This window comes from Marivita sp., assembly GCF_965656765.1.
Taxonomy (GTDB): domain Bacteria; phylum Pseudomonadota; class Alphaproteobacteria; order Rhodobacterales; family Rhodobacteraceae; genus Marivita.
In genome coordinates, this window is the sequence record NZ_CBFHLV010000021.1 from 1 (window position 1) to 44756 (window position 44756).

The 44756-nt window shown below is 57.1% G+C and carries 46 protein-coding genes, 1 pseudogene and 1 riboswitch; of the genes and pseudogenes, 31 read left to right on the top strand and 16 right to left on the bottom strand.

The window, feature by feature from the left end:
• Together ACTG4M_RS08020 and ACTG4M_RS08025 are read left to right on the top strand one after the other, a co-directional pair.
• Positions 1–1062 (top strand): ACT domain-containing protein (locus ACTG4M_RS08020; protein ID WP_439123128.1); only part of this gene is annotated, 1062 nt, incomplete at its 5' end.
• A 29-nt stretch (positions 1063–1091) separates the two neighbouring features.
• Positions 1092–2981: a DUF4214 domain-containing protein gene (locus ACTG4M_RS08025; RefSeq protein WP_439123129.1), complete on the top strand. Its 1890-nt coding sequence runs from the start codon at positions 1092–1094 to the stop codon at positions 2979–2981.
• An 88-nt stretch (positions 2982–3069) separates the two neighbouring features.
• Here the strand turns inward: ACTG4M_RS08025 and ACTG4M_RS08030 are convergent, their stop codons facing one another.
• Entirely contained in the window at positions 3070–3252 is a 183-nt protein-coding gene (locus ACTG4M_RS08030; RefSeq protein ID WP_439123130.1) for a hypothetical protein, read from the bottom strand.
• Between the two features lie 424 nt (positions 3253–3676).
• Between ACTG4M_RS08030 and murJ the strand changes: the two genes are divergently transcribed.
• Entirely contained in the window at positions 3677–5221 is a 1545-nt protein-coding gene (murJ, locus tag ACTG4M_RS08035) for a murein biosynthesis integral membrane protein MurJ (RefSeq protein WP_439123131.1), read from the top strand.
• On the opposite strand, the gene ACTG4M_RS08040 is transcribed toward murJ, so the two are convergent.
• Complete coding sequence (locus ACTG4M_RS08040) at positions 5218–5907, bottom strand: rhomboid family intramembrane serine protease (protein ID WP_439123132.1); 690 nt, start codon at positions 5905–5907, stop codon at positions 5218–5220. The two genes, murJ and ACTG4M_RS08040, sit on opposite strands and share 4 nt — an antisense overlap.
• Before the next feature lie 77 nt (positions 5908–5984).
• Here ACTG4M_RS08040 and trpS point away from each other — a divergent pair, with 77 nt between their 5' ends.
• The 16 genes and pseudogenes from trpS (at position 5985) to ACTG4M_RS08120 (ending at position 19425) form a co-directional block, all read left to right on the top strand.
• Positions 5985–7028, top strand: a complete 1044-nt coding sequence (gene trpS, locus ACTG4M_RS08045) for a tryptophan--tRNA ligase (RefSeq protein WP_439123133.1) — start codon at positions 5985–5987, stop codon at positions 7026–7028.
• Between the two features lie 271 nt (positions 7029–7299).
• The gene (locus ACTG4M_RS08050) at positions 7300–8160 is read left to right on the top strand and encodes a branched-chain amino acid aminotransferase (RefSeq protein WP_439123134.1); all 861 of its coding nucleotides are present in this window, start codon (positions 7300–7302) and stop codon (positions 8158–8160) included.
• Complete coding sequence (locus ACTG4M_RS08055; protein WP_439123135.1) at positions 8157–8621, top strand: GNAT family N-acetyltransferase; 465 nt, start codon at positions 8157–8159, stop codon at positions 8619–8621. Before ACTG4M_RS08050 ends, ACTG4M_RS08055 begins: the two co-directional genes overlap by 4 nt.
• Positions 8622–8687: 66 nt before the next feature.
• Positions 8688–9143: a universal stress protein gene (locus tag ACTG4M_RS08060; protein ID WP_439123136.1), complete on the top strand. Its 456-nt coding sequence runs from the start codon at positions 8688–8690 to the stop codon at positions 9141–9143.
• Positions 9144–9209: 66 nt separating this feature from the next.
• Positions 9210–9740, top strand: a complete 531-nt coding sequence (locus ACTG4M_RS08065) for a hypothetical protein (protein ID WP_439123137.1) — start codon at positions 9210–9212, stop codon at positions 9738–9740.
• A gap of 100 nt (positions 9741–9840) precedes the next feature.
• On the top strand, positions 9841–10404 hold the full coding sequence (locus ACTG4M_RS08070) for a NifU family protein (protein WP_439123138.1): 564 nt from the start codon (positions 9841–9843) through the stop codon (positions 10402–10404).
• On the top strand, positions 10394–10969 hold the full coding sequence (tsaB, locus tag ACTG4M_RS08075; RefSeq protein WP_439123139.1) for a tRNA (adenosine(37)-N6)-threonylcarbamoyltransferase complex dimerization subunit type 1 TsaB: 576 nt from the start codon (positions 10394–10396) through the stop codon (positions 10967–10969). The genes ACTG4M_RS08070 and tsaB overlap by 11 nt, the downstream gene beginning before the upstream one ends.
• Complete coding sequence (locus ACTG4M_RS08080) at positions 10966–11409, top strand: GNAT family N-acetyltransferase (protein WP_439123140.1); 444 nt, start codon at positions 10966–10968, stop codon at positions 11407–11409. Before tsaB ends, ACTG4M_RS08080 begins: the two co-directional genes overlap by 4 nt.
• Before the next feature lie 120 nt (positions 11410–11529).
• The gene (locus ACTG4M_RS08085; protein ID WP_439123141.1) at positions 11530–12525 is read left to right on the top strand and encodes a BMP family lipoprotein; all 996 of its coding nucleotides are present in this window, start codon (positions 11530–11532) and stop codon (positions 12523–12525) included.
• Between the two features lie 96 nt (positions 12526–12621).
• A pseudogene (locus ACTG4M_RS08090) lies at positions 12622–14199 on the top strand (ABC transporter ATP-binding protein); the annotation flags it as partial.
• Positions 14200–14620: 421 nt separating this feature from the next.
• Positions 14621–15712, top strand: a complete 1092-nt coding sequence (locus ACTG4M_RS08095; RefSeq protein ID WP_439123142.1) for an ABC transporter permease — start codon at positions 14621–14623, stop codon at positions 15710–15712.
• Positions 15712–16677 carry an ABC transporter permease gene (locus ACTG4M_RS08100; protein WP_439123173.1) on the top strand — a complete coding sequence of 322 codons (966 nt, stop codon included), beginning with the start codon at positions 15712–15714 and terminating at the stop codon, positions 16675–16677. The genes ACTG4M_RS08095 and ACTG4M_RS08100 overlap by 1 nt, the downstream gene beginning before the upstream one ends.
• 161 nt (positions 16678–16838) lie before the next feature.
• Complete coding sequence (locus ACTG4M_RS08105) at positions 16839–17753, top strand: sulfite exporter TauE/SafE family protein (protein WP_439123143.1); 915 nt, start codon at positions 16839–16841, stop codon at positions 17751–17753.
• Entirely contained in the window at positions 17753–18511 is a 759-nt protein-coding gene (locus tag ACTG4M_RS08110; RefSeq protein WP_439123144.1) for a TIGR02186 family protein, read from the top strand. Before ACTG4M_RS08105 ends, ACTG4M_RS08110 begins: the two co-directional genes overlap by 1 nt.
• Positions 18511–18942 carry an acyl-CoA thioesterase gene (locus ACTG4M_RS08115; protein WP_439123145.1) on the top strand — a complete coding sequence of 144 codons (432 nt, stop codon included), beginning with the start codon at positions 18511–18513 and terminating at the stop codon, positions 18940–18942. Before ACTG4M_RS08110 ends, ACTG4M_RS08115 begins: the two co-directional genes overlap by 1 nt.
• A gap of 69 nt (positions 18943–19011) precedes the next feature.
• The gene (locus ACTG4M_RS08120; RefSeq protein ID WP_439123146.1) at positions 19012–19425 is read left to right on the top strand and encodes a hypothetical protein; all 414 of its coding nucleotides are present in this window, start codon (positions 19012–19014) and stop codon (positions 19423–19425) included.
• A gap of 33 nt (positions 19426–19458) precedes the next feature.
• Here ACTG4M_RS08120 and uvrC read toward each other — a convergent pair whose 3' ends face one another.
• The 6 genes from uvrC to ACTG4M_RS08150 form a co-directional block, all read right to left on the bottom strand.
• The gene (gene uvrC / locus ACTG4M_RS08125) at positions 19459–21324 is read right to left on the bottom strand and encodes an excinuclease ABC subunit UvrC (RefSeq protein ID WP_439123147.1); all 1866 of its coding nucleotides are present in this window, start codon (positions 21322–21324) and stop codon (positions 19459–19461) included.
• Between the two features lie 311 nt (positions 21325–21635).
• Complete coding sequence (locus ACTG4M_RS08130; RefSeq protein ID WP_439123148.1) at positions 21636–22415, bottom strand: SDR family oxidoreductase; 780 nt, start codon at positions 22413–22415, stop codon at positions 21636–21638.
• An 18-nt stretch (positions 22416–22433) separates the two neighbouring features.
• Positions 22434–23387: a calcium/sodium antiporter gene (locus ACTG4M_RS08135; RefSeq protein ID WP_439123149.1), complete on the bottom strand. Its 954-nt coding sequence runs from the start codon at positions 23385–23387 to the stop codon at positions 22434–22436.
• 170 nt (positions 23388–23557) lie between these two features.
• Positions 23558–24355, bottom strand: coding sequence for a S49 family peptidase (locus tag ACTG4M_RS08140; protein WP_439123150.1), 798 nt, complete (start codon positions 24353–24355; stop codon positions 23558–23560).
• Positions 24356–24601: 246 nt separating this feature from the next.
• A complete protein-coding gene (locus ACTG4M_RS08145) occupies positions 24602–25036 on the bottom strand; it encodes a hypothetical protein (RefSeq protein ID WP_439123151.1) in 435 nt (144 codons plus the stop codon).
• A gap of 29 nt (positions 25037–25065) precedes the next feature.
• Entirely contained in the window at positions 25066–27267 is a 2202-nt protein-coding gene (locus ACTG4M_RS08150; RefSeq protein ID WP_439123152.1) for a primosomal protein N', read from the bottom strand.
• A gap of 77 nt (positions 27268–27344) precedes the next feature.
• Here ACTG4M_RS08150 and fsa point away from each other — a divergent pair, with 77 nt between their 5' ends.
• The 7 genes from fsa (at position 27345) to pssA (ending at position 32722) form a co-directional block, all read left to right on the top strand.
• Positions 27345–27998 (top strand): fructose-6-phosphate aldolase, encoded by a 654-nt coding sequence (gene fsa / locus ACTG4M_RS08155; protein WP_439123153.1) that lies wholly within the window; start codon positions 27345–27347, stop codon positions 27996–27998.
• Between the two features lie 164 nt (positions 27999–28162).
• Positions 28163–28867, top strand: a complete 705-nt coding sequence (locus ACTG4M_RS08160) for a DUF484 family protein (protein ID WP_439123154.1) — start codon at positions 28163–28165, stop codon at positions 28865–28867.
• Complete coding sequence (locus ACTG4M_RS08165) at positions 28864–29790, top strand: tyrosine recombinase XerC (protein ID WP_439123155.1); 927 nt, start codon at positions 28864–28866, stop codon at positions 29788–29790. Before ACTG4M_RS08160 ends, ACTG4M_RS08165 begins: the two co-directional genes overlap by 4 nt.
• Positions 29791–29876: 86 nt before the next feature.
• Complete coding sequence (locus ACTG4M_RS08170; RefSeq protein WP_439123156.1) at positions 29877–30497, top strand: FMN-binding negative transcriptional regulator; 621 nt, start codon at positions 29877–29879, stop codon at positions 30495–30497.
• A gap of 110 nt (positions 30498–30607) precedes the next feature.
• Positions 30608–31213: a glutathione S-transferase gene (locus ACTG4M_RS08175; protein ID WP_439123157.1), complete on the top strand. Its 606-nt coding sequence runs from the start codon at positions 30608–30610 to the stop codon at positions 31211–31213.
• Positions 31214–31301: 88 nt separating this feature from the next.
• Positions 31302–31964 carry a phosphatidylserine decarboxylase gene (locus ACTG4M_RS08180; protein WP_439123158.1) on the top strand — a complete coding sequence of 221 codons (663 nt, stop codon included), beginning with the start codon at positions 31302–31304 and terminating at the stop codon, positions 31962–31964.
• Positions 31961–32722, top strand: a complete 762-nt coding sequence (gene pssA, locus ACTG4M_RS08185) for a CDP-diacylglycerol--serine O-phosphatidyltransferase (RefSeq protein ID WP_439123159.1) — start codon at positions 31961–31963, stop codon at positions 32720–32722. The genes ACTG4M_RS08180 and pssA overlap by 4 nt, the downstream gene beginning before the upstream one ends.
• Here the strand turns inward: pssA and ACTG4M_RS08190 are convergent, their stop codons facing one another.
• Positions 32723–33391, bottom strand: coding sequence for an outer membrane protein (locus tag ACTG4M_RS08190; RefSeq protein ID WP_439123160.1), 669 nt, complete (start codon positions 33389–33391; stop codon positions 32723–32725). It abuts the gene before it with no gap.
• 217 nt (positions 33392–33608) lie between these two features.
• Between ACTG4M_RS08190 and petA the strand changes: the two genes are divergently transcribed.
• From petA to ACTG4M_RS08205, 3 genes are read left to right on the top strand one after another with little or no spacing between them, the layout of a single operon-like run.
• The gene (gene petA / locus ACTG4M_RS08195; protein WP_439123161.1) at positions 33609–34187 is read left to right on the top strand and encodes a ubiquinol-cytochrome c reductase iron-sulfur subunit; all 579 of its coding nucleotides are present in this window, start codon (positions 33609–33611) and stop codon (positions 34185–34187) included.
• 12 nt (positions 34188–34199) lie between these two features.
• Positions 34200–35546: a cytochrome b gene (gene petB, locus ACTG4M_RS08200; protein WP_439123162.1), complete on the top strand. Its 1347-nt coding sequence runs from the start codon at positions 34200–34202 to the stop codon at positions 35544–35546.
• Between the two features lie 17 nt (positions 35547–35563).
• Complete coding sequence (locus ACTG4M_RS08205) at positions 35564–36352, top strand: cytochrome c1 (RefSeq protein ID WP_439123163.1); 789 nt, start codon at positions 35564–35566, stop codon at positions 36350–36352.
• A gap of 72 nt (positions 36353–36424) precedes the next feature.
• Here the strand turns inward: ACTG4M_RS08205 and ACTG4M_RS08210 are convergent, their stop codons facing one another.
• From ACTG4M_RS08210 to ACTG4M_RS08220, 3 genes are read right to left on the bottom strand one after another with little or no spacing between them, the layout of a single operon-like run.
• Complete coding sequence (locus ACTG4M_RS08210; RefSeq protein ID WP_439123164.1) at positions 36425–37135, bottom strand: thiamine ABC transporter ATP-binding protein; 711 nt, start codon at positions 37133–37135, stop codon at positions 36425–36427.
• Positions 37116–38648: a thiamine/thiamine pyrophosphate ABC transporter permease ThiP gene (locus tag ACTG4M_RS08215; RefSeq protein WP_439123165.1), complete on the bottom strand. Its 1533-nt coding sequence runs from the start codon at positions 38646–38648 to the stop codon at positions 37116–37118. Before ACTG4M_RS08215 ends, ACTG4M_RS08210 begins: the two co-directional genes overlap by 20 nt.
• Entirely contained in the window at positions 38624–39613 is a 990-nt protein-coding gene (locus ACTG4M_RS08220; protein WP_439123166.1) for a thiamine ABC transporter substrate-binding protein, read from the bottom strand. Before ACTG4M_RS08220 ends, ACTG4M_RS08215 begins: the two co-directional genes overlap by 25 nt.
• 35 nt (positions 39614–39648) lie before the next feature.
• Positions 39649–39750: riboswitch (TPP riboswitch) on the bottom strand.
• 179 nt (positions 39751–39929) lie between these two features.
• Here ACTG4M_RS08220 and aroC point away from each other — a divergent pair.
• Positions 39930–41033, top strand: coding sequence for a chorismate synthase (aroC, locus tag ACTG4M_RS08225; RefSeq protein ID WP_439123167.1), 1104 nt, complete (start codon positions 39930–39932; stop codon positions 41031–41033).
• A 5-nt stretch (positions 41034–41038) separates the two neighbouring features.
• Here the strand turns inward: aroC and ACTG4M_RS08230 are convergent, their stop codons facing one another.
• The 3 genes from ACTG4M_RS08230 to ACTG4M_RS08240 are packed head-to-tail and all read right to left on the bottom strand — an operon-like array spanning position 41039 to position 43135.
• Positions 41039–41449, bottom strand: coding sequence for a thioredoxin family protein (locus ACTG4M_RS08230; RefSeq protein WP_439123168.1), 411 nt, complete (start codon positions 41447–41449; stop codon positions 41039–41041).
• A gap of 19 nt (positions 41450–41468) precedes the next feature.
• The gene (locus ACTG4M_RS08235; protein WP_439123169.1) at positions 41469–42182 is read right to left on the bottom strand and encodes a cytochrome c biogenesis CcdA family protein; all 714 of its coding nucleotides are present in this window, start codon (positions 42180–42182) and stop codon (positions 41469–41471) included.
• Positions 42183–42241: 59 nt separating this feature from the next.
• Positions 42242–43135, bottom strand: coding sequence for a DMT family transporter (locus ACTG4M_RS08240; protein WP_439123170.1), 894 nt, complete (start codon positions 43133–43135; stop codon positions 42242–42244).
• Between the two features lie 337 nt (positions 43136–43472).
• On the opposite strand from ACTG4M_RS08240, the gene ACTG4M_RS08245 reads away from it, so the two are divergent.
• Positions 43473–43688, top strand: coding sequence for a hypothetical protein (locus ACTG4M_RS08245; RefSeq protein WP_439123171.1), 216 nt, complete (start codon positions 43473–43475; stop codon positions 43686–43688).
• 12 nt (positions 43689–43700) lie between these two features.
• On the opposite strand, the gene ACTG4M_RS08250 is transcribed toward ACTG4M_RS08245, so the two are convergent.
• Entirely contained in the window at positions 43701–44345 is a 645-nt protein-coding gene (locus ACTG4M_RS08250) for a L,D-transpeptidase (protein WP_439123172.1), read from the bottom strand.
• Positions 44346–44756 lie beyond the last annotated feature (411 nt).

The window sequence follows — 44756 nt, forward strand, 5'->3', positions numbered from 1 at the left end:
AACAAACAGGAATGCGCCACGGTCGAATGGCTGGTGCGCTATCACCTTTTGATGTCAGACATGGCGCAGAAACGCGACATCGCTGATCCGCGCACCGTTCGCGATTTCGCCAAAGCCGTACAAACCCGCGAACGGCTTGACCTGCTGTGTGTCCTCACAGTCTGCGACATTCGCGGCGTGGGTCCGGGCACATGGAACAACTGGAAAGCCGCGCTGATCCGCGCACTCTATCGCCAGACCCGTCGCGCGCTTGAGGACGGGATGGAGGCTCTCAACCGCGAAAACCGCGGGGCCGAGGCCAAAAAAGCGCTGCGTGCCGAACTCACTGATTGGGATGCAAAAGATCTGCGGATCGAAACCGGCCGTCATTATCCGCCGTATTGGCAGGGTTTGCACATCACCGCTCACAAGGTCTTTGCCGAACTCCTGCGTGATATTGGCGACAATGAAATTCGCATCGACATCCACCCGGATGAAGACCGCGATGCGACCCGGGTGTGTTTTGCCCTGTCCGACCATCCCGGCATTTTTTCGAGGCTGGCCGGTGCGCTGGCATTGGTCGGCGCGAACGTCGTCGATGCGCGCACGTTCACCTCCAAGGATGGCTTTGCCACCGCGGCATTCTGGATTCAGGATGGCGACGGCTCGCCTTACGAAGACGTCCGCATTCCGCGCCTGCGCGAAATGATCTCGAAAACGCTGCGCGGCGATGTTGTCCCACGTGACGCAATGAAACCACGCGACAAGATCAAGAAACGCGAACGAGCGTTCAACGTACCCACCTCGATCACCTTCGACAACGAAGGGTCGGAAATCTATACCATCATCGAAGTCGACACCCGCGACCGCCCCGGCCTTTTGTTCGATCTGACCCGAACCTTGGCCAACACCAATGTTTACATCGCCTCAGCGGTCATCGCGACCTACGGCGAACAGGTGGTCGATACCTTCTATGTCAAAGACATGTTCGGCTTGAAATTCCATTCCGAAAGCAAGCAAAAAGCTCTCGAAACCAAACTGCGCAGTGCCATTACCGAAGGGGCGGCGCGGGCTAAGGAATAATTGACGAGTACGATTTTTAGGAGGCCAAGATGCAAATTACCTTTACCGGAGCGAACCCCTATTTCCTGGAACAATCCTTTCTGGATCCAGACGGAAACCTTTCAATTGAAATCAGTTCGGTTTCGCCCACCGAAATCATCCTGACCCAAACATTTTACACCGATGCGAACGTAAGCGTTACGCTGAACGGCACCGGTTTTGCCGTGTCCCCGTCGGGCCTCATCACATCTGGCGTGATCACATCGGCAGAGTTCGATGGACTTGGCATACGGCAAGCGACGATCACCGATATCAACTGGCAAGCCAACGCGCTCCAGGTCGCGCTCTTCGACATTGGCTTTGCGTCAGATTTCACTGGGATCGCTTCGCTCTTCAACAGTTCTGGTCCCATCACCCTTGACGCAAGTGGTGGCAGAACTGGTTTTGATCTGGAAAATGGTTGGACCTCGATCCTGCCACTTCTCACGCAGCCCATCAACTTCATCGGATCGCCTTTCGACGATACCATCGAAGGGTCTTCCGGCAATGACACGATCTCGACCGGCGGGAATTTTGAGAATGGCGATTATGTTGTTGCGACGGAAGGAAATGACCAAATCACCTTCGACACGCCAATAGATGGAACGGCCGCCGGGTTCTGGCTTTACTACGACAGTATCGAAGCCCCGATCGATTTCGAGATTGACGGGCTTGCCAATACCGGCTCGATCAATGGACCCGGCTTTACCGACACGTTGATCAACACGTCCGATGCACTGGAGTTCTTTCTCGGCCTCGAGGGGTCGCGCACTGGCGACACGTTCGAGGTTGAACTCGACAGCGAACAGGTGGTCGCTGTGTCCGGAAATCTTGGCTCCGACATCTATGACATTACCACGGACGGCGGTGTTGTCGTCCTCGATTTTGACTATAGTGCAGCCACGTCTGGTCTGGAACTTGACCTGGCGGCGGGCACAATCGCTGATGACGGGTTCGGGTTTACCGAGTCGTTCACAATAACCGGCACACCGGACCGAACCATCATCTGGGGCACGCCAAATGGTGATCGTGTCTTGGACGGTCCAGGCGATCAGCTCCTCCAGTTTTATGAAGGTGACGACGTTTTCATTGCATCCAATGACGGTCAGGACAGCGTCAATGGCGGCAACGGAACCGACCTTGTGCGCTTTGACGACATCGACGAAGGCAACCTGACCATCAGATTTGACGGCGGCCTTAGCCTGCTGAGTGACAGAACCGATCCCGAAAACAGCATGCTGGTGCTTTCAGTCGAGGACATACAGACCTCAGGCGGAACTGTTTTCGAACTCGACAAGCACGACGGGATTGGCCTCATCTCTGCTGCCGATCTGACGACTCTGACCGAACTTTACATCGCGTATTTTGATCGGGCCGCCGATGCGTTGGGCCTGTCCTTCTGGGCCACTGCGTTTCAAAAGAATGGCTTCACGTTTCAGGAAATCGCCGATCTGTTCTTCACTCAGCCGGAAACAGTGGCGCTGTATTCCGGTGTCAGCGACGGGGATTTCGTCACGTCGGTCTACCAGAACGTCTTTGGCCGGAACCCTGATCAAGATGGACTCAATTTTTGGACAGGTCAGCTTGCGTCTGGCGGCACGACCGAGAGCGGGTTCATCCTTGATTTCCTGGCTGGCGCGCGCGCCGCGACCGGATCGCCCGATGATGTCGCCTATATTGAATCCAAGACCGATCTTGGGCTTTATTTCGCGGTCATTCAGGGCCAGAGCAATCTGACCGCTGCCAATGCCGTTATGGATGCATTTGATGGCACTGCCGGCAGCCTGACCTCGGCTAGGGATTTGTCCGACACAGCATTTCTGGATGCCCAAGCAAGCAACACGGAATTGTTGTTGCCGGTCGTTGGTGTAATCGACGCCCCATTTGCCGACGTCGCCTAAACATCTCACGAAGCAGCAAATTGCGCCGTAGATTAACCGGATCGCCACTTACCAAGCAGCGGCGATCCCCCAAAAAATGTCGATGGAGTCAAAACCTTTCATCGCGCTCACGACAGAAACCTCGTTCAGCCTGACCAACATCAGCAACTGCTTGTCGAAGGTGATCCTCGTCGCGTCGATGCATGTCCATTTGGATATCGCGATACTTTCGGTCAGCCCGCGTCGCTTCGAACAACGCACGTGCTTCCGTGATCGGAACAAGCCCCGCCATAGGCCGACCCCGCCGCAAAATGGCATAGCGCGAACCGTGGTTAACCTCCTCCAGCACTTGCCTCAGATGTTTGCGAAGCCAATCCGTGTTAATGTCTTCGATCGGTGAGAGATTGTAGGTGTACACGTGCGAATTCCAGTTTTGCGGACACGACCACGCTGACGCGAAAGCGTTGACAAATCATGAGCGCAGGGCGCGTTGCCAACCGTATCCACAAATTCGGGAAACCGTACGGATGAACCGTGCGGTTCAAGCCCATGATCTGTACGACTGCACATGTCAGCTGCCAGATCCCGCGCAAAACCCCCGGAAAAAGCAGCGAGACGGGCCTTGAAACGTACGCTACATGCGCCCGAACCGTACAACTGGCACTTTTCGCCGGGCGATTTCTGCTCTACGCCACGTTTTACGCGCAAGGAGCTGTATGAAACCGATCCGCCTCATCTCCGGTGTTCTCACCGTTGGATTCTGGACCCTGATGAGCCGGATACTGGGTGTCCTGCGCGAAGTCATGATCCTGGCCCTCATAGGCCCCGGTCCCGTTATGGACGCGTTCGTTGCGGCCTTCCGCCTGCCCAATATGTTTCGCCGCTTCTTCGCCGAAGGCGCGTTCAACGCGTCCTTTGTTCCGATGTTTTCCAAGCGGTTAGAAGCGAATGACAACGCCGTGACCTTTGCCAATCAGGCTTTGTCCGGCTTGGCGTTCATCCTGCTGATCCTCAGCGCGGTCGCGATGGTGTTCATGCCCGGCTTGGTTTGGCTCACAGCCGGAGGGTTCGTTGGCGACGCACGCTTTGACCTAACGGTAGACTTCGGTCGCATCGTGTTCCCATACATCCTTCTGATATCCCTCACGGCACTATTTTCAGGTGTACTCAACGCGACAGGCCGCTTTGCCGCCGCCGCTGCCGCGCCTGTGTTTCTAAATATATTTGTTTGCATCTCAATGGCTTGGGCCGCCTATATTGGTGGTGAGGCAATCATATGGCTGATCTGGACGATACCCCTTGCGGGGATCGCCCAGCTTGCCTTGGTCTGGGTCGCCACAGAACGTGCGGGCCTGCAATTGCGTCCATCCAGGCCCCGCTGGACGCCCGAGATGAAGCGCCTTGTTGTTGTTGCCATTCCAGCTGCTTTGGCAGGCGGTGTCATGCAGATCAATCTGCTTGTGGGCCAACAGGTTGCGTCGCATTTCGAGAAAGCCGTTGGCTGGCTTTACGCCGCCGACCGCCTGTACCAATTGCCGCTTGGCGTGGTGGGGATCGCTGTCGGGATCGTTCTGTTGCCTGACCTGTCCCGTCGCCTGACCGCGCAAGACGACGCCGGTGCCAAACACGCGTTTTCACGGGCCGGGGAATTGTCGCTGGCTTTGACCATTCCCGCCGCCGTCGCACTGGTGTTGATCCCATTACCCTTGGTCAGTGTACTTTTTGAACGCGGGGCAACCGGGGCCGACGATTCAGCAGCGATTGCAGTCGCGGTCGCGGTATATGGGTTAGGCCTCCCTGCCTTTGTTTTGCAGAAGGTTTTACAACCGCTTTTCTTTGCCCGCGAGGATACGAAATCGCCCTTCCGCTATGCTGTTTGGGCGATGGTGATCAATGCAGCAGTGGCCATTGGTCTGGCCCCTGTAATTGGCTGGATTGCCCCCGCTATTGCGACCACTTTGGCCGGTTGGGTCATGGTGTTTTTGCTTGCAAAAGGTGGGCGCAAGATGGGGGATGTGGCCCGGTTCGACGCACAGTTTCGGAGACGTATCTGGCGCGTGTGTCTGGCCTCTGCCGCGATGGGCGGCGTGCTTTGGGCGAGCACGATTGTATTAGGCCCTTTCTTTGCCATCGCCGGAGTGCGTTTCATCGCTCTGGCCGCGCTGATTGCGTTTGGCATGGTCAGCTATGCGATCATTGGCCAGTTGATTGGCGCGTTCTCACTTAGGGAATTACGCAACGCATTTCGCAGACGCGCTTAATTGCGCTGCCGCAAACGGTCGACCAGTTTTGTCCAACCTCCAGGCTCCAGAACAGTGGATAGGCCGAACCCTATGGCAAAACCTGCAAGGTCAGCCACCCATTCTGCGTTCGCCCCGAAAAGCAGCCCGAAAATAAGCTGGATCGCCAACAGAAACCCAATCAGCGTAAACGCGCGGATCTGGTTTTCGCCCAGTTGCCCAAGCCGCAGCCAGAGCATGTAAGTAAAACCACCGATCAAACCGTAAACCGCCGGAAAGGCGCCAATCAGTGGTGTCGGGTTACCAATGGCAAGCGCATAGACCAAGGCGCCTCCCGCGGCTGAGACAAAAAAGAGGGCGACCACGGCAAAGCTGCCCATCGCCTCGCCCACCATCTTGCCCAAGGCAAGCAGCATCACCCCAGCAAACAGCGCATGGGTAAAGCTGGCATGGACAAACGGATAAGACACGAAGCGGATGACATGTTCGAGCGGCCAACGCCCGCTGTCGCGCATCCATGCGAAAATTTCGGACGAAAAAGCAAAGCGTTCCAGCGTGCCAAGCCGCCAACCGACAGCCTCTGGTCCGCCAACAAGGCCGCGTGCGCCAAGTGTGAAAACCACCTCGATCCCGACGATCACAATAAAAAGGGCGATTACCACGGGCGGCAAAGGGTTCAGCGGGGATTCGTTATGGGGATGGGTCACGGCTTCGGCCCTTGCTTGACGGCACTTGGGGTCATGGGTAAGGCACCTGAACCACATTTGCCAGATGGAGTTTTGCCATGACTGCGGCACCTTCCGAGGGGGTCCAAACCTCTCGCACGTTCACGCCCCGGGTTTTTTCGGGAATACAGCCGTCAGGGGGCCTTACACTGGGCAATTACCTTGGCGCCATGAAGCGTTTCGTTGAAATGCAGGGCCAAGGCTTTGAAACCATCTACTGCATGGTGGATCTGCACGCGATCACCGTTTGGCAAGATCCTGAGGCGCTGCGCCGCCAGACGCGCGAACTGGCCGCCGGGTTTATCGCCGCAGGGATCGACCCTGATCAATCGGTGCTTTTTAACCAGAGCCAAGTGCCCGAACATGCGCAACTGGCATGGATTTTCAACTGTGTCGCGCGCATGGGCTGGATGCAGCGCATGACCCAGTGGAAGGACAAGGCGGGCAAGAACCAGCAGAACGCCTCATTGGGGCTGTTCGCCTATCCGGCGCTGATGGCTGCGGACATCCTGATCTACCACGCCACCCATGTGCCGGTGGGCGAAGACCAGAAACAACATCTTGAACTGACACGCGACATCGCGATCAAGTTCAACAATGACTTCAAGACCGACTTTTTCCCGATTACCGAACCAGTGATCGAAGGCGCAGCCACGCGAGTCATGTCGCTACGCGACGGGTCAAAGAAGATGTCGAAAAGCGATCCTTCAGATGCCAGCCGGATCAACATGACCGACGATGTCGACGCCATTGCACAGAAGATTCGCAAGGCCAAAACCGACCCCGATGCTTTGCCCTCAGAGGTTAAAGGTCTGGAAGACCGGCCCGAGGCACGCAACCTCGTCAACATCTATGCCGCTCTTGCAGAAGCATCGGTCGATGATGTTCTGCGTGATGTTGGTGGGAAGCCGTTCTCGGAATTCAAACCGATGCTGTCCGAACTGGCGGTAGAAAAACTCGCCCCGATCTCGGGCGAGATGGCGCGTCTGATGCAGCACCCGGAAGAGATTGATGCAATCCTGCGCAAAGGTGCTGACCGGGCCCGCACCATCGCGGCACCTATCCTCAAGCAAACCTACGAGATTGTCGGGATGGTATCATAGCCCAGACACGCTTGACCTGCCCTTATGCGCCGGTGAACCTTTCAGGCACCGGCGCATAAGACCGGCTTGCTTTGATGGGACTGGGTTGACCGCATGAACGATCAGAAATGCGAAATCCCGATCTGAATGGTCTGACCCCGCGATTTTGAAATAATGGCACAAGCATTTTCGAAGATACTCCCAAAAGGTGCTTAGAGGCACCTTCCAACGGCCAACTCTGGACCTTCCTGTGCCTCGCACATAACGTGCCTGCAAATCGAAGGAGGTCGCGATGGCAACCGGCAAGAATATCCACACGTATTTCAACGGCACCTGGCACAATGGCGATGTGGCGGTGATGAATGCCGCCGATCACGGCGCATGGCTCGGAAGCGGCGTGTTCGATGGCGCCCGCTATGTGAATGGGGTTGTCCCTGACCTGCTGGCCCATTGCCAGCGTGTGAACCGCTCTGCCGAGGCGCTTATGGTGACGCCCACAGTTAGCGCCGAAGACATGGTCGATATCGTTTGGGACGGGCTTCGGGCGTACTCCAAGGATACAGCAGTCTATATCCGTCCAATGTACTGGGGCATAGACGGCGATGCGACTGCCATCATGCCCTCTCCGAACAAGACCGGGTTTGCGATCTGCCTCGAAGAAATCCCTATGGCCCCAGAGACTGCAAGCGTGTCGCTGGGTAAAACCCAGTTCCGCCGCCCAGTGTTGGAAAGCGCCGTCGTAAATGCAAAGGCCGGTTGCCTTTATCCCAACAACGCACGGATGCTTGCCGAGGTGCGGTCGCGCGGATTCCAGAACGCGTTGGTCACGGACGCGATGGGCAATGTCGCTGAAAGCGCGACCGCCAATGTGTTCATGGTCAAGGATGGAGAGGTCTTTACCCCCATAGCCAATGGCACCTTCCTGGCCGGGATCACCCGATCTCGCCATATGACAAATCTGGCCGCCGATGGCACTAAAGTGCACGAAGCAGTTCTGAGTTTCGCCGATTTCGAAGCAGCGGACGAGGTGTTTTTGTCCGGCAACATGAACAAGGTCACACCCGTGGTCGGTTTCGAGGATACATCCTACCAAGTCGGCCCGGTCACCCGCCGCGTTCGCGAGATGTATTGGGACTGGGCGCATTCTGGATGACGCCAGAGGTCTTGTCAGAGGCCGATGCGCCCACCTTAAAGGCGCTAGGCGATCTTTGCATGCGATCCAAAGCGCATTGGGGTTATGACAATGCCTTCATGGCAGCCTGTGCTGATGTTCTGCGCATCACCAAAAAGGACCTCAAACATCCATTCGCCATCATCCGGGTTGGGCCAAAATATGCAGGCATCACGCAGGTTACGTTGCATAAATATGGCGCCGACCTTTCCAAGCTATTCGTTTGTCCGGATCACATGGGAAAAGGCGTTGGCTCTGCATTGGTGACATGGGCCAAAGCGCTCGCTCATGCTGCCGGTCATGCGGATCTCAAAGTGGAATCCGATCCTGCTGCCGAGGCGTTTTATGCGCGACATGGCGCAATCCGGATCGGCCTTGCCCCATCAGAAGCCATCCCGGGTCGCATGTTGCCGCTGCTCAGCATTCCGACACACCCGTCATGATCGCAGGCCGAACTTCTGTTGCACGGGTCCGGTTCCTGCGTCATGATCCCCCGCGGGAGAACACCTATGCGTAAATTCCTTGTGGTGCTGGATGACAGTCGCGAATGCCTGAACGCAATGCGCTTTGCGGCGATGCGAGCGGCCAATACCGGCGGTGGAGTCGAGATTCTTTCGATCATCCCGGCGGATGAATTCAACCATTGGATCGGTGTCGGAGAAGTCATGCGCGAAGAGGCGCGGGAACGGATTCACGCCCATTTCGAAGTCTTTGCAAAATGGATGCGCGACAAGCAGGGTGTCGATCCCGAACTGGTCATCCGCGAAGGCGAGGCCGTGGCCGAAATCATTGCGCAGGTTCAGGATGATCCAGATATCGGCGTTCTGGTCTTGGGCGCCAACACCGGCAAAAAAGGCCCGGGCCCCTTGGTTACACAGCTAACCAAGAACGCAGGCAGTCTGCCGATCCCGATCACCATTGTGCCGGGTGAATTGTCCAAAGAACGGCTTGAAGCGATCACCTGACACGTTCTTTCGCGTCTTGGTGACACTCAAACGAGCGATGCCGGATGCAGTTGAAAGGATGTTGCCATGATCAGCCTTAGTCGCAAGCCCGTTCTGCGCACGCTTCGCATTTTGAGTATCGCCACCACCCTGCTGGCTGCGAACATGGCTCCTGCAAATGAGGCAGGGTTCATTTCCATTACGTTGGTGGACGAACAATACAATCTCCCGCTGAGTGCCGGCCATAGTGATTGGACAGGAACCGGTGGGTTTGCCAAGGTCACCATCCTGACCCGACCAAGTGACCTCCAGACGTGGCACAGTTTCCAATCTTTGAGGTTGGCGTTCGACCTATTCCGAAACAGTGCGCAAACTCCGGAAATGTCGCTGTTGCGTCGCACTGGCGATGCCGGATTTGAACGCTGGTACGGGCGTAATGATAGTGGTGGCTTGATTGTTGTGGTCACCGATAGGAACTTGGACGGTGCCTTTTTGCAGGTTGGCAGTACGTTCTCGGGGACGCTGGGCCAGAGCCTTGATTTCGGGCAAACGATTGACCTGTCTGCACCGATGCCCGTATCAGGCACATTCGAGGCGAAACTGCTTCCCATTCGATGAACCATTTTGCAGCGTCTGCATGGAATTTTAGAACTGTTCTAAACCTTGACGCATCGCCGATGGCACCGCATATAAGTCCTACCCATCAGGAGGCGACGCCATGTTCATCCAAACCGAATCCACGCCGAACCCCGCAACTTTGAAGTTCCTGCCCGGTCAAACCGTGCTGGATATGGGAACAGCCGATTTCCCAACTGCAGAAGGCGCGTCCGTATCGCCTTTGGCGTCACGCATTTTCGCAGTGTCCGGGGTCAAAGGTGTGTTCTTCGGGCATGACTTCGTCACAGTAACCAAAGACGACGACACCGATTGGGATCACCTGAAACCCGCGCTTCTTGGTGCAATCATGGAGCACTTCCAGTCCGGCGATCCTGTGATGGCGGGCGACGCACAAGCGCCCTCTGGCCATGCAGAGCATTCTGGCGAAGACGGCGAGATCGTGGGACAGATCAAAGAACTTCTGGACAGCCGTGTGCGCCCCGCCGTGGCCCAAGACGGTGGCGATATAACCTTTCACGGATTTGACCGCGGTGTGGTCTATCTGCACATGCAGGGTGCCTGCGCAGGCTGCCCATCTTCGACCCTGACACTTAAGATGGGAATCGAGAACCTGCTGCGCCACTACATCCCCGAAGTGACCGAGGTGCGCCCGGTTGCCGTCTGACACCACATTACTGGCGTTCGATACATCGGCTGCGCATTGCGCAGCCGCTTTGTTTTGCGGCACCCGCGTGATCGGCACCCATGTGGATGAAATGGCGCGTGGACAGGCGGAACATCTCATGCTGATGCTTGAGTCGTTCCTCGCCGAGCATGGCAAATCATGGGCCGACCTGACCCGGCTTGGCGTCGGTGTCGGACCGGGTAACTTCACGGGTATCCGGATTTCCGTTTCAACAGCCAGAGGATTGGCTCTTGGATTAGGAATACCTGCGATCGGCGTGTCGACCCTCGACGCGATCCACCAGATCAACTCCGATGCCACCGCAGCAGTCGCCGCACCGCGCGATATGATCTATGCCCAACGCCCCGGCAGTCAGCCTGCCCTTATCGCAGCAGAAAACGCACCCGGTGCAATATTCGCACCCGACGGCGACACCTTGATCAGCGCCATCGCTGAGGTCGCCGCACGAGCCGATATCACCATCGCTGAACGACCAAAACCACTCTACATCAAACCTGCCGATGCAGCCCCGGCGCGCGATGCGGCCCCGGTGATCCTGACGTGACACCGGAGGCGTTCGCCGAAATCATGGACCGCGCTTATGCGCAGATGCGTCCGTGGTCGGCACAGGAGATTGCCAACACGCTGGCGGCGCCATACGCGCTCATGTTGGCCCGGCCCAAAGGCGGGCTGATCGCGCAGCTGATTAAAGATGAATGCGAGATCCTTGCACTGGCGACAGACCCTGACGCGCAACGGCAAGGGGTGGCGTCATCGCTCCTGAACGAACTGATCGAATTGGCCCGTTCCAAAGGCGCGACCCGCATCTTGCTCGAGGTCGCTCACGCAAATCGATCCGCGCGCGCGTTCTACGCCACCAAGGGATTCGCCTTGATTGGCACCAGGCTAAGCTATTACACCTTGCGGGACGGTACAAAAGACGATGCATTGCTGCTTTCGCTGGCCATTGCGCAAGGTCAAGACGGTCCTGCGCCAACGTCATAGGGCGTGTCCGCAAAAAGCGGTTGACCCTTTGGCATGCCTGCGGCCTTAATTGCATCTGATCAACCGATCTATCAAAGCGACGCAATCAAGCCGTCGCAGTCCAACACCTGGGAGCTGCAAATGACCCTCATGACGAAACTTTACGGTGCCGCCGCTGCTTTGGCGCTCACCGCTGGCGCGGCTGTGGCCGAACCCGCCCTGATCTTTGATCTGGGTGGCAAGTTCGACAAATCCTTCAACGAAGCTGCCTTTAGCGGCGCGCAGCGCTGGGCCGAGGAAACCGGCGAGTCGTTCCGCGAGATCGAGCTTCAGTCCGAAGCACAGCGCGAACAGGCCCTGCGTCGCTTTGCCGAGAACGGCAACAACCCGATCGTGATGACCGGTTTCGCCTTTGGCAACGTGTTGTCCGAAGTCGCCCCCGACTATCCTGACACCAAGTTCGCCATCATCGACATGGTTGTCGATCAGCCCAACGTCCGTTCAGTCGTGTTCAACGAACATGAAGGCAGCTACCTTGTCGGCATGATGGCCGCGATGGCATCCGAAAGCGACACCGTCGGCTTTATCGGTGGCATGGATATCCCACTGATCCGCAAGTTTGCCTGTGGCTATGCGCAAGGTGTCAAAGCCGTGAACCCGGACGCGACCGTGGTCGCCAACATGACCGGCACAACACCGGCAGCATGGAACGATCCAGTGAAAGGGTCCGAACTGACCAAGGCTCAGATCAGCCAAGGCGCAGACGTGGTCTACGCGGCAGCGGGCGGCACCGGTGTTGGTGTTCTGCAAACTGCGGCTGACGAGGGCATTCTGTCCATCGGTGTGGACAGCAACCAGAACTATCTGCACCCCGGTCAGGTTCTCACATCCATGATGAAGCGCGTGGACAACGCGGTCTACGACGCGATGACAGCAGGAACCGATCTGGAAACCGGCATCAACGTGATGGGTATCGCCAATGGCGGCATCGGCTATGCTCTTGACGAACACAACGCAGAGCTGGTCAGCGCCGACATGAAAGCCGCCGTCGATGACGCCTCGGCGAAAATTGCCAGCGGTGAGCTTATGGTACACGACTACATGGCTGACGACAGCTGCCCAGCAATCAGCTTCTGATACAACACGCTTGTATGTTACCAAACGGAGCGGCCGATCTCGGCCGCTCCGCCACGTATCGGGCGCAAGACCCGAAGATTGTTGCAGGGATAGTTCATGACCACCGCTGTTGCCGACACCGATTTTGATCCAACCATTGCCCAAGTTCCGCCAGCGATCGAGCTGAAAGGCATTTCCAAGGCGTTCGGCCCGGTTCAGGCCAACAAGAACATTTCGATCAGCGTCAAACCCGGCACAATACATGGGATTATCGGGGAAAACGGCGCTGGCAAATCGACGCTGATGTCTATCCTGTATGGGTTTTACAAAGCCGATAGCGGTTCGATTTTCATTAACGGGAAAGAAACCCAGATCCCTGACAGCCAGGCCGCGATCAAGGCGGGCATCGGAATGGTCTTCCAGCACTTCAAGCTGGTGCAGAATTTCACAGTCCTTGAAAACGTGATCCTCGGTGCCGAGGATGGCCCCCTGCTCCGCCCCTCGCTAAACAAAGCGCGCGGCGTCTTGAAGCAATTGGCCGAAGAATATGAACTCAACGTTGATCCAGACGCGACGATTGAAAATCTGTCCGTTGGTCACCAGCAACGAGTCGAGATCCTCAAAGCGCTGTATCGGCAAGCAGACATTCTGATTTTGGACGAGCCCACCGGCGTTTTGACTCCGGCAGAAGCCGACCATTTGTTCCGCATCCTCGATAACCTGCGCAAAGAGGGCAAAACGATCATTCTGATCACCCATAAACTGCGCGAGATCATGGATGCGACCGACACTGTTTCGGTGATGCGCCGTGGCGAGATGACCGCGACCGTCAAAACCTCTGAAACCAGTCCGGAACGACTGGCCGAGATGATGGTGGGCCGCAAAGTTCTGTTGCAGGTCGACAAGCAAGAGGCACAGCCCGGCAAACCGGTGCTCGAAGTCGAAAACCTGCGCCTGACCGATGACAAGGGTGTCGAACGTCTCAAAGGCATATCACTAGAGGTGCGCGCAGGCGAAATCCTAGGCATCGCTGGGGTTGCTGGCAACGGCCAGTCAGAGCTGCTTGAAGTTTTGGGTGGATACGCCGACGCGACCGGTATTGTCCGCGTCAATGGCCAACAGATCGACCTCACCGGTGGTCATTCCGACGGGCAATCGCGCCGCGCCCGCGGTATCGCGCATGTTCCCGAAGATCGCCATCGCGAAGGCCTGATAATGCCATTCAGCGCATGGGAAAATACCGTATTTGGCTACCACCGCGATCAGAAAAACCAAAGCGGCCTGCTGATGGACAACGTCGCGATCAAGGCCGAGGCGGCCGCAAAGATGGATCGCTTTGACGTTCGCCCTCCAAACCCCAAACTTGCAGCGCGCAACTTTTCTGGCGGCAACCAGCAAAAGATCGTCCTAGCACGCGAAATCGAACGAAATCCGGATATCCTGCTGGTCGGGCAGCCGACCCGTGGCGTGGATATTGGCGCTATTGAATTTATTCATCAACAGATCATCCGCCTGCGCGACGAAGGTAAGGCAATCCTTTTGGTGTCGGTTGAACTTGATGAAATTTTCTCGCTGTCTGACCGCATCGCCGTAATGTTCGACGGCCAGATCATGGGCGAACGTTTGCCTTCTGAGACCAACGAAAAAGAGCTTGGCCTGCTCATGGCCGGGATCACCGACACAGCCCACGTCCATATGCCAGATTCACCAATGGCGATGTCCGAGGAAGAATTGCAGGAAGCGGCAGAGACAGAAGTAGAGGCCGAACCGGCAGAAGCAGAGGCCGAACCCACGGCAGACACAGCAGAGCCAGAAGCACCTGCAACTGACGCGCCTGCTGACGAAGCTTCGAAGTCCGAAGATCAAACTGCCGGAAAAGCACCCGAGCCACAGGCAGAGTCGACACCGGAGGACACGGCAAAGCCGATACCGGAGGACACGGCAAAGCCGATACCCGAGACTGTCGAAACAGTTTCTACTGCCCCCGTCGAGGTGGAAAAGCCACCAGTGACCGACTCGATCAGCCTCGGGAGCCTTAGCGCGACAATTACGCAGACTGCGGCATCCGTCCCCAAGAAACCTGACACAGCAAAAGACCCCGAGGAGGGCGACAAAGATGGATAAGATGCCCGGCTGGGCCGATGCGGTCCTTGTCCCCCTGATCTCGCTCATCCTCGCCGCGATTCTGTCGGCGCTGGTGATTATCGGTATCGGCGAAGACCCGGTGGCGGCGTTCAAGCTGATGGTCGATGGTGCGTTGATGCGGTCTTCCGGCTGGGGTTACACGCTTTATTACGCGACCAACTTCATCTTCACCGGCCTTGCTGTTGCGGTCGCCTTCCATGCGCGCCTGTTCAACATCGGCGGCGAAGGTCAGGCGATGATCGGCGGCTTGGGTGTGGCACTGGCCTGCCTCTATATCCCGTGGCCCAATTGGTACGTCGCCCTTGTCGGGGCTACAGTGTCCGCCGCGCTGTTCGGCGCGCTGTGGGCGCTGATCCCGGCCTATCTGCAAGCCAAACGCGGCAGCCATATCGTCATCACCACGATCATGTTCAACTTCATCGCCGCAGCTGTTCTGAATTATGTCCTCGTCAACATTCTGCGCCCCCAAGGCGCAATGGACCCGGCGACAGCCCGCTTCCCCGAAGCGGTCAAACTACCCACGTTCCAAGATATGTTCTCTACCGCAGCCGAACCCATGTTCCGTGGTGCGCCCGCGAATGTAACCTTCTTTTTGGCAGTCTTCATGTGCCTTGCTGTCTGGATCCTGATCTGGCGGACCAAGCTTGGCTACGAAATCCGCGCCTTTGGCCAAAGCGAATCCGCTGCCAAATACGCGGGTATCAGCCCCGTTAAAATCACCGTGGTCGCCATGCTCATCTCTGGCGGTCTTGCAGGGATGATGGCGTTGAACACCACAATGGGCGAGGCGGAACGCCTGGTGATGAACGCCACCGAAGGCGCCGGTTTCATCGGCATCGCGGTAGCGCTCATGGGCCGATCACATCCGCTAGGCGTCTTACTTGCCGCGCTTCTGTTTGGCTTCCTGTACCAAGGCGGCGCTGAACTTGCACTTTGGACCAACATCCCGCGCGAACTTATCGTGGTGATTCAGGCGTTGGTAATCCTGTTCACAGGAGCACTCGACAATATGGTGCGGATGCCACTTGAAAAACTCTTCCTCGCATCGCGGAGGAAAGCATGATGGATTTTGCAACGCTTCTTCAGGTGCTCGACAGCACCGTACGACTGGCAACACCTTTGCTGCTGGCCTGCTTGGCTGGTCTGTTTTCAGAACGTGCCGGCATCTTCGACATCGGGCTGGAGGGCAAAATGCTCGCTGCCGCGTTTTTTTCGGCTGCCATTGCTGCGATCACTGGCGATGTGTGGATGGGTCTTGGCGCGGGGATTGCCGCATCGCTGGCGCTGTCAATCCTGCACGGTCTGGCCTCGATCACATTCCGGGGCAATCAGCTGATTTCGGGTGTCGCGATCAACTTTCTCGCAGCGGGTCTGACTGTTCTCATCGCCCAGGACTGGTTCAGCCAAGGCGGACGCACGCCTTCACTCATTGGCGCGGGCCGTTTTGAGCCGATCGTGCTGCCCGGTGCAGAAGAACTCTCGGGTGTCCCGATCCTCGGTCCGATCTACGCTGAATTGATCTCGGGCCACTCGATCTTGGTGTACGTGGCTTTTGCAATGGTGCCGCTGACGTGGTGGCTGCTCTATCGCACTCGCTTTGGTCTGCGCCTACGCGCGGTTGGCGAAGCCCCCGAAGCCGTTGACACAGCTGGTGTGTCGGTTGTTGGCCTACGCTATGTGGCCGTGGGTATTTGCGGCATCCTGTGTGGTGTCGCCGGCGCTTATCTGGCGACCGCACTTCAGGCGGGTTTCGTCAAGGACATGACCGCAGGTCGCGGGTTTATCGCGCTCGCAGCGCTGATCTTTGCCAAGTGGCGGCCGTGGTATGCGCTTTATGCATGCCTTCTCTTTGGTCTGCTGCAAGCTGTCGCGCTGCGGTATCAAAACATTGACCTTGGCGCATTCGTGGTGCCGGTACAGTTTATGGACGCACTGCCCTACATCCTGACCGTAGTGATCCTTGCCGGATTTGTCGGCAAGGCGATCCCACCACGAGCGGGTGGGGAGCCCTACGTCAAGGAACGCTGAGCATTAGACTAAGGCGGCGGGTCCATTGATGGAAACGGATGATGCATCAACGCATCATCTGCGCCCCGTATGAGTCCAGATCTACCTCTTTCGCTCGTCCTTTTTGCGCCTGCGGCACCGCACCGCTTGAAACGGGGCAAAAGATGGGTTTATGGACGAACATGCAAATCTACCTGCCCATTGCCGAGATTTCGGTCAACGCCTTCCTGCTTTTGGGCCTGGGCGGAATTGTAGGTATTCTCTCGGGCATGTTCGGTGTTGGTGGCGGCTTTCTGATGACGCCACTTCTGTTCTTTATCGGCATTCCTCCAGCTGTTGCTGTGGCCACCGAAGCAAACCAGATCGTCGCATCTTCGTTTTCCGGTGTGCTGGCCCATCTCAGGCGAAAAACAGTTGATCTTAAGATGGGTACTGTCCTTTTGATCGGAGGCTTGATCGGTGCGGCCCTCGGCGTCTGGTTGTTCAACTACCTGAAAGGTCTTGGTCAGGTCGATTTGCTGGTCAAGCTGTGCTATGTGCTGTTTCTGGGTGTGATCGGTGGCTTAATGTTTGTTGAAAGCCTTGGTGCGGTCCGCAAGACCAAGTCCGGCAAGGCGCCCACCCGCAAGAAACACAACTGGATACATGGCCTGCCCTTCAAAATGCGGTTCCGCACATCTGGGCTATATATCTCGGTCATCCCACCCGTCATCGTTGGCGTATTTGTCGGAATTCTTGCTGCGATCATGGGGGTCGGTGGTGGCTTCGTGATGGTGCCTGCAATGATTTATCTTTTGGGAATGCCCACCAAGGTTGTCGTCGGCACATCGCTGTTCCAGATTATATTCGTGACTGGTTTCACAACGCTTCTGCACGCGACCACGAACTACACTGTGGATATGGTTTTGGCGGTTCTGCTGTTGGTCGGCGGAGTGATTGGCGCACAAATTGGCACCGTGATCGGGGCCAAGCTCAAGGCCGAGCAGTTGCGTATTCTGCTGGCGATCATGGTTTTGGCGGTCTGCGGCAAGCTGGCCCTCGACCTCTTGATTCAACCGTCCGAGTTGTTCTCAATTGGCGCAGTAGGGGGTCACTGATGCGCTGGCTTCCTTTGGTCCTTGCACTTATGGCCGTGCCTTTGCAGGCCGAGGAAGTCGTTCTTGGACTAAGCCAGGATCAGGTGTCGATCTCGACCAATTTTGATGGGTCCGAGATCATCATGTATGGCGCAATCAAACGTGAGGCGCCGATCCCCCAAAGCGAACCACTGCAGGTGGTCGTGGCCATTTCAGGTCCACAAGTGCCGATCACGGTCCGCCGCAAAGATCGAAAGCTGGGTATCTGGGTGAACGTCGATTCCCTGACAGTATCCGCCGCCCCCAGCTTTTATGCCATCGCCACATCTGCGCCTTGGGAGGATGTTCTGAACGAGGCTGATGACTTGCGGCACACGATCTCAATTCCGCGTGCGATCAGATCGGTAGGGGCTTGGTCGCAAGTGGAAAAGCCACAGGAATTCATTGATGCGCTGATCCGCATCCGCACCGACAATGGCCTCTACGCCCTCAAGGAAGGGTCTGTCGATCTACGCGAATCCACTTTGTTCAACACCGCGATTCAGATGCCGGCCAACCTGACCGAAGGCGAATACGCGACCCGCATTTTTCTCACCCGTGGCGGCAAGGTGGTATCGAAATACGAGACCAGCATCGATGTTCGTAAAGTTGGCCTGGAACGGTGGCTGTTCAACCTGTCACGGCAACAACCTCTGCTTTACGGCCTGCTGTCCTTGACCATCGCCATTGCCGCCGGATGGGGCGCCTCTGCTGCGTTCCGGCTGATGCGATCAGGCTGATGCCCCGCACGCCACCAGGAACCCGCGCCGATTATCGCGCCTTTCGTATCCTGCCGACACGTTGGCAAGACAACGACGAATACGGCCACCTCAACAACGCCACCTACTATGCGCTGTTCGATACCGCTGTCAGTCTATGGCAGATGGATCAGGAGATCGAAATTCGCGGCCCGGGCGCGACTAAGTTCCTCGTTGTCGAAAGCGGTTGTCGATACCACGCCGAACTGGGGTTTCCCGATATCCTGACAGCGGGCATCCGCATTGCACATATCGGGACATCCTCGTTCCGCTACGAGATCGCGCTTTTTTCCAATGACCGCGATATTGCGGGTGCCGAAGGGTTCTTTACTCAGGTCCATGTCGATGCAGAGGGCCGTCCTGCCCCGCTATCGGACACAATCCGCGATAGTCTTCAAAGCTTGAGTGTTTGATCAAGATACCACTTTGAGGCGCACGTCAGCGCGCGTACCCTTGGCCTGAACCGTTCAGGAGAATCATTCATGCGTTTCCCAAAACCTCACGCCCTTGCCACCGTTCTGGGCCTTGCGCTCGCCTCTGGCGCCATGGCGCAAGAGACATCGGACGTGAAATTTGCTCCCGGCAATTTCGGCACGATGGTCTCCGGTAAAATAACCGGCCAAGACTACATCGATTACCGTCTTGGTGCGAATGCCGGGCAAGAGATGTTCGTCGAACTGTCTGTCACCGACAGCACCGGCAACGGAACCGTCTATTTCAACATCCTGCCCCCCGGCAGCGACGGTGTTGCGATCTACAACGCCTCAATGGACGGCAACTCGACCACCATCACTCTGCCCGATAGCGGCACTTATGCGATCCGCGTTTACCACATGGGCAATGACGAAGACAGCGGCAAGACCAGCAGCTTTAATGTAGACTTGTCGATCCAGTGACCTGACCCAAAAGGGCTGTCGGCAAATCGGGCGTCAGCCTTTTTCATGAAAGAACGCGTAGATGCGTTCCGCCAACGCCTCCGACACACCATCAACTGCCTTGAGATCAGCAAGGTTTGCGCGACTCACCGCCTTAGCCGACCCGAAATGCGCAAGAAGGGCCCGTTTGCGTGCGCCGCCCACCCCTGCAATTTCGTCCAAGGGGTTCGCCATCTGTGATTTGGCCCGCTTGGCCCTGTGTGTGCCAATGGCAAAGCGATGCGCCTCATCACGCAGCCTTTGAACAAAATACAAAACCGGATCATTGTGGCGCAGCGCAAAAGGCCGCTGTCCCGAGCGATGGAATTCTTCCTTCCCCGCATCCCGGTCTACACCTTTGGCGACACCCACCATCGGCACATCCTCGACCCCGTGTTCTTTCATGATCTCGCGCACCGCTGACACCTGGCCCGCACCGCCATCGATCAACAGCAGGTCAGGCCAAAGCCCCTTGTCGCGATCTGGATCTTCCTTGAGCAATCGTTTGAACCGGCGGGTCAGCACCTCTTTCATCATGCCAAAGTCATCGCCAGGAACAAGGTCATCACCTTTGATGTTGAACTTGCGGTACTGGTTCTTCATGAACCCATCCGGTCCGGCCACAATCATCGCACCTACGGCATTGGTTCCCTGAATATGACTGTTGTCGTATACTTCAATCCGGTCGGGCGGTGCTTCCAGATCAAACGCTTCAGCCAAACCTTTGAGCAGTTTGGTCTGTGTTGCAGACTCGGCCATGCGCCGTGCCAACGACTCTCGTGCATTCCGCAAAGCGCCATCAACCAGCTCTGACTTTTCGCCACGCAGCGGCACAGCAATCTCGACCTTGCGGCCCAGCTTGTCCGATAGCGCGTCCGTCATCAGGTCTTCGTTCTCGATCGGGTGGGACAACAACAGCATCCGCGCGGGGTCTTTGGTGTCGTAGAACTGGCCAATAAAAGCCTCAAGCACTTCGGCCTCTTCTACATCTGGCCCGACGCGCGGATAGAAGTCGCGATTGCCCCAGTTTTGATTTGCCCGGATAAAGAAAACCTGCACACAGGCCTGCCCCTTTTCAAGATGCAGCGCAATCACGTCCGCCTCGGTCACACTGCGCGGGTTAATGCCTTGCGCCGTCTGCACTTGCGTCAACGCGCGGATTCGGTCGCGCAAGGCGGCCGCGCGTTCAAACTCCATATCTTCTGATGCCTTGGCCATTTCTTTGGCCAACGTTTCTTGGATATTCGTCGATTTACCAGACAAAAACCGTTCAGCATCCCGCACGGTATCTGCATAATCCGCTTCCGAGATCTTGCCGACACAGGGCGCCGAACAGCGTTTGATCTGATACAATAGACAGGGCCGCGTGCGGCTATCGAACATCGCATCGGTGCAATTGCGCAGCAGAAACACCTTTTGCAACTGGTTCAGCGTCCGGTTCACTGCCCCCGCGCTGGCAAACGGTCCATAATACGCGCCTTTGTCTTTCTTTGCCCCACGGTGTTTGTGGATCATCGGATAAGCGTGTTTGGTGACGTGAATGTTCGGAAAGGATTTGTCGTCCCGCAACAACACGTTGTATCGCGGCTTAAGCTGCTTGATCAGGTTCTGTTCAAGCAACAAAGCTTCGGTTTCAGTGCGCGTCGTCAGGAACATCATCGACGCGGTTTCCGAAATCATCCGCGCAATGCGTCCCGAATGCCCTGAAGGCCTTGCATAGTTCGACACACGTGCCCGCAGGTTGCGCGCTTTGCCGACATACAGCACCCGCGCCTGTGCATCGAGCATCCGGTAGACGCCCGGACTGTTGTCCAGCGTCTTGAGATAGCTCTGAATACAGGCATGGCCTGTTAAAGTGTCAGTGTCAGTTTCCTTGACCATGTCAGCCTGTTTTGACGCTTTCGCAGGGTTTACGATTCTCTGGGATTCGCTGCCTGATTGCCCCCTTCTATGCAACCGTTAAGACATCCACCGTTTCTGTGGATAACTCTGCGGAAAAGTTTTGGATGTTAAGGTTTTTCCTTTGTATTCCGGTACATTCTCTGACTTGCCTATTTTTTAGGCATCATTGTAACAATTTGTTTTTATTGTATATTTTTATCCAAAGGGAACAAGGCACTGATAACATTAACACTTTCGTAACAAATTCGTAACGTCAACTTGATCGGTGCAAAACTTGCGCCTGATAGGCATCATTCAACGCCAATCACGTCTGGTGTTTGCCATCCAAGATGTTGTCCGCCGTCTGCACACAAAAGCTGCCCGGTGATGGACGGAGCGTCGAGAAAATACCCCAGCGCGCCTGTGATGTCTGATGTGTTCGCGCCTCGTTGCAGAACCGTTGCGGCACGTTGTTTCGCAAAATGCGCTTCGCTCTGACGACCGCCTCGGAGCGTTGGGCCGGGACCAATCGCGTTGACCCGACACTTGGGCGCGAGTGCCTGTGCAGCAGTTTGAGTGAGTGCCCAAAGGCCCATCTTTGCGATCGTGTAGCTCATGAATTCAGGCGTCAGTTTGCGGACACGCTGGTCAATCATGTTGACGACCAATCCTGACGCGACAGGTTCGTTCATGTCATCCAGAGTTGGCTCAGGAAGTTGCGCAGCGAAATGTTGGGTCAGGACAAATGGCGCGCGTAGATTGCTTTCAAGATGCCGGTCCCAGCTGTCGCGGGTGGCGGTGTCGATGTTGTCATACTCGAAAACCGACGCGTTGTTGATCAGCACGCTCAACGGCCCGCCAATACTCTTAATGGCTGCATCGGTCAGCGCTTGAGTTTCATCTTCGTTCAGTAGGTCGGCCTGCACCGTACATGCGTTTTGCCCCTTGGTCCGGATCAAATCCGCAACCTCCTCGGCGGCGTCACCAGAGCTGGCGTAATGGACTGCCACGTCAAAGCCACGGTCCGCAAGGTACAGCGCCATCGCGCGTCCCAGACGTTTGCCCGCCCCTGTGATCAATGCCTTGCTCATGGGTGTTGCCTCTCGCGCTTACATGATGACAAGCGCAATGTAGCCCAGATAAAGTGCTGACAAGACCACACCCCAGATGCGGGTCAGGTCTTTGGCCAAGAACACCAGCGGGAAGATCAAGAGCGATGATCCCAGCATGACCCACAGATCGAACCGCAGGAATTCAGGGTCGACCGGAATGGGCGCAATCAACGATGCCACACCAATGATGGCCAGTAGGTTGAACATGTTCGACCCGATCACATTGCCCAGCGCCACATCTGCCTGACGCCGTAGCGCTGCCATGACCGTGGTCGCGAGTTCGGGAAGCGATGTACCAAGCGCGACCAGCGTCAGACCGATCACGGTGTCACTGACCCCAAAGATGGTCGCGATCTCGACCGAACTGTCGACCAGCAGATCCGCACCAAGCGGCAATCCAACGAGGCCAAGTGCAAGGTAGAGCATGATCTTCCACCACGGCATGTCTGGATCAGCGCCTTCAGGTTCTTCTTCCTCTGGCGCTTCTTGCCCAGCACGGCGATGGGCCAGTGCCTCGCGCATCGAATCTCCGAGAATGATGGCAAGAACAACCAACAGGATGATCCCGGAGATCCAGTCAAACACCCCTCTAAACGCCAGCCCGATAAACAGCACCGAAGCGGCAAGCATGATCACATAGCTTTTTCGGGTATTGCATTCGCTGGTGTGCATCACAGCCAGCAATGCCGGTATCCCCAGCACCAAAAGGATGTTTGCTGTATTTGATCCAACCACGTTGCCCAGCGCAATGCCCGGCACATCTTCCAATGCCGCTTTGATCGAGATGAGCAATTCAGGCGCCGACGTGCCGAACGCAACAACGGTAAGGCTGACAATCAACGCGGGAATGCCAACACGCAACGAAAGATTTACCGCACCTTTGACCAGCGCGTCGCCTGCCAGCAGCAAGATCACCAAGCCAACGATGACGCCTCCCCAGATCATCACCATATCAGCCCGCCTTTCCGGAACATGGGCAAGGGCCCTTGCCGATGCGGTAGCGTCCACATTTTTTGCACTTGGCATTTGCCAAACGCTTGGAGCCGGGAAAGCGAAGTTTGCCGAACATGGCAAGGACGGCCATGAAGATCAGGAACAGTAGGACGATCTTGCTGATCACGTTATAAACCGTACCGCGCGAATTCCGCGCGCTCTTCGATGACGCTGAGGGCGTCGCTGGTAAGTTTCGCACCGAAACGGCTGAGGAACGGGCGGCGTTGTTCGTAGCGGCGGAATTTAACCTTGTCGCCAAAGCGGTCCTTCATCGCTGGAACCAGATGCCCGACCTGATCGGCCAAACCAACATCAACAGCACTTTGACCAACCCAGATTTCGCCAGTGAAAAGATCCGGGTTTTCGGCAAGCTTTTCGCCGCGGCTTGTTTTGATTTGAGCAATGAAGGTGTCGTGCAACTGCCCAAGCAACTTGTTCAACCGTGCCACGTCGTCTTCGTTTTCAGGACGGAACGGGTCGAGCATAGATTTTGATTTTCCAGCGGTATAGACACGTCGCTCGATACCTTGCCGCTGCAAAAAGACATGCGCACCAAAGCCTGCCGAGATCACACCGATGGAGCCGAGTATGGACGCCGGATCTGCATAGATTTCATCCGCAGCGCTTGCGATCCAGTAGCCACCTGACGCGGCGACATCTTCGACAAAAGCGTAGACCGGCACTTCGGTTTCGTCTGACAAACGCCGGATACGCGCACCAATCAACGAGCTTTGAACAGGTGAGCCGCCGGGGGAATTGATTTCAAGCGCCACCGCAGCCGGTTTGCCTTTGCGGAACGCCTTTTCAAGAAGGGGGCGCAAACTGGCATCACTGAGTGTGCCGCGCGAGCCTGCTGCAATCGTACCCTGCATCCGAACTACGGCGACGGTGGGGTCGGATTTCATAAATGGGATAAAGCGCTTCATGCAGGCCCATGTAGAATGCGGCTGGGGGGCATACAAGGCATGGCACAAAATATGGCCGCCCTGTGGGTCACGGGACGCAGCAGAAATGCGGTGCAAAAGCTGACCTATTGTTTCGCACGCGAAACATTGAGACCGGACCGGACCTATTAATGATTTGTTAACATATCGCCTGCAGCATCTGTCACAATCGCACCCTCGGTTTGGAGAACGGAAATGTCGCGTGACACGGCAACATGGACAAATGCGTCAACCGGGAAAGTGTACAATTGCACCTATGGGTCCTGCAGCAATGGCGGAATGATCGTGAAGGGCACGTATCTTTATCATGCGGGCACCAAGTTTGCATTGGGCGCGGACCGTGATGAGGAAGCGGGGCTTTTGCGGCGATTCGTGTACTTTTAAACCGTCCGAGAGCGTTGCGCGCAGTTTGGTGGCGAAATCCAGGTCTTTCAGCTGAGCCAGAACCTTCCAGCCACCTACACGGCGGTTCGTGGGGGTGACGAGCATGCGCAGGATTTTTTCAACAACAATGAGCGTGTGGCGTATTTTTCGAACAAAGAGTGCGAGGTCGTGATAGCGACCAGGTATCTTGACCAGTATCTTGAACACCCGACAAGCATTGCCGGGTCGATCTTGTATTATCTGAACTGCTGTTTGCCCTGTTGCGGCGCGCCACAGCACGTGGATTGATACTAGATGGCGTTCAAAAGTCAGTAAAAGCTCTGCGGGTCGATATCTATGGCCATGCGCAATTCGCCCTTGAGCTTGAACGGGGCGACCCATTCGGCAAGAGCGGGCTGCAGCGCGGTGCCCTTGGGGGCTTTGACCAACAGACGCACACGATGGCGACCGCGCACTCGGGCAATAGGCGCGGGGGCGGGTCCGAACACTTGCGCACCGACTCGGCGCAAAGGGCCGTCATTGCGGGCCAATGCGTTGCCAAGGTCAAACACTTCTTGCACATCGGTCGAGGACAGGATGATCCCGGCCAAGCGCCCATAAGGTGGCACACCAGCAGCGCGGCGTTCTCCGGCCTCGGCGGTCCAAAAATCCTGTTCATCGCCGGACAGGATCGCACGGATCACCGGGTGTTCGGGCTGAAAGGTCTGCATCAGTGCTTGGCCAGGTTTGTCGGCGCGCCCTGCCCGGCCAGCGACCTGTCGCATGAGTTGGAACGTGCGTTCCGCCGCGCGCAGATCCGAGCCTTGCAGGCCGAGGTCTGCGTCGATCACGCCCACAAGCGTCAGAAGCGGGAAGTTGTGGCCCTTGGCGACAAGTTGCGTGCCGATGATGAGGTCTGCGCCGCCCTGCGCGATGGTCTCGATCTCGGCCTTGATTGCGCGTGCAGAGCCGAACATATCCGACGACAGAACCGCGAGGCGGGCATCCGGGAACAAGGTCTGCGCCTCTTCGGCGAGGCGTTCGACGCCGGGACCGACGGCTGCGAGTTTGTCTTCGGCTTCGCAGGAGGGACACGTGCTGGGCAGCGGTTTGGTCTCGCCGCATTGGTGACATACCAGACGTTTGAGGAACCGGTGCTCCACCATCCGCGCATCGCAGTGGTCGCACCCAATCTGGTGCCCACAAGCGCGGCAGATCGTGACAGGGGCATAGCCACGACGGTTGATAAAAAGGAGCGCCTGTTCTTGGTTGTCCAGTCGCTGTTGTACTGCGCGTTGCAAGGTTGGGGAAATCCAGCTTGAGCCTGGCAGGTCTTCGCTGCGCATGTCGATGGCGCGCATCTCGGGCATGACGGCGGCGCCGAAGCGGGAGGTGAGTTCCAGCTTGGTGTATTTGCCCGCGTCGGCATTGGCCCAGCTTTCGAGGCTGGGCGTCGCGGAGGCAAGGATCACTTGGGCCTGACATATCGACGCCCGGAGCACCGCCATGTCGCGGGCATTGTAGAGGACGCCGTCCTCTTGTTTGTAGGACGTGTCGTGTTCTTCATCGACGACGATCAGGCCCAGATCGCGGAATGGCAGGAAGAGCGAGGACCGCGCGCCAACGACCAATTGCGCACCGCCCTGAGCGACCATTTTCCAGACGCGGCGGCGTTCGGTGATGGTTACACCGGAATGCCATTCGGCAGGTTTTGCGCCAAAGCGTGCATCGACTCGGGTGATGAACTCGGACGTGAGCGCGATTTCCGGCAGCAAGACCAGAGCTTGGCGGCCTTGCTCCAGACATTCGGCCGCCGCTTCGAGGTAAACCTCTGTCTTGCCCGACCCGGTCACCCCTTTGAGCAGCGTTGTGCCATAGTCACGCGTGGCGACGGCGGCGCGCAGTTTGGCGGAAGCGGATGTCTGGTCGTCGGTCAGGTCTTTGCCCGCGCGGCTGGGGTCGAGCGTTGGGAACGGCGTGTCGCGCGGGCTGTCCTCTTCGCGCACCGCGCCCAGCTTGGCGAGGCCTTTGACTACAGATGTCGTGACACCCGCCGCTTCGGCCAATTCTCTCAGCGTCAGCGACAGTCCGCCCATGTCCTGCAACACATCAAGCACGCGGGTCCGGGCATCGGTCATCCGGTCGGGCGTGCTGTCGCCCAGACGGTAGATCTTGCGCATAGAGGGCGGATCACCCAACCCCGGCGCGCGGGTGGCAAGGCGCAGCATCGCAGGCATCGGTGTGAGCGTGTAGTCGCCCGCACGGGAGAGAAACGACATCAGTTCCGCACGCATGAGCGCTGCATCCAAAACACGGATCACTGACCGCACCTTAGAGATATCATAATCGCCGCGCCCCGGCCCCCAGACCACACCCAACACCTTGCGCGGGCCCAGTGGCACCTCGACGAATGCGCCAAGATGGCACCCGCCTTCGGGCGCGCGATAATCCAGCACACGGTCGAGGGGTTGGGTGGTTAACACGCCGATCAGCGCGCCTTGGTCAAAATAGCTAGATGTTAGCGCCATCATTTCAGGGTTTCGGTCTGCATTGTCATGGGGTAAAGCCACCGTTAGGAAAGGCCAACCCATCAGAGGACGGACACAGCATGAAATTCTTTGTCGACACTGCCGAAATTGACGCCATCGCGGAACTCAACGACCTGGGCATGGTCGATGGTGTGACGACAAACCCGTCACTGATCAAGAAATCGGGACGCAATATCCTCGAAGTTACAAAAGAGATTTGCGACTTGGTCGAGGGTCCGGTTTCCGCCGAGGTGGTTGCTCTTAAAGCGGAAGACATGATCGCCGAAGGCCGCAAACTGGCCGAGATCGCGGAGAACATCGCGGTGAAGGTGCCATTGACCTGGGACGGCCTGAAGGCCTGCAAGGTGCTGTCGGATGAAGGCAAAATGGTGAACGTCACGCTGTGCTTCTCGGCCAATCAGGCGCTTTTGGCGGCCAAAGCCGGAGCGACATTTATCTCTCCGTTCATCGGGCGCTTGGACGATCTGAACATGGATGGTTTGGATTTGATCGCGGATATTCGTGAAATTTATGATAATTTCGGGTTTGAAACCAATATCCTTGCCGCGTCGATCCGGACAGCCAACCACATGAGCGATTGTGCCAAGATCGGCGCCGATGTGGCAACGGCCCCTCCGGGTGTGATTAAGGCGATGGCAAACCACGTGTTGACCGATAAAGGTTTGGACCAGTTCATCAAAGACGCCGAATCCGCCAATATCAAGATCGTCTGAACGGGACGAAGCCACGTCAACGTGGCGCTGAAATCGCATCGACGCGTTTTCGCAGGCCCGATCTGTCACAGTTTTGCAAGATGCCCGCATTTGATCGAAAAAATGCGGGCATCTTTTTTGGTCTCCTGATAGGGTCCGACGAAATACAAAAACACGAGGATGGCATGAGCAGCCCCCGTATCGATGACGACTTGCGCGAAAAAATAATGACGCGCCCCGATGTGATTCTTGAGGATCAAGATCTCATGCGTGCCCTGATCGCCGCGAACGAGCGTGCGATGGGTGGGAATATCGTGGATCTGCGCGGCATCGCAATGGATCGGCTTGAGGCCCGTCTTGACCGGTTGGAAGACACACATCGGTCGGTGATCGCAGCGGCATATGAAAACCTCGCCGGCACCAATCAAATCCATCGCGCGATCCTACGGCTGATGGACCCAGTCGAGTTTGAACCGTTTTTGCGCGATCTTGGTGGCGACGTGGCCGAGATACTACGCGTCGATGTGATCAAATTGGTTTTGGAATCGGTCCAGAACGACGAAGATCCGGCCATCAAACGGCTGGGATCAGTGCTGTCTGTGGCGGCACCGGGGTTCATAGATGAGTACCTAAGCACGCGGCCCAATGGCTCTGCCCGGCAGGTCACGCTGCGCCAGATCGAAACCGGCACACCCGAAATTTATGGCGACAAGGCTGACTGGGTGCGATCCGAGGCTTGTCTCAAGCTGGATTTCGGGCCTGGGCGTTTGCCGGGGCTGTTGGTGATGGGGGCGGAAGATCCGCATCAGTTCACTCCGCAGCAGGGCACCGATCTGTTGACCTTCTTCACAGGTGTTTTCGAGCGTCAAATGCGGCGCTGGTTGTCGTGACGCTGACGATCTCTCCGGCGGCGCGTGACGCGTTGGAGGGGTGGCTGGCATCAAGCCGAGCGCTGAATGGTACCGCTGAAAACACGTTGATCGCGTATCGTGGCGATGTTGTCGATTTCATCGCATTCATGACCGAATACAAGGCCGAAGCGCAAGGGCTTGCCCCATTGGCGCGCATCAATGTGCCGGACATGCGGGCGTGGATGGCACACACCCGAAGCAGTGGCGCCAGTGCCAGATCGTTGGCGCGAAAGCTGTCGGCGGTCAAATCCTTTTATCGCTGGCTTTCCGAGCGCGAGAGGTTCGAGCCGACCGCTGTTCTGTCCACGCGCGCACCGAAATTTCAAAAGAAACTGCCCCGCCCTTTGAACGAAGACGCCGCACGCGCGATGATCGACACAGTGGGTCAGCAGTCGCAGAAAGACTGGGTCGGCGCACGCGACATGGCGGTGGTGACGCTACTTTATGGCTGCGGATTGCGGATTTCCGAAGCACTAAGCATGACCGGGCGTGACCTGCCTTTGGGCGACGCGATGCGGATCATCGGCAAGGGCGGGAAAGAACGGGTGGTGCCCGTTTTGCCAATCGCTCGGCAAGCGGTGGCAACCTATGTGGCCCTCTGCCCCTTTAAGATGGAACCAAATGCGCCGGTGTTCCGGGGCGCACGCGGTGGTGCGCTTAATGCGCGGCTGGTGCAGAAGGTGACAGAACAGGCACGCTTGCAGTTGGGCTTGCCCGCCACGGCCACGCCACACGCAATGCGACACAGCTTTGCGACACATCTTTTGTCAGCTGGCGGCGACCTGCGCGCCATTCAAGAGCTGTTGGGCCATGCGTCTCTTTCGACAACGCAAGCCTATACCTCGGTCGATACGGTTCACCTGATGAAGGTGTACGAGGCGTCGCATCCCAAGGCGGGATGATTGTGACGGGTACAATTTAAGGCGAGATTTTCGGTGTTTGCCGTGCAAATTCTGAGCTGACGCAACTATTTTCGCGAGCCACACCCATGCATCCAAGCCCGAGCTTTCACAGCAAAAACACTGCCAAGGACATCGCCTTTGTCCGGGACCGCGCATTTGGCAGCTTGATGATCAATGGGGATCCTGTGCCGATGGTGGCGCATGTACCTGTTCTGCTGTCCGAAGACGGGCGCGAGGTGCTGATCCATCTGGTGCGCTCAAACCCGATTGCGCGGGCGTTGACCGCACCGTTGCCTGCTCGGATCACGGTGAATGGGCCTGATGCCTATATCTCACCAGATTGGTACGGTGTCGCAGACCAGGTACCGACGTGGAATTACGTCGCGGTACAGATCACCGGGGTCTTGGCGCTCTTACCACATGAGGACATGCGTGAGGTGCTTGATGTACAATCAGCGCATTTCGAAAACCGCTTGGCGGATAAGGCACCTTGGACCACGGACAAGATGACCTCCGAAGTGCTGCAAAAGATGATGCGGATGATCGTGCCTTGTCGGATGATGGTGGACGATATCGCAGCGACATGGAAGCTGGGCCAGAACAAGGACAACACGGTGCGGGAACGTGCTGCGGCGAAGGTTACGGGCGGGATGGGCACAGAGCTTGAGGCGCTGGCCGCGTTGATGGCAGAACCGCCGGTGTTGTGAGCGGGCTTTTTCCGTCGGCTGAAAGAAGCAATACATCGACGCATCGCGCCGCTTGGCATTTGCCGTCCAACAGGATTAGCTAGGTTATCACCGATTTTTGGAGCAGTCAGATGCAACTTCTTCGTTCAGGCCCATCCCCCTTTGTTCGCAAGGTTCTCGTGACACTGCACGAAACCGGGCAATATGACGACATCGAACATGTGGACGTGGCCACCACGCCGCTGACCCCTGATTCCAAGCTGATCGCGGCAAACCCAGTTGGTAAAATCCCAGCACTTGTCCGGTCGGACGGGCCGACGATCTACGACAGCCGGGTTATCTGCCGTTTTCTCGATGCACGCGCAGAGGGCGGATTGTATCCAGACCACCGGATTTGGGACACGCTAACGCTCGAGGCGACAGCTGATGGCATTCTCGATGCTGCCGTTCTTATGGTCTACGAGACGCGGTTCCGTCCCGAGGAGAAGGTCATGATGGATTGGGTCGAGGGACAGTGGGGCAAGGTGTCTCGTGCATTGGATGCGCTGAACACGCGCTGGATGAGTCATTTGAATGGCCGGATGGATATGGGGCACATCGCGGTGGCCTGTGCGCTGGGGTATCTGGACCTGCGCCATGACGCGCGGTCCTGGCGCACCGGGCGCGATGGTTTGGCCGCGTGGTTCGAAGGCTTTTCCCAGCGTGACAGCATGGTTGCGACACATCCGGACCCATAACCAGAGACGGTACGTCATCATGCCAAGCCTTGCACGTTGGTCTGCCGGGGTTTACCGACCCTCAACGCTTTGAGAGGATACTGCCGCGATGCGGATGACCGATACATTTATCAAACCAATGCACCCCGAGGGGCGCAAATTCGTTGCGATCTTTGCCATAATCACCTTGGTGCTTTTTGCAGTCGAGGACGTGCTCGGATGGATCGGTGTTGGCCTGACGGTTTGGTGCTACTATTTTTTCCGCGATCCAGAGCGTGTCACGCCAGAGGCACCGGGGCTGGTGATCAGCCCGGCGGATGGTGTCGTGTCCCTGATTGAACCGGCTGTTCCGCCGCGGGAGCTTGGCTTGCCAGAGATCCCGCTGACCCGGGTGAGTGTATTTATGTCTGTGTTCAACTGCCATGTGAACCGCGCGCCGGTGGCTGGGAAGATTGAAAAAATCGCCTATCGTCCGGGCAAATTCCTGAACGCATCGCTTGATAAAGCGAGCGAAGACAATGAGCGCAATTCACTGGTGATCCGGATGGACGATGACCGCATCCTGACCGTAACGCAGATTGCAGGTCTCGTTGCCCGCCGTATCGTGAGCTTTACGCAGGAAGGTGCGGTTCTGGATCGGGGCGAACGGTTTGGCCTGATCCGATTTGGATCGCGGCTTGATATCTATCTGCCGGATGGAGTGGAGCCGTCGGTCAAGATCGGGCAGACCATGATCGCCGGAGAAACGGTGATTGCGGACTTGACGGTATGAGCACCGAAAACAACGGTGAAAAACTAACGCTGATCCAGCTGTTGCCGAATATGCTAACAGTGACAGCTATCTGCGCCGGGATGACCGCAATCAGGTTCGGATTGCAGGGCAATTACGAGCTGGCGGTTCAATTGATCCTGCTGGCAGCCATTCTGGACGGTCTGGACGGGCGGCTGGCGCGCGCGTTGGGCAGCGACAGCAAAATGGGGGCCGAGCTCGACTCACTGGCGGATTTCCTAAATTTCGGAGTCGCGCCAGGGATGCTTTTGTATGTTTGGGCGTTAGAGGACACCCGTCAATTGGGGTGGCTGGCCGTTTTGGTCTATGCCGTTTGCGCTGTGACCCGGCTTGCGCGGTTCAATGTCGCGCGAAAAGCTGAAAAGGGATCGCCGGAAAACGCTTATTTCATCGGCATCCCGTCACCGGCGGGTGCTCTTTTGGTGATGTTGCCGATGTATGCTTCGTTCGCTTTTGACAGCGAGCAGATCATTCCCGACGTGTTGTTGGCAGCTTACATCGCCATAATCGGCATGTTGATGATCGGGCGCTTTCCAGTGTGGTCGTTCAAGACAACGCAGATCAGTCAGCGTCGGGTTAAGTTGTTTCTGGTCGGATTTGCTGCGATCGGAGCCGCAGTTGCCATCTATACATGGATCGCACTTGTGGTGCTGAGCTTGATTTATATTGGTGCGGTTGTGTCGATGTTGCCTGCATCACGTCGTGCTCTCGCACAGTCACGCGACAAGGCTGAGGAGTGATCAGAATTTAAGTGTCAAGCCGACGTTCAACGCGTTGGTCTTGATGTCAGATTCAAGAGACCCGCCTTCGGGCAGATCAACCGTGTTGCTGGAGTAAGTAAACTGGTATTCGCCAAACACCGCGAACCGGTCATTGATGTCATAGCTTACCCCAGCGGTCAGGCGTGCAGCCGGACCCGTTAGTTGAAGCTCATAGGTATCAATGCCAGTGGTTGTGTCCACGTCGACATGCGGAATAGCGACACCAACCCCACCGCCAACGTAGGGCGTCAATGCGCCTTCAGCCCAGAGACCGGGCCAGCGTTGGTAAGCATTGACGGTCAGAATGTTCAAACCATCCGTGAATTCGAGGTCGGAAAACCCGATCGCCGCCTTTTCGTCATCAGGCGCGTAGACCTTGGCATGGGTGAATTCGAGGCCAAAGCCCAAGTTTTCGTTTTTCCACCACGTGCCGCGCACACCGTAGTAAGGCGGCATTTCAAAGGACCGCCCTTCCCAGCCGATGAGCGCGTCGATATCGGCACCCGTGCCCGGATAATCACCATAGACACGGCTGTGCGGTGATGTTTGCCACCCGGAATAGATTGACAGCTCCATTTCGGCCAACGCGGGGGACGCGATGGTCAAAGTGCTAAGTGCAAGAATACCTGACAGAATCGTTTTCTGCATGGGAAGCCGTCCGTTTCGCTTTTGTCCTTGGCGTAACACGCCATTTGAGCACCGTCAGCGCCGAATACCGCGACACTTCGGCGCTTATTCATAAGGTAGGTCGTCTGGAGGTGGACGACTAGGGGGTAGCCCGCTAAATACCCGTTCGGAACGCCGCCCATGTGCGGTTCAACCCGTATTGTGGCCAGAAGATCGGCCGTTAAATGGAGATAACCTCGTGTCCAACGCAGAACACCACGAAGGCACCCGGAGGGACTTCCTGTACTACGCAACAGCCGGCGCAGGTGCGGTTGCCACAGGTGCAGCGGTTTGGCCTTTGGTCAACCAGATGAACCCCTCGGCGGATGTTTTGGCACTGTCCTCAATCCGTGTGGACGTGTCCGGCGTGTCGGAAGGCTCGCAGATCACAGTCAAATGGCTCGGTAAGCCGGTCTTTATCCGCCGTCGTACCACTGATGAAATCGAAGCAGCACGGAGTGTCGATCTGTCCGATCTTCCCGATCAGATCGCCCGCAACGCGAATATCGAAGACAGTGCAGACGCGAGCGATGAAAACCGTGCACTTGATGAAACTGGCGAATGGCTGGTTCAGATGGGCGTGTGTACACACCTCGGCTGTGTGCCTCTCGGTAACGCCGGTGATTATGTCGCCGATAGCGGTGTGGGTGGCTGGTTCTGCCCGTGTCACGGGTCGCACTATGATACGTCGGGTCGGATCCGCAAAGGTCCAGCGCCGGAAAATCTCCCGGTGCCGCCCGCTGAATTCGTCGACGAAACAACCATCCTGTTGGGATAAGGAGACGCGCGAATGTCTGGAATTCCTCACGACCACTATGAGCCGTCAAGCGGCGGAGAAAAGTGGCTTCACAAGCGGCTTCCCATCCTTGGGCTGGCCTATGACACACTGATGATCCCCACACCCAAGAACCTCAACTGGATGTGGATCTGGGGTATCGTCCTTGCCTTTTGTCTGGCGCTGCAGATCATCACAGGCATCGTTTTGGTGATGCATTACACGCCGCATGTCGACATGGCCTTTGCCAGCATCGAACACATCATGCGTAACGTGAACGGTGGCGCGATGCTGCGGTACCTGCACATGAACGGCGCGTCGCTGTTCTTTGTTGCGGTCTATGCGCACATCTTCCGTGGTCTTTACTACGGATCATACAAGGCCCCGCGCGAGATCACATGGATCATCGGTATGCTGATTTACCTGCTGATGATGGGTACCGCGTTCATGGGTTATGTTTTGCCTTGGGGGCAAATGTCCTTCTGGGGCGCGACGGTGATCACTGGCCTGTTTGGTGCGATCCCGTTCATAGGTGAATCGATCCAGACATGGCTGCTGGGCGGACCTGCGGTGGACAACGCAACGCTGAACCGTTTCTTCTCGCTGCACTATCTGCTGCCCTTCGTGATTGCCGGTCTTGTGATTGTGCACATCTGGGCCTTCCACACCACGGGCAACAATAACCCGACCGGTGTTGAAGTCCGCCGCACGTCGAAAGCAGACGCAGAGAAAGACACTTTGCCCTTCTGGCCCTACTTCGTGATCAAGGATTTGTTTGCGCTTGCAGTCATCCTCGTGGTGTTCTTTGCCGTGGTCGGCTTTATGCCGAACTATCTGGGCCACCCCGACAACTACATCGAAGCGAACCCATTGGCGACACCTGCGCACATCGTGCCGGAATGGTACTTCCTGCCATTCTATGCCATCCTGCGTGCCTTTGACGGCGACGTTTGGGTTGTGATCGCAGCCAGCTTCCTGACCGGCGGTATTGTCGATGCGAAGTTCTTTGGTGTCCTTGCGATGTTTGGTGCGATTGTCGTAATGGCATTGGTACCGTGGCTCGACACATCGTCCGTCCGTTCAGGCCGGTATCGTCCGATGTTCAAGTGGTGGTTCTGGCTCTTCGTGGTGAACTTCTTTGTTCTCATGTGGGTCGGTGCGATGCCTGCCGAGGGTATCTATCCGTATATCGCCCTGATCGGCTCAACATATTGGTTCGCCTACTTCCTTGTGATCCTGCCGCTGCTTGGTGTGCTTGAAAAACCGCTGCCGCAGCCCGATACAATCGAGGACGACTTCAAGGCAAACTATGGCAAGTCCTCGTCCACTGAGGGCGCACCTGCTGCGACCCCGGCCGAGTAAGAAAGGACAAGCAAACAATGCTTAAGAAACTTGCCCTCGCGGCCACGTTGGCCATGGCACCTGTCTCCGGCGCTTTTGCCGCCGGAGCGACCGGTCACGTCGAGAACTACGATTTCTCGTTTGAAGGCCCGTTCGGAACCTTTGACCAAGCGCAGTTGCAGCGTGGACTTCAGGTCTATACCCAAGTCTGTTCCGCCTGCCACGGCATGCAATATGTGCCGCTGCGCACCCTGTCGGCCGAAGATGGCCCCGGGATGCCCGAAGATCAGGTCCGCGCTTATGCGGAACAGTTCTTTGAGGTCTATGACGACGAGCTGGAAGATTTCCGTCCGGCCCGTCCGACGGACCACTTCCCAGCCAACAACGCGGCGGGTGCCCCCGACCTCAGCATGATGGCCAAGGCACGCGCCGGGTTCCACGGCCCTTACGGACTGGGCATCAACCAGTTCTTCAAAGGCATGGGTGGGCCGGAATACATTGCGTCGCTTCTACACGGTTACACCGGAGAAGAGAAAGAAGAAGCTGGTGTCATCCTTTACGAGAACGAAGCGTTCCCGGGTGGATGGATCTCTATGGCTCCACCGCTCTATGGCGATGATGTTGAATTCTCAGATGGCACCGAAGCCACTATTGAACAGCAGTCTAAAGATGTGGCGGCGTTCTTGATGTGGGCGGCTGAACCCAAGCTGATGGCCCGCAAGCAGGCCGGCTTTGTCGGCGTGATCTTCCTGACCGTCCTGTCGGTTCTGTTGTACCTGACCAACAAGCGCCTTTGGGCCCCGGTCAAGGCACGCGCCAAAGACTAAGCCTAAGAGGTTTGAACAAATCAAAAGCCCCGCCGAATTGGCGGGGCTTTTTTGTTGGCCGGCGCAACCTCTCTACGACTGATCGGCGCCAAGATATGCCCGCAATCCCGGTGGCGGGTTATCCAGTAAGGTTTGCGTTTCTTGCGGTCGTGCGACTGCTCCATCCTCGACCACGATGGTCTGGGATGCAAAGCGACGGGCATCTTTCGGGTCGTGCGACACGAGCAACACTGTCAGACCTTCGGCTTGCGCCACCTCGGTCACCAAATCAAGCATCTCGTCTTTGAGCGCGGGACCAAGCGCAGCGAAGGGTTCATCCAGCAGCAATACGGGTCGAGCCTGCACCAATACACGCGCCAGTGCCGCCCGGCTTTGCTGCCCCCCCGACATTTCAGACAGGTACCGGCTGGCAAAGCCGGACAAGCCAACGCGGGTCAGAACCGCATTGATCCGGTCTATATCACCGGCGCGCTGACGCCCCGTTACAGGGTTCAAAGCCAGCGCAAGGTTCTGCGCAACGGAAAGGTGGGGAAAGAGGTTGGTGTCCTGAAAGAGAATACTGATGGGCCGCACTGCCGGAGCGCGATTGGTGATATCCCCACCGTTCCATCGCAAAACACCGGATTGCGGTGTTAGGAAGCCTGCGATCACATCCAGCAAAGTCGACTTGCCCGACCCAGACGCGCCAATGATTGCCACGTGCTGACCGGCTTCGACCGTCAGATCAGCGGTCAGATCGAAAGTCCCGGACCGTGCCCGAATTTTATCGAGTTGCAGAGCCAACACGCCCTCCTCGGTCAAACATCCAAAAAAGTCCCAAACTGAGCATTAGCAAAAGGAACGCCGCACCTGCCGCCTGTTCCATTCGGTACGCGCCCATCAACTGATACACCTTCAGTGGAAGCGTCGCCCGATCCGGATCGGCAAACAATGCGATCACACCCAAATCCCCCATCGACAACGCTGCCGTCAGTCCAGCGGCAAATCCCAAGGGGCGCTTAAGCCTGGGCAAGAAAACCCAGCGCAACCAAGCCCATCCCGACAGGCCCAGCGCGCCACGCAACCGAGTGTAGTCCGCGCGAATTGCCTCTGCCTCGGGCCGCAGAATGCGGAGAGCGAAGGGCAAGCTCACAAATGCATTAACCGTTGCAGTGACGTAAAGCGCCAGTTCAAACGGGTTGGCAAACGGGCGCACGATCAGGAACAGCCCAATCCCAAGGACCAGCGGCGACAATGCGATCCCCGCAAGGCCCAGCCATTCGCCCCAGCGCGTCGCAAGAGGTACGGCCCATAACAGGCACAACACAGTCGAGCCCAAGGCGACCATGATCGAGTGACCGGCCGCTTGCCACACCGAGGCACCCAAGGTCGTGATCCCGGCAAGCCCGTTCACCGCCACCATCACCAGCGGGGTCAGAAGGAACAACGCAGCAAGGATAATACAGCAGGCATCCGTCCAAATCGCAGGCCAATCTGCTCGGTCCCATCGTGGCATATGACGATCCAGCCCTTTGGCGGCAACGGGCAGCGAGGTCACCCGTAGGGCGATCAACCCTGCAGTCAGAGCCAGACCAAGTTGCACAAGCCCTAGAACGGCAGCGCGTGCCAGGTCAAAATCAAAGCGCATAGATTGATAGATCGCCAACTCCAGCGTCGTTGCTCGCGGCCCACCACCGAGAGTGAGGGCAACGGCAAAGGACGACAGGCAAATCACAAAGATCACTGCAAACGCCCCCGGCACGATCCGTCGCAACATCGGCCATTCGATGGACTGCCACATCGCGCGGCGGCCCATACCGAGTGTTGCTGCCAAGCGGTATTGCTCTGCCGGGATGGCCAGCCACCCTTGCAAGATCAATCGTGTGGCCAGCGGAAGATTGAAAAACACATGTGCCAGCAAAACGCCGTGCAACCCGTAGATTTGCACCTCTGGTACACCCATTGGCGAAAGTATCCGGTTGATTAATCCAGACTGGCCAAACACCGCCAGTAAACCGAGCACCGCGACGATCACAGGCAGAATAAAAGGCGCGCCCAACAACGCGACCAAGAGCCCTCGACCCACGAAGTGCCGCCGGGCCAACGCTCGCGCCAGCGGAATGGCAAACAGTACGCTCAGCGCCGCTGACAAGGTGGCCTGTAGCAGTGTAAAGCGTAGGGCCTGCCAATCCGCAGGTTCAAAGCCAGAGAATGCCTCAGCACGCCAGGTCACGGCCGTGACCGGGCCGATCACCAGACCGGCCACGGTCAGCGCCGCGAGTGTTGCGGCCGCTATTGAGAGAGGGCGCGACGCCATTCCTCAACCGTTTCATCCCGCAACGCGGCGGCCTCTTCTTCGGAATAGAAAAGCACTGTTTCAGGCAAATTGAGTTCCTTGAACCCTTCTGGCCATTGGCTGGGATCGAGCTTGGCCGGGAAGGACCAGTTGCCGGTCGCGATCATCGACTGGAATTCTTCGGACAGTTGGAAATCCAAGAACTGATCCGCGAGTTCCGGGACATCCGTACCCGCCACCTTGGCAGACAGTTCGACCATAAAGTAGTGGCCTTCAGGGAAAATAGCCGCCTTCTTGGTGCGGTCTTCTTCCGCGATGATGTGATAGGCTGGCGAGGTTGTGTAGCTGAGCACCATGTCGGCCTCCCCATCTGTGAAGAGCCCATAGCTTTCCGACCAACCTTTGGTAACGGTCAGGATTTTCGGCGCGAGCTGTTCCCAGACCTGTTCCGCCTGATCGCCATAAATCGCCTTGACCCAAAGCACCAAAGCCAGGCCCGAGATCGACGAACGCGGATCCTGAATGACGATCTTAAGGTCATCAGGCGCGTTCAGCAGGGCCTCAAAACTAGCGGGCACCTCAGAAATTCGCTCTTCATTGTAAATAAAGGCGGTATGGCCGTAGTTGTATGGAAGGAACACATCGTCAGTCCAATCGACTGGCAGAGTCAAAGACGATGTGTCCTGACCATGCGGGGCAAACAAACCACTTTCGCGGGCACGTTGGGTGACATCGGTGTTCAGACCAAAGACGATATCCGCATCGGTTTGATCCCCTTCGAGCAAAATGCGGGGCAAGAGATCCCCTGGCTTGAATTGCAGATCACAGGCGCATTGCGCCTCAAACATCTCTTCGATCTTGGGGCCAGGGCCCCATTCCGAGACGATGTAATCGCCTGCGTAGATGGTCAGAACGGGTGTTTCTTGCGCGACGACCAAAGTGGTCGATGCAAGGAATCCCGCAGCAAATGTAAGGGCCGTTTTCATGGCATCCTCCTGTTTTGCGACGAGAGGGCAAAGCAGGAGCGTGTCCAGACCTTCCCTCCGCCGGTGTTAACCGGTTCAGGTTCAACGGGTTCGCATCACGCATCTCAGCCAGTTTCCTGGCACCCCGAGGTATTGCTAGAGGTAGAGCCCTCAGCAGCTGTCTTCAAGCCGAAAACTCTGCTGCTTCATCTTGCCAGATAAACTCCGGGGGTTCGGGGGCTGGCCCCCGACCTGTCGGATAGGCGCAGCACATTCGAAACACCTTGAGCACAAACGCCCCCTGCCCTAGGACACATTCCAAGCAAGGAGACCCGCTATGAGCCTCAATTCGTTTGGACATCTGTTCCGTGTCACCACATGGGGTGAGAGCCATGGGCCTGCTTTGGGCGCCACGGTTGATGGCTGCCCGCCGGGTGTGCCGATTGATGCGAGCATGATCCAGCACTGGCTGGACCGGCGCAAACCGGGACAGAACAAATACACCACGCAGCGCCGCGAGGCGGATGAGGTCAAGATCCTGTCGGGCGTGTTTGAGGGCCAGACAACCGGAACCCCAATCCAGTTGATGATCGAAAACACCGATCAGCGGTCCAAGGATTATTCTGACATCATGGAGAAATTCCGCCCCGGACATGCGGACATCACTTATTGGCAGAAATACGGTGTCCGCGACTATCGCGGTGGCGGGCGATCCTCGGCACGGGAAACGGCGGCACGAGTGGCTGCGGGTGGCCTTGCGCGCGAGGCGATCAAAGCCATGGTGCCCGACGTGCAAATCAACGGGTACATGACGCAGATGGGGCCACATCAGATCAACCGGGATCAGTTCGACTGGGACGAAATCGAAAACAACCCATTCTGGGTGCCTGATTCCAAAGCAGCGGCGGATTGGGCGGACTACCTAGACGGGCTGCGCAAGTCCGGCGAAAGCGTTGGCGCGATCATTGAGGTGGTGGCGCGTGGCGTACCTGCCGGATTGGGCGCGCCGATCTATGGTAAGCTCGACACCGATCTGGCCGCTGCGATGATGAGTATCAATGCGGTCAAAGGCGTGGAAATCGGGGAAGGCATGTCATCTGCTATGCTGACCGGCACGCTGAACGCGGACGAGATTTACATGGGGGATGACGGCAAGCCGAAATTTTCGTCGAACCACGCGGGCGGTATTCTTGGTGGCATCTCAACCGGACAGGATGTCATCGTGCGGTTTGCGGTCAAGCCGACCTCATCGATCCTTTCGACACGCAAAACAATCACCAAGTCCGGCGAAGAGACCGAGATCATCACAAAAGGCCGGCACGATCCCTGCGTCGGGATTCGCGCCGTCCCTGTGGGTGAGGCGATGATGGCCTGCGTGATTCTTGACCACCTGCTGCTGCATCGCGGTCAGGTTGGAGAGAACCGGGGCAAGATCGGCTGATCGGGTCAGGACGTGGCAGCTGAGAGAGCCGTATCCATCAGCGCCTTGATATCGGCCTTGCCGGTCTGGGCCACGATCCGCCCAAGCTCCTGTTCGCCTTTCAGCACCACGAGAGTGGAACGGCGCGGGATCCTCAGAGATTGCGCGAGCTCCGATTTGCCGTACGTATCCCAATCAATATCGATGAAGGTTACGCCATTGGCGTAGGCCGGGTTCTCGGATTTTAGCGCATTGATCGTACGCGCTTGAGATCTGCAGGTGGAACACCAGCTGGCCGTAAAATCCAGGAAAAGCGTTTCGCCTTTCGCCAACCGATCCTGCACCATGCCTGGAGTGTAGGACAAAGCTTCGGCGCGCGCAGCCATTGGGCTGATCAGCGTTGCTGCGGTAAGGGTCAAAAAGGTACGACGATGCATATTCAAGTCTCCTGTAAGGTCAAAAACGAACGGACAGATCGACAAGCCATGCTGGCATGTTGTCGAGCAACCAAATTTCAATCGCGTGGTGCCACTGCATAAGAAGGGTCGTACCTACCAACAGGAAGGCAAATCCCAGCACAGGTCGGCTGGCCACAGCGATCTGGCGAAGGCGCGCATTATGTCGGCCAATTGCACCACGTGCGCCGTATGCCAGCGCCAGCATGAAGCTTGAAACACCCATAGCGAACGCGGTCATGATGAGGGTCACGTGCCCAAGGCTTTGCCCTTGACTGGCAAGCGCGATTGCACCGCCGAGAGTGGGGCCGATGCATGGGCTCCAAACGGCGCCGAGCAATGCGCCGCCAGCGAACTGCCCCCTCAGGCTTTGACCATCGAGAGCATTCATCCCTTCGTCGGCGCGTGCCGAAAGGCCGGACGTGGCAGCAACCATAACTGCTGTCCCCTTTGGTACCAGCAGCAAGAGGCCAAACGCCACCATCAGCCAGGCCCCAATCTGTGCCAACGTGTCGATCGTCAACCCAATCAGGTGACCAAAGGCGGTGACGCTAACGCCCAGAACCACGAAAGACAGGCTCATTCCGCCGGCAAGGGCGAGCGGGCCGCGCCGATCCGCCTGCACGGCGGTTGCCAGCACGATCGGCAACACCGGGATCACGCAGGGATTGATCAGCGTCAGTAAACCGGCGACATATGCAAACACAACTTCCATAAGACCAGACGTAGACCGCAATAGGTCTGCCTGTCACTGAAACAGGTGCTGACGGACTTTCACTTAGCTGTTGAGTTTGTTTCAGTTCCGCCGCTTTGGCGAGAAATCTGAACAGCCAGAATGCCAAAGGTAATGATACTCACCCCGATGATGTCCATAGCGCCAAGCCCCTCGGACAAGATCAGCGCAGCGATTGCCACGCCCAGAAATGGATTCAGAAAATGGAACGTTGCTGCTTTGACCGCGCCAATGCGATTGACCAGCCAAAACCAGACCAGAGTAGCAGCGAGTCCCGGCACTATGGTCGTGTAAGCAAAGGCCAGCACGAGCTTGGGTGACATCGTCACTTCGAAGCTCTCCAGCAGAAGCCCAGCGGGCAACAAAGCTGCGCTACCAACAAGCATCTGCAATCCAACAATCATCATGAAATTGCCGCCAGAGCTTGCGTTGCGCAGGGCCATCGTCGCGACAGTTAAAGAGATCACGCCGATAATGCACAAACCGATGCCATAGATATCGGCCCCCGCACCCAGACGTGCACCCATGATAATAACCACGCCGCAGAACCCCGCTATAAGGCCGATGACACCGATGGGTGACATACGTTGTCCCGCAAAAAGCCATCCCGCAACCCCGACGAGAAGCGGCATGGATGAGGCAATGATGGCAGCTAGCGATGCCTCAATTCGTTGCATCGCGACAAAGTTCAGACCGAGATACAGCGCGTTTTGACAGATCCCAAAGATGATGGTTGCGCGCCATTGCGTGCGGGTCAGGTTCCAGCTTTGTCCCATCCAGCGTGCGATCAGAACTGCAAGCGCGCCCGAGATGGCAAAGCGAAACGCCAGCGCCAAGAGCGGCGGCGCATCTGCCACGATGATACGCGCGGAGGTAAAGGCAGAGGACCACATGACCGCAAAGGCCAGTCCCATCAGGATTGCGCGAATGTCCAAAAAAGCCTCCGGTATGGGATGGAACGCGATCGCATTGGGCATCGCAAAAGTGTTTGGGCCATCTACACACCGCCCAATGGCAACTTCAACGGCTTAAGTCAGGGTTTTGGTGTCGGTGCTGAATATCGTTGAGATCACAAAGCGCCGCCTGCTACTAGGAAGCTGCGGCACCAATGCCATGTTTTCCCGCGCAGTTTCTCGTGCAGTCTTGCGGCGGCCAGTCAGGAATGCAACTTTCGCGCGCAACATAACACAGTGGAACGAGTGCACTATGACCAGAACCAAGGCTATCCTCGCTGGGCCCCTCCTATTTCTTGGACTTTCCGCGTGTGAACCAATGCCCAACGATGGGGCGTCCACTGGCGCAGGGTTTGTCACTGTTCCAGAGTCTGTGTCGTCAATTGCAGCGCCTTACCAGGATCTGACAACAGCACGCATTCGGCCCGATGACGGCTGTTTCTGGTACACGCATCGCGGCCCGGTCGAAACGACCGAGCTGCCTTTGCGGACTACCGGTGGTAATCCGATCTGTACGAGACCCGTCAGCCAGTAACGATTGCGCGCGTCAAAGCCGACTGCCATCTGTTGGGTAAAGATATGCGGTCACACCGGTATCAACCTGATCATACAAAGTGTTGATGTGCGGCATGACCATCCGTACGCAACCAGAGCTTGCCCGAGTTCCGATAGAGCGCGGGGCCGGTGTGCCATGGATACGCAGGTAAGTGTCGCGGTTGCCGATATAGAGATACAGCGCGCGTGACCCCAAAGCATTTGCTGGACCGGGGGGCATCCCTTCTTCCCAGCGCGCGTATTTTTCGGGTTCACGTTTGATCATTGCTGGAGTGGGTGTCCAGCGCGGCCATTTGGCCTTGCGACGGATTGTATAAACGCCCGGCTCGTAAAGACCGTCTCGTCCAATTGCCACGCCGTAGCGCATCGCAGAGCCATCGTCTTGGATGTGATACAGATAGCGTGCGACCGCATCCACGTGCACGTCGCCCGGTCTAAGGCCTGAGTTGGCCGTCACACGCTGCGGCAGATATCGCGGGTGTAAGCCCCACGGGTTGGTTGATCCCAGATCAAAATTCGCAGGGGTGACTTGCGCATCCCATGAGTCCCACTCATTCGGTGCCGCAAAAGCTGGACCAACGATGGCTGGTGCAGCCAAAGAGGTGAGAGTGGCAATCATTTGTCGTCTGGTGAACATAGGCAGCCTTTCGAACGTCTGGGGCCCGCAGCGGACCATCCCGTCATATATGCAACAATCTTAACCTCTATTGGAACCGCCAAATGCGTGCATGGTTCAAATGCAATTTTCCAATTTCACGAACTTGTGTGCGAAATCCGTAGCTTGCGCAAGTTGCTCAGCGCAATTTGGGCGACCTGACACTTCCATGAGTGAAGCCAAAGTAGCGAAGGTATGGAATTCCTGACCTTGGGTCACTTTCATTCCAGCCACCCCCCATTTGGGGGATGTGGCCAAAAACCGGAGTCCATATCCAACCCTCATAGGCAAACTTGGGGGACACCGTGTCACATTTTTTTCAGAGTATTTTAAGGAACGTCTGATCTACCGTCTTGGCTACGCCGATTTCGGTGCAATCGGGCTTTGATTGAG

Coding starts and splice junctions, on each gene's coding strand:
- ACTG4M_RS08025 (WP_439123129.1), top strand. CDS start 1,092: ATGCAAATTACCTTTACCGGAGCGAACCCCTATTTCCTGGAACAATCC.
- ACTG4M_RS08030 (WP_439123130.1), bottom strand. CDS start 3,252: ATGGCGGGGCTTGTTCCGATCACGGAAGCACGTGCGTTGTTCGAAGCG.
- murJ (WP_439123131.1), top strand. CDS start 3,677: ATGAAACCGATCCGCCTCATCTCCGGTGTTCTCACCGTTGGATTCTGG.
- trpS (WP_439123133.1), top strand. CDS start 5,985: ATGACTGCGGCACCTTCCGAGGGGGTCCAAACCTCTCGCACGTTCACG.
- ACTG4M_RS08050 (WP_439123134.1), top strand. CDS start 7,300: ATGGCAACCGGCAAGAATATCCACACGTATTTCAACGGCACCTGGCAC.
- ACTG4M_RS08055 (WP_439123135.1), top strand. CDS start 8,157: ATGACGCCAGAGGTCTTGTCAGAGGCCGATGCGCCCACCTTAAAGGCG.
- ACTG4M_RS08060 (WP_439123136.1), top strand. CDS start 8,688: ATGCGTAAATTCCTTGTGGTGCTGGATGACAGTCGCGAATGCCTGAAC.
- ACTG4M_RS08065 (WP_439123137.1), top strand. CDS start 9,210: ATGATCAGCCTTAGTCGCAAGCCCGTTCTGCGCACGCTTCGCATTTTG.
- ACTG4M_RS08070 (WP_439123138.1), top strand. CDS start 9,841: ATGTTCATCCAAACCGAATCCACGCCGAACCCCGCAACTTTGAAGTTC.
- ACTG4M_RS08085 (WP_439123141.1), top strand. CDS start 11,530: ATGACCCTCATGACGAAACTTTACGGTGCCGCCGCTGCTTTGGCGCTC.
- ACTG4M_RS08095 (WP_439123142.1), top strand. CDS start 14,621: ATGGATAAGATGCCCGGCTGGGCCGATGCGGTCCTTGTCCCCCTGATC.
- ACTG4M_RS08100 (WP_439123173.1), top strand. CDS start 15,712: ATGGATTTTGCAACGCTTCTTCAGGTGCTCGACAGCACCGTACGACTG.
- ACTG4M_RS08105 (WP_439123143.1), top strand. CDS start 16,839: ATGCAAATCTACCTGCCCATTGCCGAGATTTCGGTCAACGCCTTCCTG.
- ACTG4M_RS08110 (WP_439123144.1), top strand. CDS start 17,753: ATGCGCTGGCTTCCTTTGGTCCTTGCACTTATGGCCGTGCCTTTGCAG.
- ACTG4M_RS08115 (WP_439123145.1), top strand. CDS start 18,511: ATGCCCCGCACGCCACCAGGAACCCGCGCCGATTATCGCGCCTTTCGT.
- ACTG4M_RS08120 (WP_439123146.1), top strand. CDS start 19,012: ATGCGTTTCCCAAAACCTCACGCCCTTGCCACCGTTCTGGGCCTTGCG.
- uvrC (WP_439123147.1), bottom strand. CDS start 21,324: ATGGTCAAGGAAACTGACACTGACACTTTAACAGGCCATGCCTGTATT.
- ACTG4M_RS08130 (WP_439123148.1), bottom strand. CDS start 22,415: ATGAGCAAGGCATTGATCACAGGGGCGGGCAAACGTCTGGGACGCGCG.
- ACTG4M_RS08135 (WP_439123149.1), bottom strand. CDS start 23,387: ATGGTGATGATCTGGGGAGGCGTCATCGTTGGCTTGGTGATCTTGCTG.
- ACTG4M_RS08140 (WP_439123150.1), bottom strand. CDS start 24,355: ATGAAGCGCTTTATCCCATTTATGAAATCCGACCCCACCGTCGCCGTA.
- ACTG4M_RS08150 (WP_439123152.1), bottom strand. CDS start 27,267: ATGATGGCGCTAACATCTAGCTATTTTGACCAAGGCGCGCTGATCGGC.
- fsa (WP_439123153.1), top strand. CDS start 27,345: ATGAAATTCTTTGTCGACACTGCCGAAATTGACGCCATCGCGGAACTC.
- ACTG4M_RS08160 (WP_439123154.1), top strand. CDS start 28,163: ATGAGCAGCCCCCGTATCGATGACGACTTGCGCGAAAAAATAATGACG.
- ACTG4M_RS08170 (WP_439123156.1), top strand. CDS start 29,877: ATGCATCCAAGCCCGAGCTTTCACAGCAAAAACACTGCCAAGGACATC.
- ACTG4M_RS08175 (WP_439123157.1), top strand. CDS start 30,608: ATGCAACTTCTTCGTTCAGGCCCATCCCCCTTTGTTCGCAAGGTTCTC.
- ACTG4M_RS08180 (WP_439123158.1), top strand. CDS start 31,302: ATGCGGATGACCGATACATTTATCAAACCAATGCACCCCGAGGGGCGC.
- pssA (WP_439123159.1), top strand. CDS start 31,961: ATGAGCACCGAAAACAACGGTGAAAAACTAACGCTGATCCAGCTGTTG.
- ACTG4M_RS08190 (WP_439123160.1), bottom strand. CDS start 33,391: ATGCAGAAAACGATTCTGTCAGGTATTCTTGCACTTAGCACTTTGACC.
- petB (WP_439123162.1), top strand. CDS start 34,200: ATGTCTGGAATTCCTCACGACCACTATGAGCCGTCAAGCGGCGGAGAA.
- ACTG4M_RS08205 (WP_439123163.1), top strand. CDS start 35,564: ATGCTTAAGAAACTTGCCCTCGCGGCCACGTTGGCCATGGCACCTGTC.
- ACTG4M_RS08215 (WP_439123165.1), bottom strand. CDS start 38,648: ATGGCGTCGCGCCCTCTCTCAATAGCGGCCGCAACACTCGCGGCGCTG.
- ACTG4M_RS08220 (WP_439123166.1), bottom strand. CDS start 39,613: ATGAAAACGGCCCTTACATTTGCTGCGGGATTCCTTGCATCGACCACT.
- aroC (WP_439123167.1), top strand. CDS start 39,930: ATGAGCCTCAATTCGTTTGGACATCTGTTCCGTGTCACCACATGGGGT.
- ACTG4M_RS08230 (WP_439123168.1), bottom strand. CDS start 41,449: ATGCATCGTCGTACCTTTTTGACCCTTACCGCAGCAACGCTGATCAGC.
- ACTG4M_RS08235 (WP_439123169.1), bottom strand. CDS start 42,182: ATGGAAGTTGTGTTTGCATATGTCGCCGGTTTACTGACGCTGATCAAT.
- ACTG4M_RS08245 (WP_439123171.1), top strand. CDS start 43,473: ATGCCCAACGATGGGGCGTCCACTGGCGCAGGGTTTGTCACTGTTCCA.
- ACTG4M_RS08250 (WP_439123172.1), bottom strand. CDS start 44,345: ATGTTCACCAGACGACAAATGATTGCCACTCTCACCTCTTTGGCTGCA.